Annotated in this window: 46 protein-coding genes and 1 tRNA gene (1 of these 47 running past the window's edge); 34 read left to right on the forward strand and 13 right to left on the reverse strand. The window is 41.8% G+C overall.

The window, feature by feature from the left end; translation table 11 throughout:
• The 4 genes from H589_RS20850 to H589_RS0100340 form a co-directional block, all read left to right on the forward strand.
• Positions 1-635, forward strand: a 635-nt coding sequence (locus tag H589_RS20850; protein WP_027720178.1) for a bacteriophage T4 gp5 trimerisation domain-containing protein, incomplete at its 5' end; no start/stop codon positions are given.
• Positions 636-683: 48 nt separating this feature from the next.
• Positions 684-1,340 (forward strand): toxin-antitoxin system YwqK family antitoxin, encoded by a 657-nt coding sequence (locus H589_RS0100330; protein ID WP_027720179.1) that lies wholly within the window; start codon positions 684-686, stop codon positions 1,338-1,340.
• A gap of 2 nt (positions 1,341-1,342) precedes the next feature.
• A complete protein-coding gene (locus H589_RS0100335) occupies positions 1,343-1,729 on the forward strand; it encodes a DUF4280 domain-containing protein (protein WP_027720180.1) in 387 nt (128 codons plus the stop codon).
• Between the two features lie 10 nt (positions 1,730-1,739).
• On the forward strand, positions 1,740-2,552 hold the full coding sequence (locus H589_RS0100340; protein ID WP_027720181.1) for an SPOR domain-containing protein: 813 nt from the start codon (positions 1,740-1,742) through the stop codon (positions 2,550-2,552).
• 169 nt (positions 2,553-2,721) lie between these two features.
• Here H589_RS0100340 and H589_RS0100345 read toward each other — a convergent pair whose 3' ends face one another.
• From H589_RS0100345 to H589_RS0100360, 3 genes are all read right to left on the reverse strand, one after another.
• Positions 2,722-3,120 carry a tetratricopeptide repeat protein gene (locus tag H589_RS0100345; RefSeq protein WP_245576997.1) on the reverse strand — a complete coding sequence of 133 codons (399 nt, stop codon included), beginning with the start codon at positions 3,118-3,120 and terminating at the stop codon, positions 2,722-2,724.
• A 270-nt stretch (positions 3,121-3,390) separates the two neighbouring features.
• On the reverse strand, positions 3,391-4,056 hold the full coding sequence (locus H589_RS0100355; RefSeq protein WP_027720184.1) for a PilZ domain-containing protein: 666 nt from the start codon (positions 4,054-4,056) through the stop codon (positions 3,391-3,393).
• Between the two features lie 89 nt (positions 4,057-4,145).
• Complete coding sequence (locus H589_RS0100360; protein ID WP_027720185.1) at positions 4,146-7,355, reverse strand: DEAD/DEAH box helicase; 3,210 nt, start codon at positions 7,353-7,355, stop codon at positions 4,146-4,148.
• A gap of 238 nt (positions 7,356-7,593) precedes the next feature.
• On the opposite strand from H589_RS0100360, the gene H589_RS0100365 reads away from it, so the two are divergent.
• From H589_RS0100365 to H589_RS0100385, 5 genes are all read left to right on the forward strand, one after another.
• Positions 7,594-9,258, forward strand: a complete 1,665-nt coding sequence (locus tag H589_RS0100365) for a peptide-binding protein (RefSeq protein WP_027720186.1) — start codon at positions 7,594-7,596, stop codon at positions 9,256-9,258.
• Between the two features lie 2 nt (positions 9,259-9,260).
• On the forward strand, positions 9,261-11,423 hold the full coding sequence (locus H589_RS0100370; RefSeq protein ID WP_027720187.1) for a RelA/SpoT family protein: 2,163 nt from the start codon (positions 9,261-9,263) through the stop codon (positions 11,421-11,423).
• Between the two features lie 292 nt (positions 11,424-11,715).
• Positions 11,716-12,390 carry a TetR/AcrR family transcriptional regulator gene (locus H589_RS0100375; protein WP_027720188.1) on the forward strand — a complete coding sequence of 225 codons (675 nt, stop codon included), beginning with the start codon at positions 11,716-11,718 and terminating at the stop codon, positions 12,388-12,390.
• A gap of 4 nt (positions 12,391-12,394) precedes the next feature.
• Positions 12,395-13,474: an efflux RND transporter periplasmic adaptor subunit gene (locus H589_RS0100380; RefSeq protein WP_027720189.1), complete on the forward strand. Its 1,080-nt coding sequence runs from the start codon at positions 12,395-12,397 to the stop codon at positions 13,472-13,474.
• Positions 13,471-16,551: an efflux RND transporter permease subunit gene (locus H589_RS0100385; RefSeq protein ID WP_027720190.1), complete on the forward strand. Its 3,081-nt coding sequence runs from the start codon at positions 13,471-13,473 to the stop codon at positions 16,549-16,551. Before H589_RS0100380 ends, H589_RS0100385 begins: the two co-directional genes overlap by 4 nt.
• 124 nt (positions 16,552-16,675) lie before the next feature.
• On the opposite strand, the gene ispH is transcribed toward H589_RS0100385, so the two are convergent.
• Positions 16,676-17,524: a 4-hydroxy-3-methylbut-2-enyl diphosphate reductase gene (gene ispH, locus H589_RS0100390; RefSeq protein WP_027720191.1), complete on the reverse strand. Its 849-nt coding sequence runs from the start codon at positions 17,522-17,524 to the stop codon at positions 16,676-16,678.
• A 212-nt stretch (positions 17,525-17,736) separates the two neighbouring features.
• On the opposite strand from ispH, the gene H589_RS0100395 reads away from it, so the two are divergent.
• The 5 genes from H589_RS0100395 to hpnH all read left to right on the forward strand — a co-directional run bounded on the left by H589_RS0100395 (position 17,737) and on the right by hpnH (position 24,523).
• Positions 17,737-19,119: an aspartate aminotransferase family protein gene (locus tag H589_RS0100395; protein ID WP_027720192.1), complete on the forward strand. Its 1,383-nt coding sequence runs from the start codon at positions 17,737-17,739 to the stop codon at positions 19,117-19,119.
• A gap of 146 nt (positions 19,120-19,265) precedes the next feature.
• On the forward strand, positions 19,266-21,959 hold the full coding sequence (locus H589_RS0100400; RefSeq protein WP_027720193.1) for an MMPL family transporter: 2,694 nt from the start codon (positions 19,266-19,268) through the stop codon (positions 21,957-21,959).
• 3 nt (positions 21,960-21,962) lie between these two features.
• On the forward strand, positions 21,963-22,745 hold the full coding sequence (locus H589_RS0100405) for a PhnD/SsuA/transferrin family substrate-binding protein (RefSeq protein WP_027720194.1): 783 nt from the start codon (positions 21,963-21,965) through the stop codon (positions 22,743-22,745).
• Positions 22,745-23,452, forward strand: coding sequence for a tetratricopeptide repeat protein (locus tag H589_RS0100410; RefSeq protein WP_027720195.1), 708 nt, complete (start codon positions 22,745-22,747; stop codon positions 23,450-23,452). The genes H589_RS0100405 and H589_RS0100410 overlap by 1 nt, the downstream gene beginning before the upstream one ends.
• Before the next feature lie 57 nt (positions 23,453-23,509).
• A complete protein-coding gene (hpnH, locus tag H589_RS0100415) occupies positions 23,510-24,523 on the forward strand; it encodes an adenosyl-hopene transferase HpnH (RefSeq protein WP_027720196.1) in 1,014 nt (337 codons plus the stop codon).
• A gap of 154 nt (positions 24,524-24,677) precedes the next feature.
• On the opposite strand, the gene H589_RS0100420 is transcribed toward hpnH, so the two are convergent.
• The 3 genes from H589_RS0100420 to H589_RS0100430 all read right to left on the reverse strand — a co-directional run bounded on the left by H589_RS0100420 (position 24,678) and on the right by H589_RS0100430 (position 28,462).
• Entirely contained in the window at positions 24,678-25,394 is a 717-nt protein-coding gene (locus H589_RS0100420; protein ID WP_027720197.1) for a phosphorylase family protein, read from the reverse strand.
• A 135-nt stretch (positions 25,395-25,529) separates the two neighbouring features.
• On the reverse strand, positions 25,530-28,019 hold the full coding sequence (locus H589_RS0100425; protein ID WP_027720198.1) for a Lon protease family protein: 2,490 nt from the start codon (positions 28,017-28,019) through the stop codon (positions 25,530-25,532).
• A gap of 20 nt (positions 28,020-28,039) precedes the next feature.
• Positions 28,040-28,462 carry an Hsp20/alpha crystallin family protein gene (locus H589_RS0100430; RefSeq protein WP_027720199.1) on the reverse strand — a complete coding sequence of 141 codons (423 nt, stop codon included), beginning with the start codon at positions 28,460-28,462 and terminating at the stop codon, positions 28,040-28,042.
• A gap of 340 nt (positions 28,463-28,802) precedes the next feature.
• On the opposite strand from H589_RS0100430, the gene H589_RS0100435 reads away from it, so the two are divergent.
• From H589_RS0100435 to H589_RS0100460, 6 genes are all read left to right on the forward strand, one after another.
• A complete protein-coding gene (locus H589_RS0100435) occupies positions 28,803-29,594 on the forward strand; it encodes an amino acid ABC transporter substrate-binding protein (protein WP_027720200.1) in 792 nt (263 codons plus the stop codon).
• Positions 29,595-29,597: 3 nt separating this feature from the next.
• Complete coding sequence (locus H589_RS0100440) at positions 29,598-30,632, forward strand: amino acid ABC transporter permease (RefSeq protein WP_027720201.1); 1,035 nt, start codon at positions 29,598-29,600, stop codon at positions 30,630-30,632.
• Positions 30,633-31,397 (forward strand): amino acid ABC transporter ATP-binding protein, encoded by a 765-nt coding sequence (locus tag H589_RS0100445; protein WP_027720202.1) that lies wholly within the window; start codon positions 30,633-30,635, stop codon positions 31,395-31,397. It abuts the gene before it with no gap.
• Between the two features lie 107 nt (positions 31,398-31,504).
• On the forward strand, positions 31,505-32,611 hold the full coding sequence (locus H589_RS0100450; RefSeq protein WP_027720203.1) for an FUSC family protein: 1,107 nt from the start codon (positions 31,505-31,507) through the stop codon (positions 32,609-32,611).
• On the forward strand, positions 32,601-33,689 hold the full coding sequence (locus H589_RS0100455; RefSeq protein ID WP_027720204.1) for an FUSC family protein: 1,089 nt from the start codon (positions 32,601-32,603) through the stop codon (positions 33,687-33,689). The genes H589_RS0100450 and H589_RS0100455 overlap by 11 nt, the downstream gene beginning before the upstream one ends.
• A gap of 110 nt (positions 33,690-33,799) precedes the next feature.
• A complete protein-coding gene (locus H589_RS0100460) occupies positions 33,800-34,933 on the forward strand; it encodes an AI-2E family transporter (RefSeq protein WP_027720205.1) in 1,134 nt (377 codons plus the stop codon).
• 47 nt (positions 34,934-34,980) lie between these two features.
• Here H589_RS0100460 and H589_RS0100465 read toward each other — a convergent pair.
• Positions 34,981-35,057, reverse strand: a tRNA-Pro gene (locus tag H589_RS0100465).
• A 364-nt stretch (positions 35,058-35,421) separates the two neighbouring features.
• On the opposite strand from H589_RS0100465, the gene H589_RS0100470 reads away from it, so the two are divergent.
• The 7 genes from H589_RS0100470 (at position 35,422) to H589_RS0100500 (ending at position 44,284) form a co-directional block, all read left to right on the forward strand.
• On the forward strand, positions 35,422-36,474 hold the full coding sequence (locus H589_RS0100470) for a protein-glutamate methylesterase/protein-glutamine glutaminase (protein ID WP_027720206.1): 1,053 nt from the start codon (positions 35,422-35,424) through the stop codon (positions 36,472-36,474).
• A gap of 48 nt (positions 36,475-36,522) precedes the next feature.
• The gene (locus H589_RS0100475; RefSeq protein ID WP_027720207.1) at positions 36,523-38,451 is read left to right on the forward strand and encodes a HEAT repeat domain-containing protein; all 1,929 of its coding nucleotides are present in this window, start codon (positions 36,523-36,525) and stop codon (positions 38,449-38,451) included.
• A complete protein-coding gene (locus H589_RS0100480; protein WP_027720208.1) occupies positions 38,452-39,330 on the forward strand; it encodes a CheR family methyltransferase in 879 nt (292 codons plus the stop codon).
• Between the two features lie 39 nt (positions 39,331-39,369).
• Complete coding sequence (locus tag H589_RS0100485) at positions 39,370-40,191, forward strand: ParA family protein (RefSeq protein WP_245576999.1); 822 nt, start codon at positions 39,370-39,372, stop codon at positions 40,189-40,191.
• Positions 40,178-40,873: a chemotaxis protein CheW gene (locus H589_RS0100490; RefSeq protein WP_027720210.1), complete on the forward strand. Its 696-nt coding sequence runs from the start codon at positions 40,178-40,180 to the stop codon at positions 40,871-40,873. The genes H589_RS0100485 and H589_RS0100490 overlap by 14 nt, the downstream gene beginning before the upstream one ends.
• Complete coding sequence (locus tag H589_RS0100495; protein ID WP_027720211.1) at positions 40,866-41,234, forward strand: response regulator; 369 nt, start codon at positions 40,866-40,868, stop codon at positions 41,232-41,234. The genes H589_RS0100490 and H589_RS0100495 overlap by 8 nt, the downstream gene beginning before the upstream one ends.
• 92 nt (positions 41,235-41,326) lie before the next feature.
• Entirely contained in the window at positions 41,327-44,284 is a 2,958-nt protein-coding gene (locus H589_RS0100500; RefSeq protein WP_027720212.1) for a chemotaxis protein CheA, read from the forward strand.
• Positions 44,285-44,381: 97 nt separating this feature from the next.
• On the opposite strand, the gene H589_RS0100505 is transcribed toward H589_RS0100500, so the two are convergent.
• Entirely contained in the window at positions 44,382-45,362 is a 981-nt protein-coding gene (locus H589_RS0100505; RefSeq protein WP_027720213.1) for a hypothetical protein, read from the reverse strand.
• 422 nt (positions 45,363-45,784) lie between these two features.
• On the opposite strand from H589_RS0100505, the gene ybgF reads away from it, so the two are divergent.
• From ybgF to H589_RS0100545, 7 genes are all read left to right on the forward strand, one after another.
• Positions 45,785-46,618, forward strand: a complete 834-nt coding sequence (gene ybgF, locus H589_RS0100515) for a tol-pal system protein YbgF (RefSeq protein ID WP_027720214.1) — start codon at positions 45,785-45,787, stop codon at positions 46,616-46,618.
• A 21-nt stretch (positions 46,619-46,639) separates the two neighbouring features.
• Complete coding sequence (gene dprA / locus H589_RS0100520; protein WP_027720215.1) at positions 46,640-47,851, forward strand: DNA-processing protein DprA; 1,212 nt, start codon at positions 46,640-46,642, stop codon at positions 47,849-47,851.
• 44 nt (positions 47,852-47,895) lie between these two features.
• On the forward strand, positions 47,896-48,321 hold the full coding sequence (locus H589_RS0100525) for a hypothetical protein (RefSeq protein WP_027720216.1): 426 nt from the start codon (positions 47,896-47,898) through the stop codon (positions 48,319-48,321).
• A gap of 2 nt (positions 48,322-48,323) precedes the next feature.
• The gene (locus H589_RS0100530) at positions 48,324-49,163 is read left to right on the forward strand and encodes an HDOD domain-containing protein (RefSeq protein WP_027720217.1); all 840 of its coding nucleotides are present in this window, start codon (positions 48,324-48,326) and stop codon (positions 49,161-49,163) included.
• A 90-nt stretch (positions 49,164-49,253) separates the two neighbouring features.
• Positions 49,254-50,219 carry a diguanylate cyclase gene (locus tag H589_RS0100535; RefSeq protein WP_027720218.1) on the forward strand — a complete coding sequence of 322 codons (966 nt, stop codon included), beginning with the start codon at positions 49,254-49,256 and terminating at the stop codon, positions 50,217-50,219.
• Complete coding sequence (gene xerC / locus H589_RS0100540) at positions 50,194-51,150, forward strand: tyrosine recombinase XerC (RefSeq protein ID WP_027720219.1); 957 nt, start codon at positions 50,194-50,196, stop codon at positions 51,148-51,150. The genes H589_RS0100535 and xerC overlap by 26 nt, the downstream gene beginning before the upstream one ends.
• A 53-nt stretch (positions 51,151-51,203) precedes the next feature.
• Positions 51,204-51,749, forward strand: a complete 546-nt coding sequence (locus tag H589_RS0100545) for a hypothetical protein (RefSeq protein WP_027720220.1) — start codon at positions 51,204-51,206, stop codon at positions 51,747-51,749.
• Positions 51,750-51,844: 95 nt separating this feature from the next.
• On the opposite strand, the gene H589_RS0100550 is transcribed toward H589_RS0100545, so the two are convergent.
• The 4 genes from H589_RS0100550 to H589_RS0100565 form a co-directional block, all read right to left on the reverse strand.
• Positions 51,845-52,924, reverse strand: a complete 1,080-nt coding sequence (locus H589_RS0100550; protein WP_027720221.1) for an NAD(P)H-dependent flavin oxidoreductase — start codon at positions 52,922-52,924, stop codon at positions 51,845-51,847.
• Positions 52,925-53,175: 251 nt separating this feature from the next.
• Positions 53,176-54,366, reverse strand: a complete 1,191-nt coding sequence (gene lhgO / locus H589_RS0100555; protein WP_027720222.1) for an L-2-hydroxyglutarate oxidase — start codon at positions 54,364-54,366, stop codon at positions 53,176-53,178.
• Between the two features lie 81 nt (positions 54,367-54,447).
• Entirely contained in the window at positions 54,448-57,354 is a 2,907-nt protein-coding gene (locus H589_RS0100560) for a PD-(D/E)XK nuclease family protein (protein WP_027720223.1), read from the reverse strand.
• Positions 57,351-57,671, reverse strand: partial view of a UvrD-helicase domain-containing protein gene (locus H589_RS0100565; protein WP_027720224.1) — the 3' portion only. 2,859 nt of this gene lie beyond the right edge of the window; 321 of the gene's 3,180 nt are visible here — the last part of the coding sequence; the start codon falls outside the window, past its right edge — the gene reads right to left on this strand; it ends in the stop codon at positions 57,351-57,353. Before H589_RS0100565 ends, H589_RS0100560 begins: the two co-directional genes overlap by 4 nt.

The raw sequence follows: 57,671 nt of genomic DNA on the forward strand, positions 1-57,671 counted from the left end.
CGGTTTATAATGCAAACCAGACTGTACCTTACACTCTACCGGATAACGCCACACGTACAGTTATTAAAACCAATTCCAGCAAGGATGCGCAAGGTTCTAATGAGCTGCGTTTTGAGGATAAGGCCGGTGAGGAGGAAGTGTTCATTCATGCGCAAAAGGATATGAATACTACCATTGAAAACGAACGTACTACTACCATCAAAAAAGCTGACGATACCCTGACGCTGGAAAAGGGCAACCGTTCTCTGGACATCCAGAAAGGAACTGAAACCCATCATGTAAAAGGTACACGCAGTGTTACGGTGGAAGATGCTGAAACGCGAACCAACAAAGCTGACTACACAGCAACTGTTGATGGTGACTACAATCTCACTGTTAAGGGAGCCATGACCTTGAAAGTAACTGGCGACATCACCATCTCATCTGACGGCAATGTTACCATAAAAGCAGGGCAGAATGTGACGGTGAAAGGGGGGCAGGACCTGAATACTGAAGCCGGTATGAGCGCAACACATAAGGCCTCTACATCCATCACAGTACAAGGGCTCAGTTTTTCAGTTAAAGGAGATGCTTCGGGCGAGGTTGACGGAGGAGGTGCACTGACAGTTAAAGGCGGTATGGTCAGTATAAATTAGTGAATTGATATGATTCGAAATTATGCAGCTTCGTGCAGGGAGCGCAGTATGAATGAGGATAATGATTACGTACAGCGTGACGATCAGGGAAATATCCTGTTCAGGGTTCCTTTGAAAGATGGCAAGCCGCACGGGACAGGACATATGTTCAATTCCGAGGGGCGTATAGTGCAACAGATGGAATATCAACATGGCGTAGTAGAAGGAGAAGTGCGGCGGTTTGATGAGGATGGGCATCTTGTGCAGGTTTCGAATATGCAAAATGGAAAGCTCAATGGCGAACTTCGTACTTTTGAACACCAGCGGCCTCATATTCTTATGAACTATGTAAATAACGAGCCAAATGGTATCATGCAGGTATGGCATCCTAATGGACAGTTGGCGGCGAAAACGACCCTTCTGCATGGAAAGCAAGAAGGAGAATCACTTGTTTACGGGGAGCAGGGTGAACTGATGCAACGGTTGAACTATCAGAATGGAATGTTGCATGGATCAGCTGAACAACTTTTTTCTTCCGGTACAATACGTGAAAAAACACATTGGGTAGAAGGGTTGAAACATGGCGAGTCTTTAACTTTTTCGGAATCCGGAGAACTGGAAAGGCAAGTACAGTACGAGAAAGGAAACGTTCTGTCACAAAAGCTTATTGACGAACTTTCGACCAAGAAGAAATCCTGGCATCAGGCAATCTTCGGGGGCAAGTAGGCATGTCACAACTGGTTGTTTCAGGGGCTATGCTCCAGTGTTCATTCGGAGTCGCGCCATGCTCCTTGGTGGTCATGCCTATGAACAGAGTTATGTGTTCTACTCCGGCGGCAAATATCATGGATTATATTCCTATGGTGAATGTGCCGGGATTTGCTATGTGTACTTCGCTGGCCAATCCCACAGTTGCTTCCGCCACGGCTGCGGCCTTAGGCGTACTGACTCCGATGCCCTGCATCCCGAGTCTCGTTGCTCCGTGGATTACCGGTTCGCCAACGGTTCTACTCGGGAAAATGCCTGCTTTGAATAACAGTTCAACCCTTATGTGTATGTGGGCGGGTAGTATATCAATCGTCAGTGCCGGACAGTTTACTACAACCGTTCCATAGAGGAAATATTATGGTTAAGACCAAAATGAAAGTTCTTCTTTATGTAGCCATAACAGGGTTTATTTTATCTCTGCTCGGAGCTGTTTTGTTTGCAGGAATGCTTATATCCGAAAATATGGGGTCTGCTTCGAATGCAACTAAATCTCAAGTGAAGGGGCAGGTTGCATCACCACCACAGTACATAGTCAACTCCACAGCATTGCCTGCCATTGTCTATCCAAGAAGAAAGACCAGTAACACCGTCGCAACAAACGGTTCCTCAGTAACAAATTCTAATGTATTGACCTTGCAGGTTGGATCATATCTCAGCCTGAATTCTGCAGAAAAAGAGGCTGCACGAGTAGCCGGACTGGGATTTAAAGCGGAAGTACATATTCAGGAAAAATCTCCGCCAGTCTATGTTGTGTGGACTGGAAATTTTACAGATATGGCAACAGCCAGTGCCGAGGCAAAACGTCTTCAACAGCAGGGTAAAATAGCAGCCTCAATTGTGCCGATTGATAAAGCGGCTCTTGTTCCGGGAAAAGCAGGAATTCCACTTTGGCTGGCGCAGGTTGGGTCATTTCTCACCCAGCGATCCGCTGGAACTGAGGTTGCCAAACTGAAAAATGAGGGAATAAAGGCAAGTGTGGTTCCTCTTTATGATAAGAAAAGCAGGCTATGGTATGCAGTTATTCTTGGAACTTTTCCCGATAAAGCTAAAGCAAAAGAGGCATGTGCCGCATTTAAAGGGAAGGTAAATGGGGAATGTATTGTTTATCCTATTGATAAAGGGATATTTGAGGGACGTATGGGGGGGAAGGAGTCCATGAATGAGAGCTAGTTTGTATTTATAAATACTGTAGCAGTATATTTAAATATGTCTCTAATTGAGTCATAGGTGTATTTTTACAATATGAAAGCTAAGTAATTATTTAAACAAGGTGATCCTACCAACTATCGATTTTGAAATTATATTTGTACAGTGAATTTTCTAATATGCAGGAGCTCCGTTATCTGGATATTTCGGGAAAAATAATTTTAACTAATGCTGAAGCCTCTTGAGTAGACATGATAGCACCAAATTCACTTATAAATGGTTTCAGGTTATCAATTAGTATAGGGATTTGTTCTATGCATGCTTTGGCTGGATCATAGTCGTTCATTTCTGTTGGGGTGGAATTATTTTCGTTTTGATAAATATGACAGGATAATTTCCAGGCTACCTGTAGATCTCTGTATGCATATCGATATTCTTTCAGATTTATATATGTCTTGCCTCTAAGAAGAAATGCCGACGCTTTTTCATATTCATTTGCATCAGAATCAATGAAGTGGTCCAGGCTTTTTATGGCGCTGTTATACTGGGCTTTCTGATTGTACGCGCGGGCTTGATCAATTGAGTCAAACATGAGAGCGCAGCCGGAAATTCCCAGCAGAGTGTAGATAGCAAATATGTTGAGTATGATTTTGATATGTAAGTGCATCTTTACCATGATGCAGATATTATTGCATAGCCTTGGAACTACTGTCTATGCTGTTTATTCTTATCGCGGGCAGCGAATCTCTATATTAAAAATTGGGCAAAATCTTAACACTGTTGGTAGTGATATCTATTTTAGACAGCTTAAAAAAATCCCCCTCACCATAATGATAATGAAGGGGATGATACTTTCAATTTACTAAACTAAATTATCTGCTGCCAATTGTGGGTTAATATATTTTTCTAAAATATCATGTTTTTGATTTTCTTTTATGCTCACAAATTGAACTCCATAGCCAATGAAATTATTCTTAGGTGTCGTTTTCCAGCGAATAGCAGCATATACAGGCAGCTTATCCTCTAGTGTATCAAATTTAATGTTAATGAATTTTTGATTTGAAAAATCTGTTTCAGTTCTAAAAAAACACCCTGATTCTGAAATATTGATTATTGTTGCGGAAATAGGTTGAGCCATTGCATGATCATATTCATGACTCAATTTTACTTGTATATTGACGTTTGCGCGGTCAAACCGTCTTATCTGTCCTTTCTTTTTTTCTATGCAGTTTGTTTTGAATTCGGCCAAATCATCGATAAAACCAACTTTTCCTGCTTTTATTTTGATACGCATAACAGGCTTATTTGCAGCAAGTGAAAATACTTTGTTCCTATCATTGGCAGGAGTTTGCATTACTTTGCGCATTTCAAGAATCACTCCTGAAAAATCTCCGCTTAGAATTTCCTCAAAAAAATGATCCAGACTTGTGCAGAATTTAATATCGAGATCGGCAGCGATATCAATATTTTGAAATGGCAATTTGTTGTCAGTAAAAGCTATAACCGGAATTAGGTCAGTGCCTGACATTTTTCCTCCTGAAATTGAAAAGCCGGAATCTCGAAATGAGATTCCGGGCAAAGGTATGAGATAAAAGTTATAGTCTTGTTACGCAGTTGTTAAATTTCAAACAACATTTCAAGATCATCACGAGTAAGTGATTTGAGTGCTGACTGCCCGGGAATAATTGCATCAGCAACGCTCTTCTTCATTTCCTGAAGCTTGAGTATCTTTTCCTCAACAGTGTTCTGACAGATCATCTTGTATGCAAAAACCTGACGTTTTTGACCTATACGGTGAGTTCGGTCTGTTGCCTGATTTTCAACAGCAGGGTTCCACCAAGGATCGTAGTGAATAACATAGTCTGCCGAAGTAAGATTAAGTCCGGTTCCTCCAGCCTTAAGAGAAATAAGGAAGATGGGAATATCCGGGCTGTCATTGAATTTGTCCACCTGTTCGAAACGGTCTTTACTGGATCCGTCAAGATAGGTGAAAGGAATATCTTTAATGGTCAGCCAGGAACGGATGACGTGCAGCATCTGAACGAACTGTGAGAATACCAGCACCTTATGGCCGCCTTCTACAATATCAAAGATAAGGTCTTTAAATGCATCAAATTTACCGGATGGCAGATTGGTTGATAAACCCGGCATATCCAATTTGAGTAGTCTTGGATGACAACAGATCTGTCTAAGCTTGAGAAGTGCATCAAGGATAGACATCTGGCTTTTGGCCATACCTTTCTCGTCAACATCTCTAAGAACTTGATCTTTAAGACGTTTAGCGAGTGCTGTATAAAGTTCCCGCTGCTCTTCGATAAGTTCGCAATAATGAACTGTTTCGATTTTGGGAGGCAGATCTTTAGCAACCTCAGATTTGGTGCGGCGCAGGATAAATGGTTTAACCCTTGTACGCAGGTAATTTAAAGTTTCCTCATCACCATCTTTGATCGGTTTGACAATTCCTCTTTGAAAAGCATGCTGCGAGCTTAGGAAGCCGGGCATGAGGAACTCAAAAAGTGACCATAGTTCAAAAAGGTTATTCTCGATGGGAGTACCGGAGAGACATAGTCTCATATCTGATTTCAGCTTACGTACAGACTTTGCAGTGATGGTATTAGGATTCTTGATATTCTGCGCCTCATCCAGAATCACAGATACATATTCATGTTTCAGGAGTTCTTCCAAATCACGACGCAGCAGTGCATATGTTGTAATAACAATTGTAGAACTGGTTATTTTTTTAAATAATTCTTCACGTCTGGAACCGTAAATGGTCAGCAAAGGAAGTTGCGGGCAGAACTTTTGTGCCTCACGTTCCCAGTTCGGAAGAACTGAGGTAGGCACTATAATCAAGTTAGGTCCGGTAATACCCCTTTCGTGCAGCGACAGAATGAAAGACAAGGTCTGAATTGTTTTACCCAGTCCCATTTCATCAGCCAGAATACCACCAAAGCGATAGTCTCGCAGGAAATTGAGGTAACTAAGTCCCTGTACCTGATAAGGACGTAAAGTCGCATCCAGCCCTCTAGGCTGATCAATCATCTTAATTTCATCGAAGTTGTGGATTTTTTCTCTGAGCTTTACAAAGTGCTCATCAGTTTTAGCATCCGGCAAGTCTTCAATAATTTTATCCAGAACGGGTGTCTCGTACTGTTCGTATTGCTGTCTAGGAGGTTGCTCAGGGTCATATCCAAGCGCTTTAAGCTTGTGACTGAGTTTCTTTAGCCATGACTCTGGCAGACTTGTATATGAACCGTCTTTGAGCTGAACATAGCGTTTGCCTTGACTCCATGCCTCCCATATTTTCTCAATGGGAACACGCTGGTCATCATACTCAACATTAATATCGAGATTAAACCATTTATTATCATCATCGGTCTCAACTTCAGCGATAATCTGCGGAGAAGTCAGTCTGACTTTATAACGGGTCAGATTCTTTTCGCCATAGATTCTGTAGGCCTCAACAAGCTGAGGATAAAAATCAAGCAGGAAGGTGATAGCTGCTTCCTGTTCCATGAACCAGATGGAGTTGTTACGTGGCTGAAATCCCATATCGCGTAGCTCAGAGAAAAGCTGAGCCTCTTCATCCTGTGCGCGGCGTACAAGGTATGATTTTTCACCTTCCCTATAGCTTCCTGTCTGCAGGTCTGGATTAGGATCACCCATTGGTATTTCGCCGTGTTCAGTCTCGTAGATATTATCGATTCTGATTGTCAGCAGTGAGCCTTCTTCATTCAAGTACAGCTTCGGATTGAAAGATGCTGGAACAAAGAACGGTTGCATTTTTTCAAGAAATTCTTCGTGATCATGCAGGTCGGAAACAGGTATCTGTGTCCACACCCGATCAAGAAATTCTGGAATATCTGCCGGAGGGATAATTGGATCCTGTATGTGCATCTCCTGCACCAATTTAGGGGCAAGAGTTGTTTGTACCGGGTAAAAGCCCTGTTTCCAATATACCCAAAGAGGCAGTCTGCCGTAAAAGAAAACCTCTTCATCGTCCATAATGGAGAAGGGTGGTTTTCCTTCATCAGACAATAGTATATCAAAGCGGAGACCTTCTTCTGAAAGTTCAGGAGAAAGTTTGAGCTGCATAGTCCTGCTTTCAATGCGTATAGGAATATCGGTATCTCTTAAAAACAGGTAGTATTCATCTTTTATTGCGGTGAAAAACCACGCATGAAGGCCTGCCGGTATGTCTACCCGATGCCCTCTGTAGTCCAGAAAGTGTCCTATCTGTTCGGCCACTAATGGCAGGTTAGGAGAGGTTTCACTCCATTCAGGTTTTTCAATAATTTGTTCAAGGTCAATTTCATTTTGCACTTGAGAAAGGCCGGATTTATTTTGTCTGGCCCTGAAAAAAGCTACCTGCAATCTTTCCGGTTCTGGAAACATACGGTAGATTATATAGTGCTTGCCTGATTCCGGTTCAAGTTCTGTGGAAAAGAATGAACGAAAATTCTGACGCCAGTCAGCAAGTTTCTGTGTTTCAGCCTTTTCAACTTCAGAATCAAGAGTTTGCAGAAGTTTAAGCGCAACTGCTCCTACATGCTTACATACGCCGGAAAAAGATTCCGGGCAGTTGCAATAGAAGTTTATGCTTTCTTCTGCCAGATTAAGTCCTAATTCTGAGGAGTAGTTTTGAAAATCATCACCTTGAATTGATGCATCTACATCCCAGTATCTTTCACGTTTCTTCAAATCAAGACGTTGCACACCTTCAGCTGCAACAATAGATCGGGAGCTGTCCAGAATGTATTCCGGTACGGTTCCTGTAATAAATGATTTGAGAATTGATTTAACTACAGCTTCTTCGTTTTGTGACATACTTACACGTTCCCCCGAACTGCACCTTAGTAGTAAGTAGTTATATATAAATTAATGTTGTTATAATGGAAATTATTCAAATTCAAATGTATTACGGTGAATCCGTAAAGTAAAAAAGTTGCGCGGTCAATCTGTCCGCGTGCATTACTTGGCTTTTCTTTAACATTAGTCCATAGTGAGTACATTATCAATGTAGTTGGCTTTATGGAAGATTTTTATTCAAAAAAACAGGGAAAATATGAATCGATCAGCGATTATCTTAATATTTATAGGCTGTATTGCTATTCTATCTGCTTGTAGTCAGGATACGGCTCCAAAGACCAGTAAGGCTTCTAACACTGCTTCAGTCTCGGCCGAAAAATATGGTTCAAAACCTGTAAACGGCGGTAGGATGACTGAGCCTTCAATCGGTGAGCCCATGTGTCTGATTCCGGCTCTTTCATCTGATTCTGCAAGCCATACTGTTGCAAGTAAACTATTTGTTTCACTTCTTAAATATAACAAAGATATCGAACTTGTTCCTGATGCTGCAGAATCTTTTGAGGTGCTGGATGGCGGTAAGCTTTTTAAATTTAAAATTCGCGAAAATATCAGATGGTCTGACGGTGAACCGCTTACTGCTGAAGATGTTGAATTTACTTATAAGCTTATGATCGATCCGGCAACCCCTACAGCTTACTCTGGAGATTTTAAAAATGTCAAAGATTTTAAAGTGACAGGGAAATACAGCTTTGAAGTCCGATACGATAAAGTTTTTGCCAGATCACTGATAACTTGGGCCATGGATATTCTTCCTAAACACATTTTAGAAAATGAAGATCTTAATACTACAAAATACAGACGTGCTCCTGTTGGAGCTGGACCTTATAAGCTCAAAGAGTGGATTCCCGGGCGTAGGGTGATTCTTGAAGCCAATGATGATTATTTCGAAGGTCGTCCTTACATTGATGAGATTGTCTACAGGATTATTCCTGATCTTTCTACACAATTTATGGAACTCAAAAGCGGAAATCTTGACAGTATGGGATTAACACCTCAACAATATTTATTTCAGACTAAAGGTGTTAATTGGGAAAAAGATTTTCAGAAATTCAAGTATCTTTCGTTTTCGTATGCATATCTTGCTTTTAATATGGAAAGTAAATTTTTTAAGGATAAGCGGGTAAGGCAGGCCATTAACTATGCTGTAGATAAAAACGAGATAGTTAAAGGTGTTTTGCTGGGGCTCGGATATCCTGCTCTTGGACCTTATAAGCCGGGAACATGGGTTTATAATGATAAGTTAAAACCGTTTGGTTTTAAGCCGGAGAAAGCCAGAGAGCTATTGAAAGCGGCCGGATGGACCGATTCTGACGGTGACGGAATTATTGACCGTGACGGTGAACCTTTTTCTTTTACAATTATAACAAATCAGGGAAATTCCTTGCGTATTAAGGCGGCAACAATTATTCAGAATCGTCTTAAGGGGATCGGAATTGATGTGAAGATAAGGACAGTAGAGTGGGCAGCTTTTATCAAGGAGTTTATCGATAAAGGTCGTTTTGATGCCACTATACTTGGTTGGAACATCCTTCAGGACCCTGATATATATTCAGCATGGCATTCTTCCAATGCAGTCCCCGGTGGACTTAACTTTATAAAGTATAAGAATGCAGAACTTGATGAATTACTTGAAAAAGGGCGTACCACTTTGAAGCAGGAAGAACGGAAGAGAATTTATGACCGTGTCCAGGAAATTCTGCAAGAAGAACAGCCATACTGTTTTCTCTATGTGCCGATGGCCTTACCTATCTACAGTAGTAGAATTAGAGGTTTGAAAGTCGAGCCTGCGGGACTCGGGTACAATGCAAATAGCTGGTGGATTCCAGCATCATTACAGAAGAAGCCTAGCTTACAGCAATAATTATGATACGAATTAACGAAATTACTGACGCTGTCAGTTCTTATATTGATGATCCTGATCTGGCTCTGATCCAGCGGGCTTATGTATTTTCAGCCCGGGCCCATGAAGGTCAGGTTCGTCTTTCAGGTGAACCATATCTTTCACATCCGCTGCATGTTGCTAAAGTTTTAGCTGACATGCGTCTTGATGAGCCTACTGTTGCGGCTGGTCTGCTGCATGATACCGTGGAGGATACTGACACTACTATTGACGAAATTGCGGACCTCTTTGGTGAAGAGGTTGCTGATATTGTTGATGGAGTAACCAAGATCAGCATGATGGATTTTGAATCCAAGGCCATCGCAAAAGCTGAGAATATCCGCAAAATGATTCTTGCAATGGCTGAAGATATTCGCGTGCTGATGGTTAAGCTTGCTGACCGCCTGCATAACATGCGTACTCTCGGTTATCAAAAGAATTTCAAGCAGTTGCTGATTGCTCAGGAGACTCTTGATATATATTCCCCGCTTGCTAACAGGCTGGGGCTGTACATGGTCAAGCGTGACCTTGAAGATCTTTGTCTGTTTTATCTTCAGCCGGATAAATATAATGCTATTACAGACGGGCTTGAGCGTCAGCATACTTTGGGCAAAGAATATGTGGATAAAGTTATTGATCTGCTGACCGGTATCCTCAAAGACAATGAGCTTAAAGGAAATATCTACGGTCGTACAAAGCACAAATACAGCATTCATAAAAAGATGCAGCGTCAGGGGCTTAATCTTGATGAAGTACATGATATTATTGCCTTCAGAGTCATAGTTGACTCTGTAAAGGATTGTTATGCGGTGCTCGGTTTAGTCCATTCCATGTGGATGCCGGTATCAGGACGTTTCAAGGATTATATTTCCATTCCTAAAGCCAATATGTATCAGAGTCTGCATACAACTGTTATTGGCCCTGAAGGTGAGCGTATTGAGATTCAGATACGTACTGACGAAATGCAGCAGGTTGCGGAATACGGGGTTGCAGCTCACTGGCAGTATAAGGAGACAGGGCTTAGTGAGTCAAAACAGAACAGGGATGCAGAACGTTTTTCATGGCTGCGCCAGATCATGGACTGGCAGCGTGAACTTGAAGACCCTCGTGAATTTATGGCTTCGTTGCGATTCGATCTTTTTAATGAGGAGGTCTATGTATTTACCCCTGCAGGAGAGATCAAAGAACTCCCTGACGGAGCCACTCCTGTTGATTTCGCTTACTCAATTCATACTGAGGTAGGTAACCACTGTACCGGAGCCAAGGTTAACGGACGTCTGGTTCCTCTGACAACCTCTCTTAAAAATGGTGATACAATTGAAGTTTTCACCGATAAGAACCGCAAGCCCAGCAGGGACTGGCTTAAGTTTGTCAAAACTGCGAAAGCGCGTACCCGTATTAAGCACTATATCCGTACAGAAGAGAGGACCAGTTCAATCAATCTGGCGAAGGAAATGCTTGAGAAAGAAGGTCGCCGGATGAATCTGAATGTACCCAAGGCCATGAAAGACGGTTATTTTGTCATGCTGGCCGATGAGTTCTCCATGGGGAGTGTGGACGATCTGCTTTCAAATATCGGCTACTCAAGAATTACTCCTAAGAAAGTGCTGCACCGCTTGTATGCTGTTATCAACGAGATTGAAGGCATTGAGGAAGAGCCGAAGCAGCATCATCATGAGGATGAAGAGGATAAGAATAAGGGCGCTGCAAACTCTATTGACATTGAAGGTGTTGATAATGTTTTGGTCAGATTTGCAGGTTGTTGTACCCCTCTCCCCGGTGAACCTATTATCGGGTATATCAGTCGTGGGCGCGGGGTTGTAATCCATGCTTCTACCTGTCCAAATATTAAGAGTCTTGAAGAAGAAAGGCTGCTCAGTGTTTCATGGTCTGGAGGACAGGAAGAAGAATCGCATCCGACTCAAATTAGAATCAGATGTAAGAATCATAAAGGAATGCTCGCTGAAATAAGTACTGTGCTTACCGATATGGACGTGAATATTGATTCCGGCACATTTAAATCAGATGTAGATGGAAGCTCCGTCCTTGAGTTTACTGTGGAAGTTCGGGATCTTGGTCATCTTCATCGCTCACTTAATAAAGTTAAAGTAATTGACGGGGTCTTTGAAGCAATAAGAGTCAGTTAGTTTAAAATAAAATATTTGATTTAAGTCCTGTTGATTTTTTCAGCAGGACTTTTTTTATAGCTGATTCGTCTTCATGCTTTTATCGGGAGTTGGCGCCAGTCTATAGTGATCTGTATTATTGGGCATTCGATGGATTCTAGGTATGAGAAATTAAGTCGTAGCTTAAATGATAGTTTAAAACATTTTTTTTAAACAAACGTTTGACTTCTTTTCTGACAGTGTTTACTTGTCTGTGAAGAAAATGAGAATTTTAATTTTTCTAAAAGTAATAGATCAAATGAGGTTAATATAGATGACGGTAACCCCCAAAGGCAAAACTAATAAGGCTCGTGGAGAGGAAACACGCGAAAAACTTGTGCAAGTTGGCCTCAAATTGTTTGCATTAAATGGATTTAACGGCGTAAGCATGCGGAATTTAGCGAGTGTAGCTGAAGTTAATCTTGCCACTGTCGGTTATCATTTTGGTGGGAAGATGGGGCTGTATGAGGCCGTACTCCGAGATATAATAAAGCGTAAGGATCTTGTATTTCCAGATATTGATACCGTCCGGTTTCAAATGAACCGGTTAAAAAAAGGGGAAATATCAAAGTGTGATATTTTCTCATGGTTTTACAGGAAAATTGTACTGGGAATGATTGGCACTGAAGATACTGTGTATGCGGCACTTATTATAGATCGCGAACTGGTAGCTCCAAGTGAGCATTATGAGTTGCTTGATAAGGAGTTTTTCTCTCATTCCATGGGAACTATGGAGGAGCTTCTAGAATTTATTATGGATGGCAAAGTTTCCCGGGAAGAGATCATGATTATCAGTACTTGTCTAATTGGAATGGCTCTCAAGTTTGTTAATCCCAAAGTCTTAATGGATCGGGTCGGCTGGGATGGGTACACAGCTGAACGTGTTGAAGAAGTTACCGAAATTTTATGCAGAAGGGCAGTCGCATTTGTCGGCTGTGAGGAGTCCTGATTAAATGAAAAAATATACATTGGTATTAATGCTGCTTTTGGCTCTTGCTCTCACTGGTTGTAAGGAGAAGCCTGTATCTGAACAGGAGGTATTGCGCCCTGTAAAAACAATGCAGATAGGCAGTTCCGCATCAAGCAGACAGTGGGTTTTCTCTGGAACGGCAGAGGATGCTCTGCAATCAGATCTCTCATTCAGAGTTGGTGGAAAGATAGTTTCTTTTCCAGGGGATCAAATCGGTAAAAAATTTCGTGCAGGAGAGGTAATTGCGAAGCTTGATCCTGCTGATTATGAACTGACAGTCCGTCAGAATGAATCTAATCTTGAGCAGGTGCGTGCAAACTTTATCCGTGCAAAAGCTGATGTTGAACGAATAAAACAACTTTATAAACGTAAAGTTGTATCTAAGTCTGAACTGGATCAGGCTGACGCTGATTTTAAATCTTTTCAAGCTCAGCTTAACGCCTCAGATAAAATGCTTGATATTGCCCGTAAAAAAGTACGTTATACTATTCTTAAAGCTCCATTTGACGGTTGGGTCGGAGCTGTTCATGTAAATGTTCACCAGAATGTCCAGTCCGGTCAGCCTGTTGTTGCTTTTAATGCTGGAAAGCAGATGAAAATGTATATTTCTCTTCCGGATACCATTATTTCTTCTGTTTCAGAAGGTGAAAAGGTTCATGTTACTTTTGATGCTTTACCAGACGTGGTTATGGATGGCGTGATTATGGAGATTGGTATCGGGACAAATAGCGGTGCTTCATTTCCTGTTAAAGTTTATCTGGATAATTCTAAGCAGCTGATACGCAGCGGGATGTCCGGGAATGTGCAGTTTTCCGGTCGTTCAGCAAACAGCAGTGTTTTTGTCGCTCCGTCTGCTGTTGTAGGTAATCCTGATGGTAGCAAGCATGTTTGGGTAGTTGATAATGGTTCAATTGTCCGCAGCCGTGAAGTTGAGGTTGGTTCACTTTCAAAACGTGGCGTTCAGGTTATTAAAGGACTTAAATCCGGTGAAATCGTCGTTATCCGCGGTGTGCATTCTCTTAAAGATGGTATGCAGGTTCGTCAGATGGGAGGTCTCTCGTGAATCTTGCCAGATGGTGTATTGAAAACAACCGTACTTCTATCGCTATATTCCTGCTGATCGCGCTCGGCGGTATAATGACTTTTATCAATATACCAAAAGCCGAGGACCCGGACTTTATTATCCGCACGGCTGTGGTGAGTACTGTTTTTCCCGGCGCTTCTCCTCAAAGGGTAGAGGAATTAGTCACTGATAAGCTTGAGGAAAAGATTAGAGAGATTGATGTTATTAAGAACGTCAAATCACAATCTATGACAGGCCTTTCCATTATTGAAGTGGAATTTCAAGATAATCTAAAAAATATGGAACCAATCTGGCAGAAGTTGCGTAATAAAGTCGCTGATGCTCAGCCTACTTTGCCTCCTGAAGCCATGACTCCTGTGATTAATGATGAATTCGGTGATGTCTACGGTATTTTGATTGCCCTCACCGGTGATGGTTTTTCCTATCGTGAACTCAAGGATGTTGCGGATTATACACGTGATGAATTGCTTAAAATTCCCAGTGTAGGTAAAGTTGAGCGTTGGGGGTTGCAAGATGAGCGTGTTTTTGTCGATTTTTCAAATTCTCGCATGGCAGCAGCCGGAATAAGTCCTTTTGCCCTTGGGCAGATGATTGATCACCAGAACTCTATCCGCCCAAGTGGTTCTGCAAAGGTTGGTCCGGAAAGGATATCTATTGAGCCTACAGGTGAATTTAAATCTGTAGATGATATCGGTAATCTTTCGATGCGAATTGAAGGGAAACGTTCTTCACTTAAACTTTCGGACGTAACCAAAATTACTCGCGGTTTTGCTGATCCTCCCGGAGTTATGGCTCGTTATAATGGAGAGCCGGCCATTATGCTGGCGATATCAATGGCAGACGGCAATAACATAATGAAGGTCGGAGAGAAGGTTACAGCAAAGCTGAATGAGCTGTCGAAAAATCTCTATCATGGCATGGAGTATAATATAGTTGTGTATCAGCCTGACTACGTTGATACAGCAATTTCTGATTTTATGCTCAACCTTCTTGAATCATTTGTTTTCGTTGTAATAGTTATTCTTGTCTTTGCCGGGTTTAAAACAGGGCTTGTGGCAGGTTCGCTAGTACCTATGGCAATGCTCGGCTGTATAGGGCTCATGCCGCTTTTTGATGTTGGGATGCAGCGAATTTCAATCGCGTCACTTATCATTGCTCTTGGAATTCTGGTTGATAATGGTGTTGTTGTTTCTGAGGCAATTCTGGTGCGGCTGGCCGCTGGTGAAGATAGGATGAAAGCTGTTGTAAATTCAGTCTCTGAACTTTGGATGCCGCTTCTTGCCGCGTCTTTAACAACAGTTTTTGCATTTCTTCCGATACCTATGGCCGAGAATGCTACCGGAGAGTATTGTTTTTCACTGTTTATTGTTGTCAGCTTGACTTTGCTTTGTTCCTGGGGACTTTCTATGAGTATGGTTCCCATGCTTTGCTATTACGTTCTTAAGCCCAAAGTAATGGTTCAGACTTTCTCCAGTCGTGTGTATCGTGGGTATCGGTCCATGCTTTTGTTTTGTCTCAAACATCGTACACTTTTTCTCGCCTTTGTTATGGCTGGTTGTATTGTTGCTTTCTGGGGATTCAAATATGTACCAAAGATGTTTTTCCCCCCCAATGAAAGAGCCCAGTTTACTATTGATTTCTGGCAGCCTTTCGGGTCTGACATTACTACTACAGCTGAAGAAACAGCAAAACTTGAAAAATTTTTACTTGCTGATGAAGAAGTTGCCAGTGTTGGAACATTTGTCGGGCATGGTGGACCACGCTGGTATCTACCGCTTAACCTCGAACAGCGAAACGATAACCTTGCCACTATCGTTGTTAATACCAAAAGTATTACTGGTGTAGACGGGATAATTTCCCGCACGCGTGAAGAAATCAAGACTAAGTTTCCCGATGCTGATTTCAGTCTTAAAAAGCTAATGAACGGTCCACCTGTCGGGGCACCTGTTCAGATTCGTATTTCAGGTCCTGACCAGAAAACGCTTTATCAGATTCGCGATAAAATTGTGGCTGTTCTCGATAAGACTCAAGGCGTAGCCCGTGTATGGGATGACTGGGGGCAGTGGACAAAAAAAATGGTGGTGGATGTTGATCAGGATAAAGCCCGTCAGGCAGGACTTTCCAGTTTTGATGTTGCAGCATCTCTGCAATCGGGCATGAGTGGTTATCAGGCTTCAACTTATCGTGAAGGGGATACCAATATTCCGATTTTACTGCGAAGTGAAGAGTCTTTCCGTAACAGGCTGGATAAACTTGAAAGCATTAATGTATATTCTTATCAGAATGCGAAGAGTGTTCCTCTAAACAGGATTGCAGCGTCAAAGCTAGTCTGGCAGCCGTCTGATATCAGGCGTCGTGATCAGACAAGAACGATGACCGTTAAAGCTGATCTGTTCAGCGGTTATTTTGCTATACAGACACTTAACAAAGTACGTCCTGAGATTAATAAAATGATGGATTCGCCGCAGTGGCCCATTGGGTACTCTGTGGCCTACGGTGGTGAGTTTGAAAAAAGTGTTGAAAGTCAGGAAGCTATTAATGCCAACATGCCACTGGCTATGGGATTGCTTGTTCTTGTTCTGATTTTTCAGTTCAACTCTTTCAGACGGCCGTTAATCATTTTATTAACTTTGCCGCCCATGATGTGCGGTATTACGCCTGGTATGATTCTTACTAATTCCCCATTTGGTTTTATGCCCATGCTTGGAATGATCAGTCTGCTTGGGATTATTGTGAATAATGCGATTATGCTTATTGATAGGATAGAAATACAGCGTAAGAAAGGTATAGGTCTTGATGATTCAATCGTTCTTGCGTCACTTGAAAGGGCACGGCCGATTATCATGACCGCAACTACGACCATTATAGGTATGGTGCCGTTGTCTTTGCAGGGTGGTGAAATGTGGCGGCCCATGGCTAACTGCATTATGTCAGGGCTTATGTTTGCAACAGTACTGACTTTAATACTTTGTCCTGTACTTTATTCAATCTTCTTTAAGCAGAGTTTTAAAAGTTATGAGTGGAATCAGGCAGTGATAGAGCTTGGTAAAGACTAGAGCTGCTTATTCTTCCTATCCATTGAAAATTAAAAATGGGTAGATACTGACTCGAAGTTCGGTATCTACCCATTTCTAATATTATGCTGATGTACAAATATTATGTTTAGCTGTGTTATAATATTTATATATTTTCCAGAATATGCTGAATACCGTCCACAAGACGTTTTGGTGTTGATGCCCCGGCCGTAAGGCCTATTTTTTTAATATCCTTAAGGGTTTCGAGTGGGAGTTCGTCAGCAACTTCAACATGTGTACATTTTGTTCCGGCAGTTTCTACAACCTGAACAAGACGGCGGGTATTTCCGCTTATGCGTCCGCCAACAACAATCATATAATCAACTTCACTGGACAGGGTAATTGCTTCATCCTGACGTTGGCGGGTTGCATCACAAATGGTATTTAATGTCACAAAGTCAAGTCCCTTGCTTTCAAGATATTTAATGCTTACCTCGTAAACATTACGGTCCTGAGTTGTTTGCGCTGCAAGGCAATATTTCTTGCTTGGGTCAAGTTTGATGTTTTTAAGTTCTTCAATAGAATCAAAAAGATGAGTGCCGGAGGGAGCATAGCTGAGCAATCCTTTTACCTCTGGATGACTGTCTTCCCCGTAAAGAAGCAGAATACGGTCATCTTCAGTATTCTTTTTTATCAGCAGCTGTGCTTTTTTTACCTTTGGGCATGTAGCATCAATTACACAAACACCTCGTGTACGCAGCTCTTCTTCAACATTTTGCGGAACACCGTGGGCTCTGATTACTACATATGCGTTTTCAGGAACCTGATCAGGGGATTCAGCTGTTATTACTCCTTGTTTCTCATAATCTTCGAGCACTTGTGGATTGTGAATAATTGGACCGAGAATATATATTTTACCATGCTCATTTTTTTCTATGAGGGAATCAAGTTTATTAAGGGCGAGATCCACACCCATGCAGAAACCGGCTGTTTCTGCTCTGATGACTTCAACCATTATTGGGCCTCCTTATTATAGATACGGCCTGATACCGTATTGTTGTTTTGTCAATTTGAATTTAGTTACAGTTCATCTTCTGTTTTGGCAATGCGCCGCGGCGCCTAAAAAAATAGGCAAGCCATTGACCGCGCAAGGGAAGCAGAGTATTTTCCGGAAAAATTTTCAGTTTATAATAAAAAATAATAATTTATATTTGGAGCCTTATAGAAATGAGTTCTAAGATTTTGAAACAATATAAAGAAAGAATTACAGAAGCTTATAAACTTCACCGTAAATATGTAAACCCTCAGTTTGTGCGTGTTCTGGAAGTTATCGGCTATGATCGAAATTATGTTTCAGCTGAAGGCGCTTACCTGACCGATTCCAAGGGCGTTAAAGTTTTGGATTTTCTTTCCGGCTTTGGGGTTTATAACATTGGACGTAATCATCCTCATGTGGCTCAGGTTTTACATGAAGTAATTGACGCAAAAACAGCAAGTCTGGTTCAGATGGATCTTGGCGTACTTTCAGGTATGCTGGCTGAAAAACTTGCTGAGCTTGCTCCGGGTGATCTGGACGCAGTCTTTTTTACAAACTCTGGAACTGAGGGTGTTGAAGGCGCTCTTAAATTTGCCAGACAGGCAAGTGGTAAGCATAAAGTTGTGCATTGTCACCACGCTTTTCACGGACTGACGCTAGGGTCTCTTTCTGTTAATGCAAATAAGGAATTTCGGGATAGAAACACTCCGCTTTTGCCTGATTGCGTTCCTGTTCCGTTTAATGACTTAAAGGCCCTTGAAGATGTTTTTCGCGCCGGTGACGTGGGATCTTTCATCTTTGAAACAGTTCAGGGCAAAGGTGTCTTTGTCCCTGATGATGATTATTTGCAAGGTGTCCGGGATCTCTGTGACCGTTACGGCGTACTCATGATCGCTGATGAAGTTCAGTGCGGTTTAGGGCGTACAGGTAAGATGTTTGCGGTAGATCATTGGGGTGTTAAACCTGATCTTCTGGTTATTTCAAAAGCTCTTTCCGGCGGATTTATTCCTGTTGGAGCAGTCATAACTACCCGTGAGATTCATGGAAAGATTTTTGACTCAATGGAACGCTGCTTTGCTCACTCCAATACTTTCGGTCAAAATGATCTGGCAATGGCTGCCGGTCTTGCTACGTTTGAGATTCTCGAACAGGAAAATCTTGTTGAAAATTCAGCGAAGATGGGCGAACTCATAATTGCCGGATTAGAAAAACTTTCCGAAAAGTATGAAATGCTTACCGAGATTCGCGGGAAGGGCTTAATCATTGGTATGCAGTTTGGTGAGCCCAAATCTATGGCCCTAAAGGCAAGCTGGAAACTGCTTCATAAAATGAATGTGGATCTTTTCTGTCAGATGATTACTATGCCGTTGCTTGAGAAGCATAATATTTTGAGTCAGGTTGCCGGTCATGGACTTGATACGGTTAAGATTCTTCCTCCTCTCATGATTAATGAAGATGATGTTGATAAATTTCTGACTGCTATGGATAGTGCACTTAAGGAAGCGCATAAAATAACCGGATCTGCATGGAAGACGGTGAAAGATCTGGGAGTGCGAACAGCAAAAACATCTTAGTCGCTATTCTCGCAGTGGGTAAAAATCTACTCGCATTAGATTGATTTTTATAGAAGGCAGACTGGACTATGGTTTGCCTTCTTTGCTTTTGTTTTTGTATTTTTAGAAAAGTCCTGTCTTACTATCTGGTTTCAGGCATAACTTAAGTGAATATATTTAACAATCTTCAGATATATTTTATTCGTCTCATTTTGAATATGGTCCGCAGAGCTCCTGTTGCGATTATTATTTGTGGCATTTTGCTGGCGACTGTGAGTGCCGTATCATCAGCGCTGTGGCTCAAACTTGATAGTGATCAGGATAACTTGATTTCTCATGAATTGCCTTTTCAGAAACGCAACATTGAGCAAATTAAAAATTTTGGTGATCAGGAATACATGTTTGTCGTCATCAAGACCGGCGGCACTGAAGAAGGAAAAGATAAAGCTGCAAAATTTGCTACTTCGCTTGCTGCGAAACTTGAATCAAGACCAAAGCTAGTAAAGGAAGTTCATTATGCCATGACCGCCAAAGGTATGGGCCCGGGAGTGCTGATGTTTGCCACTCCTGATCAGATTAAGGACTTTGTCGGTCTTGCTCATGAGTTTGGTCCTTTGGGTAGAAAGTGGTTTGATAATCCTGGTCTGTCTAATTTTTTGAGCATGAGTTCCAATTTAATAAGCGGTAAAGATAGCGTTGGAGGGGCGGCAAATCCAGAAATGTTTGCGCCTGTGATGGGAGCACTCAATTCTTTGATAGGTGAGATGGGAGTCCAGCTTAAAAAAGGCGCTGATCTAGAGACTATAGATGCTCCTGTTTTAGAGCTTGATAAAGCCGGAACGAATTATTTCTTTACCCGCAACGGCAAGCTTTTGATAATGCGAATTTTGCCCAAAAAAGATTTTGGGCAAATGGATGTGATCGGTCCATCACTCAAATTTGTGAGAGCATCCCTTGATGAAACCCGATTGGATTTTCCTGAAGTAGATGCAGGTCTGACTGGCCGGCCTGTTCTTTCCGCCGACGAAATGCATACTACTGATCAGGATATGAGAATTGCTGCGATCATTTCAATAGTAATCGTGGGCTTGCTGTTTATGATCATTCTGCATGGCTGGCTGAGGCCCATACTGGTAATGGGATCTCTTTTTTGTGCAATGTCGTGGACTTTTGGGTTTACCTTGGTCACTCTTGGAAGGCTTAATCTACTTTCCATTGTGTTTGCATTGGTTCTGGTCGGTATCGGGGTTGATTTCGGTATTCATATTGTTCTTCGTTATGTAGAAGCCACCGGTGCTGGCATGACGCCTGATGAAGCCATTGAGGATTCTTTGATTCATACCGGGCCGGGAGTGCTGCTAGGCGCACTCACATCAGTGTGTGCATTTTATGCTGTATTAGGTCAGGACTTTGTAGGGCTTGCTGAACTTGGTTTGGTGGGAGGAACGGGAATTATTTTCTGTTTGATTTCCATGCTGACTATTTTACCCGCTTGTATGCTTATAGCGGGAAGACGTAATTGGTTTCCTTCTTCCCGGCCACGCATGGTCACCATGTCGTTTATGGAAAAAATTATATCTAGTCCGGTCGCTGTGCTGCTTGTTTTTGCAGCCATAACAATCCTCGCATATCCCGGACTTAAAAAGGCAGGATTTAATTATAATTTGCTTGAACTGCAGGCTAAGGGGCTTGAATCTGTTGAGTACGAACACGTACTTATAAATGACTCTGACGAGTCAACATGGTTTGCAGTAATGACCAGACCTGATCTTAAAAGTTTGAAGACTTTGATTTCTAAGCTTAAAAAAGTTTCGTCTATTGGGCGTGTCGATTCTATTCTTGATTTTCTGCCGGAAGACCAGCAGAAAAAAGCTGCTATTTTAAATGCTGAATCTAATATTTTTGACGGTATTAATTTTAAACAGCCTGCTGATTCTCATATTACCGCACCCAGAGTGAAAGATTCTCTCGAGCAGTTGATAGACTCCCTTGAAGGTCTTGAGGAGAAATTATTTTCTGCCGGAGCCAAGTCTGAGTTACAAATGGTTTCAGCGATTATTGAAAAGGCAGATGAATGCATTTCTCTTATAGAAAAAGATCCTGAAAGCGTTACTAATTTGAATTCCCTGCAATCTAGATTGGTAAAAGAACTTTCCGTCTCGTTCGAATGGCTTAAAGAGATTATGTCTGTTCATTCTGTCTCTCCTGATGATCTTCCTGATCATTTACGCTCACTCTATGTGGGCAAAGATGGCAGCTTTATGGTTAAGATTTCGCCTGTTGGTAATGTCTGGGATTTTGAAAAATTGACCAGTTTTGTTGCTGACCTACGGAAGATCGACCCTGAAGTGACCGGAGTTCCTGTTGTAGTGCTTGAGTCATCTAGACTCATGAGAGATACTTTTCTTGAAGCTGCCGGACTGACAATTGGGCTTGTTTCCCTTATTTTATTTTTTACATCATTTAGCATCAGTTATGTTTTGCTAACTCTTGTTCCGCTTGTTGTGGGGCTTTTCTGGTTGTTGGAAGTCATGGGGCTTACCGGACTAAGCTTTAATTTAGCAAATTTCTTTGCTATCCCGATTCTCATTGCCATCGGAGTTGACGGTGGGGTTCATTTTCAAGCTAGGTGGAAAGAACTGTCCAAAGGTGAACGTCTGTATGATACCAGCACCCCCGTTGCTGTAGGGCTTAGTTTTTGCACTACCATGATCGGTTTTGGAGGATTGCTTCTAGCTCACCATCGTGGTCTGGCTTCTCTGGGGGGGATTATGGTGACCGGATCGGCGACCTGTTTAGTGGCGTGTATGGTTGTTTTGCCTGCTGTTTTTATGTTGATTGAAAAAATTAAGGGGAAATGATTAATGTTTAAGAAAGTTTTCTCCATTTTGTTGGTTTTTGCACTGTCCATGGCAACATCTGTTTCTGCTAAAGGGCGGTATGATTTTGTAATAATTCAGCCCGGGCAACCTGGTACAACTGTTGAAGCGCAGCCTGTAATGGATTCATTAGCGAAATATTTGTCTGCAAAGCTTGGTTGCGAGGTTAGTGGAGTATATTTTAACGAGCTGGATCAGGCTCTTAAATATCTCGACAAGAACAAACCAGCATGGGGGATAACCGGGCTGACATTCTTTAAAAGTTATGATGCAAAATTTAAGATGCATCCGGTGGCATCTACTATGCCGCAAGGTCTGGATAAGGATGTCTGGCGGTTGATTATTCCTAAGGACGGTCCAGCTACGGTTAATGAAATCAAAGGAACCGTTTATGGCTCTATGCTTTATACCCCGGAAGCCGGGAAAATTTTATCAGGCAATAATGAGAAATTAAATTTTCCTCTGGAAGGAACTCATGCGGCTCTGCGTATGCTTCGTAAGGTGAATAAAGGGCGTATTGCAGGTGTTTGTCTTGATGCTACTCAATATTCAGTTATTAAAGACTCTAATCGATATGCCAATACTAAAGTTATTTTTGAGTCTGCAAAGTTGCCGAATAGTCCTGTTGTCTGGTTTGGTGATACAACTGATGATGCTCTTAGACTGCAGGCTGTTTTGCTGGATATGAAAAAAGATCCTGCAGCGGCTGATCTGCTTAAGCTTCTTCAGACTGACGGGTTTAATCCTGCTGACGGAGGCTTGGAATAATGGTTATGTTCAGACTTTTTCTTACATTTTTATTCATTACTATTTGTGGATGTTCAGCAGCAAGTCATAATAGTGTGCCACTTATGCAATATGATTCCGGTGAAGTGATGCTCTGGAAGCCGTGTAGTCGGTCTCAAGCAGAGGTTCTTGCTGGCAGTACTGAAAGGAAAGACATTCTGGAATCGGGGGCTTGTTCGGCATGGCTTCTTGAAAGCGGCACTGTTAAATCTGCTGATTATGCAAAAACGTCTCAGCAGACTATGAAAAAATATTTGGATAAAAATCCACAATCAGGCATAGGACACTATCTTTTGGCTTATTTAGTTGCTAAAGAGGCACAGCTTGCTCCTATGCGTGGACTTGACCTTGTGCCTGTAGTGGAGCATGAAGCACTCCTTGCGTCACGACTTTCTCCGGAAGTCGATTTCGCAGGGCCTGATCGTATGCTCGGCGAGCTCTATCTCAAAGCTCCATCACCCCCTCTAAGTATAGGGAATATGGATAATGCTTTGAAATATTATGATAAGGCTGTGAAAGTTGCACCTGATTTTGCTTTGAATCATCTTGGATATGCTGCTGCATTGCTTGAAGATGATGAAAAAGATCAAGCTTGTGTGCAATATAAGATGGCTTTAAAAAGTAAAAGTTTTGATGAGAAAATATTAAATATTGATACCTATGCAAAGCTGCCCAAAGTTTGCCAGTAAGCATATATCATTTAAAAATAAACCCGCTACGATTTAGGCGGAAATGAGGTTGGAACCTTGGCAATTCCTGCAATTCAGATAGCTAGACTCGGTAAATACATTCTTACTCAGACCATTAAAGGCAATAAACACTATCCGTTGGTGCTCATGCTTGAGCCTCTTTTTCAGTGCAACCTGCGTTGTAAGGGCTGCGGTAAAGTTAATCAGCCAGCACATATTCTCAATCAGCGACTTTCCGTTGATGAGTGCGTTGCTGCTGTTGAAGAATGCGGCGCTCCTATCGTATCCATTCCCGGCGGCGAGCCGCTGCTGCATCCTGATATGCCAACTATCGTAAAAGAGCTGACCAAGCGTAAAAAATTTGTATATCTGTGCACCAACGGAATTCTTATTCCTGAACGCATCAACGAATTCAAACCAAGCCCATACCTGACTTTCAATCTGCACCTTGATGGGCAGGAAGAAGTTCATGACCGTATTGTCTGCAAGCAGGGTGTTTTCCAGTCTGCAGTGAGAGCAATTAAACTGCTCAAATCCAAGGGCTTTCGTGTTAATACAAACACAACTCTTTTTGGTGGACAGACTGCTGAGAAGGCCGCTGAATTTTTTGATTTTCTCATGAGTCTTAATGTAGATGGCATGACACTTTCTGCAGCATTCAGTTACGAAGCAGCTGAAGATCAGGACAGCTTTCTGACCCGTCAGCAGAGTCAGAAGCTTTTTCGTGAAATTTTCAAGATCGGTAAAAACAAAAAGTGGGACTTTAGCCATAGTAGTTTTTATCTTGATTTTCTTGCCGGTAATCAGGATTATAAATGCTCTCCATGGGGTAATCCCTGCCGTTCAGTCCATGGCTGGCAGCGTCCTTGCTACCTGCTGGAAGATGGTTTCGTTTCTTCTTATAAAGAACTTATGGAAGAGACTGAATGGGATAAATTCGGTGTAGGCAATGATCCTCGTTGTGCCAACTGCATGGTGCATTGTGGATTTGAACCGACAGCTGTTGCCGACTCAGTAAAGCGTCCCATCAAGGGTGCAATGCTTGCACTTAAGGGTGTAAAAGTTGATTAATTGAATTTGATGCGTTTTGCGCTGTTGATAAATTATTCCGCGATAGGTGCTAGAAGAGAGATTCTTTTTTAGTCTTCTTAGCCGGTTTAAGCTAAAAAGCATAAGGCCTGTTGGAATATCCAGCAGGCCTTTTCATTTGGAAGTTAAGAGTGTTTTACAGAATATTGCTGAGCGCTTTTAAAGCTTTTGAATAATCCATTCCCATTGGGATCAATTCTAAAATCAGAGTCGGGCGCTTGAGAATTGCTATCAGGATTGGCTTAAGGCTTGTTTTTCCAGTCTCATCAACTCCTGACATTGATTCAATTGGTATTTTGCGGGTTGAGTCGTCACTGACAGCACGAATACATGCAAAAGGAATTTTTGATGCACGGGCAGTCCTTGCTACAGCAATGCTTTCCATGTCAACTGCCAAAGCTCCCGTGCGGTCATGCATTAAAACTTTATCATCAGGAGTTAGAACTGGTTTTTCAGCGGTGATTAAACGGCCACACTGTATGTCTCCACAGGTAGGAAGCAGTTCACTTCGTCCTTTAGCATCTTCATCATTTTCATGCCATGGAGCATAGTCCGCAATATCAGAATGTATAGTTGTGGCTGTCACGATTGTTCCGGCCTGAAGTCCCGGAGCAAGTCCACCTGACACTCCAATACTGAGTATCAGATCGGGGTTTTCAGCGCACATTAATTGTGATGCTTTGGCTGCTCTTTCAGTTCCAATTCCTGAAATAATACATTTATATTTGATACCGTTTTTCAGCGAACCGGAAAGAGTTTTAAATTCTGCAAGCTGACCTTGCTTTCCAGCATGGCAGACAGCATCGGCTTCCTGTTCCATTGCCACAACTATGGCGATATTTTTTATTGTCATGCCTTGAAGATAAACCAGATATGCCTACTGGTAAACATTTTAGAGTCCTGTATGAAAAAAGGGTAGAAACGCTTGAATAAGCGTCTACCCTTTCTACTTTGCTATTTCAGATACTCAGGTCCTGCCTGAGTAATGTTATTTTGAGCAGCAACTGCCCCCGGACTTTTTCTTTTCGTCTTTTTCTTCATCGTCATTGCTGAAGCTTTTAAGTCCTTCAGCAAGGTTTACCAGTCTGGCATCCACTTTGCCATATATTGAATCTTCAGGGTATCTGCCTTCGGAATTTTTAATTCCTGCGTCAATACCGGTCAGTATTTCGATACCTTGTGAGATGTTTTCAACTGACCAGATATGGAATTTACCCTCTTGTACTGCCTCAATAACATCTTTGTGCAGCATGAGATCTTTTACGTTCGGTTCAGGGATCATTACTCCTTGTTTTCCGGTCAGTCCGGCGTGCTTGCAGCAGAGATAAAAACCTTCAATTTTTTGGTTAACACCACCTATAGGCTGGACCTCTCCTTTCTGATTAACTGAACCTGTTACGGCAATATCCTGTCTGATAGGTACGTCCGCAAGACTTGAAAGCAGGGCGTACAATTCAGTAGATGAAGCCGAGTCTCCGTCAATTCCACCATAGGACTGCTCGAATGCAATACTTGCAGTTAATGAAAGTGGTTTTTCCTGTGCAAAAAGGTTACGCAGGAATCCGGACAGGATAAATATTCCCTTGTTATGTGTTGGCCCGGACATGTCTGCTTCACGCTCAATGTTGATAATTCCGCCTTTTCCCATTGCCGTTACTGCAGTTATACGAGAGGGCTTGCCAAAAGAGTAATCTCCGAGAGAGTATACAGCAAGCCCGTTAACCTGTCCGGTAACTGCTCCATCAGTATCAACGTACAAAGATCCTCTATCTATCATTTCCTGCAAACGTTCTTCGACTTGGTTTGAGCGTTTGATATGTGCGTTGATAGCTTCATCAACGTGTTTCTCTTCTACGCTGCCTGAACCGTTCCGCCCAGCGAAGTAGCTTGCTTCACCAAGCAGATCTGCAATATGAGGAAATGCTGTAGATATTTTTTCCTGACGCCCTGACATACGAACGGCCTGTTCAACTATTGCTGCGACACCGGAACGGTGAAAGGGCATGAGTTTTTCTTTTTTTACGATTCTGCTGATGAAATTGGATACTGCTGTGATGGCTTCCAAATTCAGATCCATTGAAGTTTCAAAGTCTGCACGGACTTTAAAGATTCTTGGAACGTCGGGGTCATAATGACGTAGAAGTTGATAAAGTCGAGGATCTCCTAAAACAACAACTTTCACTTGCATTTCAATAGGCTCAGGTTTGAGTCCCGTTGCTGAAATGAAATAATAAGGATCAAAGGTCTCAATTTCTATTTTTTCGGTCTTAAGGGATCGTTTAAGTGTGGACCATACTCCGGGCTCTACAATAGCATCAAGAAGGTTGATAACCAGATATCCGCCGTTCGCTTTGATAAATGATCCCGCTTTAATTTTGGTGAAGTCGGTGCGCCAGCCCCCGTGTCGGTCCATTACTCTCTCAATAGAGCCAAACAGGTTGCGATATGTCGGGTAAGCCTCAAAGTGAACTGGAGGCCCTGACTGTTCAGAGTTATCCACCAGCAAATTTACCTGATATGGGTGGAGGATAGCATCTGCTTGTGGGGGCATGAACATCATACCACCTTCACCCGGTTGAGGCTTCCTTCCTATCATGCGCAATGAATCAAGGTTGTCCGACATATTTTCGAGCATTGCTTCGAAGTATTTGACTATTTTTTTATAGGTATATTTCTCCTGCAAGGGATTAATTAATTCCTGTGCAAGGGTAATAAACATAAGTTTGTCCACGTCATCACTCTTTTTCTTTACTTCCTTTTGAAGCTTACGAACTTGTGCGAGGATGGTATCGACTTCTTCTTTAAGTTCTTTTTGTTTTTTTTTCAGTCTTTCAAATTCTTCACGTGGGAAGCGTCCTTTTTCCACTTTTTCTTCAAGCTGGATTAAGCGGATAGGTTCTCCATCAACCAGCGGCACAACATCCGGGCGTTGAAAATGTCCCATCTGCATATTGACGATTACCAGACCTGAGTCTTTAACTTTATCTTCAATGCCTTGAAAGAAATCACGTGTCTGCTTTTCATGCATTTCAATAATTTCATTCTTTCGTGCTATATACTCCTGACTTTCAAAAAGTTGAGGGATCTCTCGTTTGATACCTTCTAAAAAATCGTGAATGTCTTTTTTAAAAATAACCCCTTCGCCTGCAGGCATGTGGATCAGAATGGGGGATTCACTTGATTTGAAATTATTTACGTAAAGAAGGTCATCAGGGGTATTGTCAGACTTGGATAGGTCCTTGAGCATTTTTTTTACTGTGGCCTGTTTACCTGTTCCTGCCGGTCCCGTTACAAATATATTATACCCTTTGAGAGGCATACCCATTCCGAAACGGAATGCTTCAACTCCTCGACACTGACCGATAATCTCGTTCTCCGGTGTCAAATCGTCAGTTGTAGTAAAAGGGAGTTCTTCAGGGTCAAGAGTCCATCTGAGTTTTTCTATAGGCAGTTCTTTTTCTTTCAGAAGTGTAGTCATGGCAGTCTCCGGTCCACGGATTATTCAGCATTGATTGAAATAATTGTTTCTGGCTTGATGACGCATTTGAATAGGATTATTTTGAGCACACCGTCTTTAAATGTTGCTTTCACATTTTCAGGGTCAACCCGGCAGGGAAGAGGGATTGTTTCTTTGAAGTGACTAGTTCTTCTACCTCCTTCAAAGGTTACATTTTTTTCTCCAGAAATTGTCATACTGGTTTCTGCAACTGAGACTTCGAGGTCTTCAGCTTGAAATCCGGGCATAGTTGTTGACACTTCCAGTGACTGTTCAATCTCCTGCATATTTGTTTTGGGTTTACAATCTATGATTCCGCATACAGAAGGGATGCCGTAATCATGGCAAAGGCTGTTAAAAAGCCTGTCCATATCAATTTTTAATTTTTCAAGTTCCCGGCTTCCCCATGATGTTAGGTTAGGCATTTTCAGTCTCCTTTTAAAACAGATGGGAATATGAATTAAGTACAAGTTATCACATGGTGAAAAACATTAGCAACCGCTTTGCATTAAAAAAGATGTGTATTTGTATTGATAATAACCGAAATATTTAAGTCTAATTTATGCTTAATAATTAAAAATCCTCACAAATTTGCAAAAAAGATCTTTTAAGTTTTGTTTTGGTACTGTTAGAGTCTTGCAACTTGGCGATTCATAAGCTATTTGGATCAACGCTTCAGGTTTTTGCATGGCATCATGTAAGTGTTTCTTTTTAGAGGGCGCAAAACATGACAAGTCTATTTATCAATTTTTTGAGGAGTGACACATGAAAAGGGTATTATTAGTTCTCATGGTTGCAATGATGCTGGCATTTGCAACATCAGCTATGGCAGATGATGGTTCATGGAATAAAATTGAAAAAGCAGGACAGCTCAGAATCGGGCTTGATGATGCTTTCCCTCCAATGGGTTTTCGTAAAGATGACGGAACTCTCGTAGGTTTTGATGTTGATGCTGCTGAAGAAGTTGGAAAACGTCTTGGTATCAAAATTGTCTGGGTACCTACTGCATGGGATGGTGTCATCCACTCTCTTAATTCCGATAAGTTTGATTGTATCTGGAACGGTATGACCATAACTCCTGAGCGTCAGAAAGAAGTTCTGTTCAGCAAGCCTTATATTATGGATGGACAGATTGCTGTTGTTGCCATGGGTAACAAAGAAATCAAGTCCCACAAAGATCTCGGCGGAAAAGTTGTAGGTGTTCAGAAAGGATCACCTGCTCTTGAAGCTGCTAAAGAGCTTAAGCCTGCTGCAAAAGAAGTTCGCGAATATGACACCAACCCCAAGGCTTTTCTTGACCTTGAGTCCGGTCGTCTTTCCGCAGTTGTAATTGATAATATTTCCGGCCGCTATTTCATGTCTGCACGTCCAGGCAAGTATCTTGCTCTGCCCGGTTACATAACCACTGAACCTTTCGGTGTTGCTTTCCGCCAGAACGATAAATCTTTGCTTGCTAAAGTTCAGAAGACCATCGATGAAATGATCGCTGACGGCACAATGGGTAAAATCTCCCGTAAGTGGTTCGGTGAAGATGTCACTAACCCAGCTAAATGGTAAGGTATGACTAGTATATTAAATAAACTCGGAAAGAGCGGGGCAGTTGCCTCGCTCTTTCTGCTGTTTGTCCTTCTTATTTTTCCGGTAGCATCACATGCTGGAGAAAAGTCTGATGTAATCTTGAAGCAGGCCGGAGATGCCCTTGCTACTGGAAAGATTGATCAGGCTCAGTCTTTGTTCGAGCAGATTCCAACTCCCGGTCCCGAAGGGGATGACGGGGAATTTGTTTATTCCCGCATGCAGCTTGCACGTATAAGTTTCTCCATGAAAGACATGGGCAAAGCGCGTCAGTTCGCTGAGCAGATCATTGCGGTATATCCTGATAATGCTGAGGCACAAAATTTCATCGCATCCGTGGACAGAGAAAGTAAACCCGAGTGGCGTAAGGTCCTTGATGACTGTATCCGCTTTTTACCATCTCTGCTGAAGGGTGCATCCATGACCCTGCTGCTGGTTTTTGTAACCATGATAGTTTCGCCTATCGGTGGGCTTTTTATTGCACTGGGCAGAATCGGTAAAACACAACCTTTTTCGGGAATCAGCTGGTTCATTATCTGGTTTTTTCGGGGAACCCCTCTTTTGCTGCAGTTGTTTTTTATCTATTATGGACTGCCGGCATTGGGTATTACTCTGTCTCCTCTGGCTGCTGCGCTCATCGGTTTAGGTATAAATTACTCAGCCTATCTGGCTGAAATCATCAGAGCTGGAATTTTGTCTATTGAAGACGGGCAGACCGAAGCTGCAAAAGCATTGGGTATGACATATTCACAGACTATGCGCAGAGTCATTATTCCACAGACTTACAAGCGTATTATTCCGCCATTTGCCAATGAATTTATTGCGCTCATTAAAGATACTGCACTTGTTTCAACTATTGCCATGGTTGAACTTATGCGTGCAGCAGATCAAATGTTCAACGCATATTTCAACGTGACCGTGCTTGTTTTTGCAGCAGTTATTTATCTTATTTTTACGACTATGTTCACTTTCTTCTTTGAGAAGATTGAATATAAGGTCGGAGTATATGAAAGGCGCTAAATGGAAACCATTTTAGAATTAAAACAGGTCGTCAAGACTTTCGGAAAGCTCGTAGCGGTTAATCATATTGATCTCAAAATTGCACGAGGCGAGAAAGTCGTAATTGTTGGTCCCAGTGGTTCTGGGAAGTCAACTTTGCTGCGTACTATGAATTTTTTGGAAACCATTGATTCCGGTGAGCTCTTTTTCGAGGGTGAACTCTGTGGTTATACATATACTGATGGTAATCCTGTACTGGATTCCCAGAAGAACCTTTGCGCTTTACGCTCTGAAATAGGCATGGTTTTTCAGCAATTTAACCTCTTCCCGCATATGACAGTTCTACAGAATGTTATGGAAGGGCAGGTCACTGTGTTGAAGAAGAGCAAAGCTGAAGCCCGCGAAACAGCGCTTCAGATGCTTGAAAAAGTAGGACTTTCAGATCGATCGACTGTTTTTCCGGTAACATTGTCCGGTGGCCAGAAGCAGCGTGTTGCCATTGCCAGAGCTTTGGCAATGAAGCCTAAGATGATGCTCTTTGATGAACCTACATCGGCTCTGGACCCTGAACTTGTCGGAGAAGTTTTTGATACTATTCGGTCACTTGCCGATGACGGTATGACCATGGTTATCGTAACTCATAATATGGGGTTTGCCCGTGAAGTTGCTGATACTGTAATTTTTATGGAATCAGGTGATTTTATTGCGAAAGGAACTCCTGCTGAGTTCTTTTCCGCTGACACTCAGCATCCCCGTATTAAAGAATTCATGGATAAGTTACTGTAAGTGATATCTTACTGAACTATACGAGGCATCCGTGAGAAATCATGGGTGCCTTTTCTTTTGTGTTGAAATCTTGAAGTTTCTTCATCACTAATCTAATGTAGTGTCTAATGCATAAAATAATATCTGAATTTTATAGAATTTTTATCAGGCCGATTGACCCTGGCTTGTTTATTACTAAGTACGCGTTGAAATCTATTGCAGCATGCGCAGTATCTCTTGGGCTGGCCTATTTAATGGGCATGAGTGGTAAGCACATGCAGTGGTGCGGTTATGGTTCTGTTGCGCTTGTGCTTTTCAGAGCTGGGAGTACGCTTGCAAAGCGCAAGATTGTAGCGGTTATTCTTGGATTACTTCTTATCTGTTTGGTTCCTGTTTCAACCTTTATTGGCAATTATACATTTGCACTTGAGATTTATCTTTTCTTATTAGCCTTTGGTGTTTTCTTCGCTCCAGTTCTGGGAGTGGCTGCAGGTACTGTCGGGTTAGGAACACTTATCGTTAATTTACTGGCATTGACTTCACCGGATACTTTTATAGCAGGATTGCAAAGGTCTGGAGCGATTTTTTTTGGAGCATCGGTTGTATATATTTTTATTTTCCATTTGTGGCCTCTGAGACCTGAAAAAATTTTGAATCGTGCCGGTTCTGTCGCACTAACGGATATAGGTGATTATTTTCGTGCTGTGGCGTCATCCGGCGGGAGTCATAAAGATTTGCAACAGTTGGCTGAGATTCATGAGCGTACAGTTGAGTCTGTCAGACGGTACAGGGGATTTATGGAAGCTATGAATGTTGATCCTGTTAAAGATCTTGGTAGCTATGAGGGACCGTCAGCTTTGTATGCTCTCCTTGTCCGTATGATTGAAGCAGTTGTCGGACTTTCAAATAGCCGCCAGTTTGCGGATCATAGTGCTGTTTTTTCTGACATGCGTTTTATATTCAGTGATATTGCTGGTAAAAGCTCAGTTGCATTTGATGTTCTTGCTGCAAAACTTTCTACAGGAAAAGGCGATGTAAATCTGAAGGAAATAGATGACGGAATTGCGGATTTAGAATCAAGATTACTGCGTCTTGGAGCCTATAAGCGTGATGATGGGTTGCGAGATGAGTTTCTCGAAGCCTGGGGAGCTATTTATGGCTTACGTAATCTAAGTCTTGAGTTTGCAGAAATGAATAAACTTTGCTGTTCCGGAGGTGCTTGCAGTGTTCGCTGATGTTCTAAGCACCATCAAAAAAGAATTTCGTTGGAATTCAGTATCGTTCAGACATGCTTTTAAAGCTGCTGCAGCAATAACTTTTGCGATTGTCGCAGCAAGGTTCCTTGGTCTACGCCATGCTGTCTGGCTTCCGATCAGTGTAATAGTCATTATGCGTCCTTCAGTTGGAGGGACATTGAGAATCGGTTGGAAACGGTTATGGGGAACTGTTCTAGGTGCAGCGCTTGGAGTATGCATTCTGTTTTTAGATCCTGGAGCGGGAGTGCTGTACGGGCTGATAGCGCTATCTTTTTTTCTTATGATTTTATTGAGGGTGTTTAACTACACTGCTTTTTCGTGTTGCCTGACCCTTGGTGTAATTTTATTGCTGGGCATACTTTTTACTGATGGCTGGCAATTCGGTGTAGAACGTATACTCGATACCTTGCTTGGAGTGGCAATTGGAATTGCTGCGTCATTTGGAGTGTGGCCTAATCTGGCTCGCAAGAATTTGCGTAAAAAAATGGCTATGCTGTTAGAATTACAAAGTGTTCATTTTAAAAAACTTGCTGAATCATATTTATATGGCGGGGTAAGTGAACCTGAACTTGTAAAGAGTCGTATTAAGGCATCACAGATGCTGGATACATGTTCTGAGTCTTTTCGTGAGGCAGCGGCTGAGCCGGGATTGCAAGGGTGGCAGCGCGATTCTTTGACACGGCTTCATAGAACCTTTAGCCGTATGCATAGTCTGCTTATGACTATGTCTACGATTATTCGTAGAGGTTATGGAGGACCTCTTCCTTCTATCACTGATGGAATGAAAAATATTTTAGCAGATGCAGCTGATTATTATGCATGGCTTGAGTGCTATGCTTTAACCCCTGAGGAATGTCCACCTGAGCCAGATTTTGATCTGGCTATTGCTAATTTTATGTCAGCGGTTGGCGATGCTCGTGTGCGGGGTGACTTTGAAGCTGTTCCCATGGAACGTCGTAACAATATTTCGGCGTTTATATGGAACATCCGTGCTCTTGGAGGAGAAATTGCCCGTGCCGGCCGTCGTATGCATGAGCTTCGTTATGGACGGGAATAGATTTATATGCTTTTAAAATTTTATGTAAATATGATATTCAATGAATTAGGCTATGCTACTGATTGAGTTGTCTTGTTTTCTGTATAAATTTTCAGCTAAAAGGAAGGAACATGATGCTTGATGAAAGCACTCCATATACTTTTGATCGCGTGGTGCGATTGGTGCTTGGAGCTGGATTCATTTGGATAAGTGTTCTGCTCTTGAGAACGCTTAGTGATGTGCTTGCACCGTTTGCCGTTGCACTTGCTTTGGCTTACCTGCTCAACCCACTGGTTAATTTTACAGGAAAATTTATTAAAAATCGCACGGCCGCAGTTATTTTAACATTGCTTGTGCTGCTGATTCCAGCAGTCAAATTATTCTGGTTGGCCATACGTATGATAGGTTCCGAGCTTAAGCATACCGGATTGTTATTGGCTAAACTTGTCAATGATTCTACTGTTGCTCATAGGGCGGCTGACTATATTCCTGAAGATATCTGGCATACAGTACTGGAGCTTGCCAAGCAGGATGATGTACGCTCTTTTTTAAGTGAATCTGGATTGACACACCTGCTGCAGGTATCAGCTCAAAAAGCTCTGCCGGGAATATGGAATCTTGTCAGCGGATCAGCTCAGACTCTTGCCGCTTTAGCCGGAATATTTGTTATTATTCTATATCTGGTATTTATTCTTGCTGACTATGATAAATTAGCCAACTGGAGGAAACAGATACCAGCTAAATATCGGGTACAGTTAAGTTCTCTGGTTGATGAGTTTACAAATGTAACTAATCGGTATTTTCGCACTCAGGCCTTAATTGCACTTATTATAGGTTGTCTTTTTTCTACTGGATTTCTGATTATTCAATTACCTCTGGCTATTATGTTGGGCATGCTTATAGGGTTGCTTAATATGGTTCCATATTTACAGATAGCCGGACTGATTCCAGCATTTCTGTTGGCAGGCATCAGTGCTTTGGCAACGGGTGGTAATATGTTGTATGCGCTTGGAGGAGTCGGAATTGTTTTCGCTGTTGTGCAGATCATTCAGGACGCAGTTCTGGTTCCAAGACTGCAAGGTGAGAGTCTAGGGCTGTCACCATGGATGATTCTTTTGTCTTTATCTATTTGGGGCAAACTACTTGGATTTCTTGGATTGGTTATGGCATTACCACTAAGCTGTATGGCTTTAGCTCTCTACAGACAGTATATGATAAATCCGGGTGAAGTGGGAGAAGTTGTGGAGACCAGTGACAGTGCTTGAAAAAGCAAAAAGGGGTTACAGTTTTAACCGTAACCCCTTAAAATATCTGGTCGGGATAGCAGGATTTGAACCTGCGGTCTCTGCGTCCCGAACGCAGCGCTCTACCAGGCTGAGCCACATCCCGTCATGTGGGAGGGTAATTATCTAATGATTATTGTAATGGCAAGAAAAAAATGAACTAAAAAAATAATTTCAAAAAGATGAACAATATTTTTTTTATGTTCTTGCAGATATGGTTTCTGTGTTTTATGATATTTGTTCATTTTTTAAAAAAAAATTTAAATAAATTTCTAATACGATTTTTTGTGAAATTCGAGGAGTTTGTTGGACAAAAACTCACATATGTGCGAAGTTTTATCTACAGTTATGATTCAGAGTATATTTTCGGTGATTGTTTTTGGTTTTGAAAAAAAATTAGAAAAACTTTTATATACAAGTTGTTAGATGCTTTTATAGACGTATGAGCCAAGGGAAAGGAGATCTGGTTAGTGATAAATGTCGTAGTTGTAGATGATTCTGCTTTTATGCGTAAAGCCATCAGTACGATGCTGGAAAAAGATCCCGGTATTAAGGTGGTGGCTACTGCGCGCGACGGCGAGGAAGGATTAAGGGTTATCAGGAAGCATAATCCTGATGTCGTAACTCTTGATATTGAAATGCCGAAGATGGACGGATTGACCGCATTACGGCATATAATGATGGAAATGCCGCGACCTGTCCTGATGGTAAGTTCTTTGACAACTGAAGGAGCAGAATCAACGCTTAAGGCCATGGACCTTGGGGCAGTAGACTTTATTCCTAAGCAGCTGTCTAAAGTTTCTCTGGATATAGTAAAAATTGAGCGAGACCTTATTTCCAAGGTTAAAACTATTGCTAACCGCAAGATGCGTCCTGTTCCTAGAGTGAGGCCTTCGGCATCAGCCGCTCGTCGTCAGGCTGTATCTTTAAGAACTCCTCGTGGACGTGCAAAGCGTGATATTGTGGTTATAGGCGTATCGACCGGCGGACCTCCTGCTGTTCAGAAGATTTTATCTTCGCTTCCTAAAGATTTTCCTGCTGGAATTGTTATTGCTCAGCATATGCCTAAGGCTTTTACCGGACCGTTTGCTAACAGGCTGAATGGTGTAAGTCAGCTAAATGTTAAAGAGGCAGAGACAGGTGACAGATTGTTGCCTGGACATGTATTTATTGCTCCAGGTGGATCGCATCTGATTCTTGATCAAAAGGTAAGCAGAATTGATCTTATCGTGACACCGAACCCTAAAGAAGCCCTTTATAAACCTTCAGCAAATGTTTTAGTTTCGTCTGTGGCCGATGCTGTTGGCCGTCGTGCTTTAGGAGTCATCTTGACTGGAATGGGCAATGATGGGCGTGATGGCATCAGGGAACTTAAAAGTAAGGGAGGAAGGGCTATCGCTCAGAGTGATTCTTCCTGTGTCGTTTATGGAATGCCTAAGGCTATCGTAGATGACGGACTTGCTGATGAAATTGTAGATATTGATGATATGGCTAATGCCATCATAAATAATCTCTACCTGTAGACGAAAATTTGAAATTATCTTGCAGCGTAAAACAGTGGGGAACTGGCGATGACGGATTGTTCCAAAGTTCTTGAAGAACTTAAAAGTGATGACAATGAGATTGTCCGCGAGGCTGCCTTTCAAGCCGGAGAGCTTGGTTGTGCTGATGCTGTACCGTTACTGGCTGACTTGCTCAAATCCAATCATTTAGGATTGCAGGAGGCAGCTGATCACGCATTACGCAGCATCGGCGGTAAAAGTGTGGTACAAGCTGTTGTGCCGTTGTTGCGCTCTGACGATGCTCCTGCACGAAATCTTTCTATGGATATTTTGCGTGAAGTAGGAGCTCAGGATTTTCCTTCACTGGTTGATCTGGTGCATGATGATGACGCTGATATCCGTATTTTTGCGACAGACATTTTAGGTTCTACGGACAGTTTTATGGCTGTTGAGCCTTTATGTGATGCTTTACTTAAAGATCCTGAAGTAAATGTTCGTTATCAGGCTGCTGTCAGTCTTGGGGATCTTGCAAATCCTGCCGCAGCCCGGTGCTTGAACAAGGCTATGCTTGATGATGAATGGGTTCAGTATGCAGTCATTGAAGCTCTTGCAAAGATTAAGCACTCCAGCTCAGTAGACGCGTTGGTTAAGGCTTTGAATTCCAGTTCTGATCTTGTTGCATCAATGATTGTGGACGCTTTGGGAGAGGTCGGAAATATTAAAGCCGTTACTATGCTTTTGCGCCATCTTGATAAATCTCCGACTGCTTTGCGCAATAAAATAGTCAAGGCTATTGTTGGTATTCTTGGTGGAAAGTCTCTCAAACTCCTTTCTGCTTCAGAGCGAGAAAAACTTAGAGAGTATATGCTTATTGCTCTTAAGGATGAAGACCATGAGGTGCAGGACGCAGCTATTACCGGCCTAAGTTTTGTCGGTGGTGAAAAGGCAACTGCAGAGGTTCTTAATATTGCCTGTGAGCTTGACCATGACCGTGACAGAGACCGTCTCGCTAATATTATAGAGGATATGTCCAATTTAAGCTTTAATTCTTCAATGGTTGATGCTCTTAACTGCGGCAATATGAAGAAGGCATCATTGGCCGTTCAGCTTTTATCCCATCTTGAAGGCGAAGATGTTTCTGATGCACTTATGAATGCATTTGAAGGTGGAGATCGCAATATAAAACGTGAAATCCTTGAGGCTTTGCTTGAAATTGCTGGAGATGAGGCTAAAGAATTTTTCGAGAATATTCTTAAGAATGAACAAGACGGATCCATGCTTAAGTCTACTATCCATTTTCTTGGACTTAAGCTTAAAGATTTAAAAGCAATTGATGGTATATTTGCTTTGTTGGATCATCCCTATGATGATGTAAAAGAGGCTGCCCTTGATGCCTGTGTTGCTATTGGCGGTGACGAAATTAATCAGAGATTTGTCAATCTTTTTGAAAGTGATGAAGCAATAGATCGGCTTATGGCTGTTTTTGCAATGGGCAAACTAGATGCCCAGGCTAATATTGAGTACATAAGAATGGCCCTTGAAGATGAGTTGCCTGATGTTAGGAAAATTGCCCTTGAAGCCCTCCATGACTGCGGTTCGCACGCCGAGAGTTTACCTTTAGTTATTTCCAGACTTCATGATGAAAATCGTGATGTGCGGTTAACCGTTGTGGAGCTGTTGGGCAGTTGTTATAAAGATGAAGTTATTCCTTATATTATTCAGGCTCTTCAGGATGATGATGACTGGGTGCAGATTCGTGCTGCGGAGGCTCTTGGCGAACATCGTGAAGAAAGTGCGCTTCCACAATTAATAACAATGCTGGATTCTCCTAATAAGCTTGTAGCAATCAAAGTGGTTGAAGTTCTAGGTACTATTGGCGGAACCATGGCTTTTCAGGCTTTGCTTGAAGCTTCCAATGGTGATGCTAACCCGGAACTGGTACAAGCTGCCGAAGAGGCTATTTTAAGAATCCAGGAAGAGCAAGGAGAAGGGGATTAGATGTCTTCTCTGTTTTCAAAAACTATATCACTGCGCAAAGAGTTAAAAATATCTGAGCTGGAATTTACCCAGTTAAGAGATTTTATCTATGATCAAGCCGGTATTTTTATTGCTGGAAACCGTAAGTACCTGCTTGAAAACCGTCTTTCTAACCGTCTGAAGGAACTTAACCTGAAGAATTTTGGCGAATACTACTATTATTTACAGTATGACCCAGGTAAGAAGTCGGAACTGAATAAGCTCTTTGAGGTTATAACAACAAATGAAACAAGTTTTTACCGCAACCCTCCTCAGCTTAAGGTTTTTCAAACCAAAGTACTTCCGGAAGTGCTGAACGAACTGCGTAAAAAAAGAAGAAAACGTTTACGCATATGGTCAGCAGGATGTTCTACTGGTGAAGAGCCATATACTCTTGCCATGATTATTCATGATGTGCTTGGCGCAGAGCTTTCCAGCTGGGATATTAAAATTACTGCTAACGACCTTTCTGAAAGAGTTCTGACGTCTGCACGACGTGCTGTATACAGCGAGTATTCACTTAGAACGACTCCTAAGGAAATTGTTAGAAAGTACTTTGAGCAGGATGGTAAGCAGTATAAAGTTAAGCCTGCGATCAAGAAGCTTGTCAGCTTTGGACAGATCAACCTGAGTGACCGAATGCAGGTGAAAAGGGTTGAGCGCTCTGAAATAGTTTTTTGCAGGAACGTTATCATTTATTTTGATGAGGCAATGAAGAAAAAAGTTATCAATGCCTATTATGATAATCTAGTCCCGGGTGGATTTCTGATTATTGGACACTCAGAATCACTGCATAATATTACCAGAGCTTTTAAGCCTGTGCACCATCCCGGAGCTATTATTTACCAGAAGCTGGAATAATGCAGTCTGCAAAATAAAATTTTAAATATGCGGACTGACATGGTAAATATTAAAGATAGTGATATGTTAAGTGAAAATAATTCTCGAGCTAAGGTTTATGCTATTGCTAATCAGAAAGGAGGGGTAGGCAAGACTACTACAGCACTTACATTGGGAGAGGCTCTTTCCAGACTTTCAAAAAAAGTTTTGGTTATTGATCTCGATCCACATGCAAATGCATCGGTGCATATGTCATATTACCCAGAAAACTTAACTGAGACAGCACATGATTTGTTCTTTGAAAATACAGATTTTAAGACAATCTGGATGAAAATTGTTCTGAAACGTGAAGATGTCGGATTTGATTTTGTTCCGGCCAGTATCAGACTTTCTGAGCTTGAGGTTGATTTTAAGGACAGGAAGAATAAGGGGATGGTCCTTTCCAAGGCTTTAGAAGAGGTTAAAGCTCATTATGATTATATAATCATAGACTGTCCGCCTCATGTGGGAGTTTTGCTTGTTAATGCCATAGTAGCATCTGATATAGTTTTGATTCCCATACAGACAGATTTTTTAGCTCTTTATGGTATTCGGTTGTTATTCGATACAATAAAGATTTTAAATAAAGTTTTGCCTGAACCTGTTAAATTCAGAGCCTTGCCCACCATGTATGACGGAAGGGCAGGAGCTTGTCGGAAGATTTTGAATCTTATCAGGAGAAAGCTCGGAGAAAAAGTTTTTAGTACCATAGTACATATGGATACGAAATTTAGAGAGGCTTGCGCCAGTGGAAGGATTATTTTTGATGTAGATCCTAATACAAGAGGCGCATTAGAATACATGCAGCTTGCAAGAGAGATTATCAGAAATGAAAACGCCTGAAGAATATTTCGTTGAGAATGTTAACCTTCCCAGTGAGGAAAAACAGGCAAGCGGTTATACTGATGCCGAAGCAGCTTTTATGGATAAATACATGGGTATTGGAGGTAAATCTTCCTTTGATAATATTCAGCGTGTTGATCCGAGAAGTGATGTTGCTTTGCCTGGTTTCGGTTCAGCTCCTCAAGATTACTCTGGCGAAGGCAGCTCTGCTGATTTTGAAGAAAAGCTTAGAGATGAAGATGAAGTTCAACTTGTGAGTTTTGTTGTTGGAGATAGGGAATACGGTTTACCTATTATGGTGATACAGGAAGTCGTTAGAAAAGTACCTGTTACTTTGCTTCCCGCAGCTCCAAGGTATATGCAGGGCATTATTAATCTTAGAGGTAGGGTTACCCCTGTACTCGATTTGCGGCACTTGCTGCATGATGGTAAGGGAGTCTCAGATAAGTTTGTAGTAGTTTGCAAGCATAAAGGACTCCAGATAGGATTAGCTATTAGTGCAGTCAGAACAATGTATCGTGCTGAAAAAAAAGAGCTGGTCTGGGGAGTTGAATCTGAGATCGGTGTAGCCTCTGATTTCCTGCTCGGCCTGTACAAATACGGGGAAAAATTAGTCAGCATTCTCTCCGTTGATAGACTGGTTGAACAAATTTTAAAGAGTGAAGGAGAGGGAAATGCCTAAACATATTCTTATTGTGGACGATTCAAAGACTGTAAGGAACCTCGTTGCCTTCATTATGAAAAAAGAGGGATTCAAGGTTACTACTGCCGAAGACGGTCTTGACGGACTTGAGAAATTGTATAGCCTTGAAAAAGTAGACTTGATTATTTCAGATGTTAACATGCCAAGGATGGACGGATTTACTTATATTAAGACCGTTCGCGAGCAGGATGCATATAAAGATATTCCTATCATTGTCCTTTCAACTGAAGGTCAGGAAAAAGATATTCAGACTGGGTTAAGTCTAGGTGCAAACCTTTATATGGTTAAACCTGCACAGCCTGAAAAAATGGTCAAGAATATTAAAATGCTTCTGGGGTAATGTATTGATTGCTTGTGCCTGTCCGGGCTATTAAGTAAATTATCGGATGCTGTGATTGATCGCAGAGGAACTTTTAATACAGGGGTCTCTAGATGAGCCAGGATTTCATGGATCCTGAAATTTTTGCAGATTTTATTATCGAAGCCAAAGAGCATCTCGAAACGATTGAACCAAATCTTCTTGAATTGGAAAACAATCCCGAGAATCTCGACCTTCTTAATGAAATTTTCAGACCGATGCATTCGCTTAAAGGTGCTTCGGGATTTCTGGGACTTAATATAATTAATGGTCTTGCGCATAGAGCTGAGAACATTCTGGATGAACTCCGCAAAGGCGAGATTGGTGTTACATCAGAGATAATGGATGTGATCCTTGCTGCCACGGACCTACTGCGGCAGTTGATCGATAATCTTGATGAGCTTGGCAATGAAGGTGTCGTAGATACTTCTATAACAATTCAGCGAATTGATGCTATTATGGCTGGGGAGACTCCTCCTACGTTTGTTCCTGATGCAGTGGAAGAAGAGTCCGAAGATGACGAGCCTGAGTTACTTCTGGAACCGGAAGTTGAACCGGTTGCAGAGTATGAAGAAACCGAAAATGAATTGCTGGAGGTTGAAATGGTGCAGGACTCTAACACAACCGAATCAGCTGGTCGTAAGCAATCATTTCAGTTTGTCGCTATAGTCAACGAAAGTGTTGAACCCTACAAGCTGACAACTGTGGGGGAAGGGCATCTTGCTGATTTTCTAGAGGAAGCTCATGAGATTATTGAAAATTTAACCAATGGTCTACTTGAACTCGAGCAGGATCCGGATGGTAATGATGATCTTATCAATGATATTTTCAGATATTTCCATAACCTGAAAGGTAACAGTGGAATTATCGGTTTTCGTGAATTGAATTCTCTTACCCATGAAGCAGAAACACTGCTCAATAAAGTTCGCAAAGGCGAAGCAGCAGCTACGCGTACCATGATTGATCTGCTTCTGGCTGTCGTTGACGGTATAGAGGCGTTAATTGCTCACGTTACTCCATCTACCGGAGAAGTTCAGCCTCTCGATATTGATCAACTGGTTAATCCTTTACAGGAAGCTGTTGAAAAGGGTGAGGTCGTAGCTCTTGATAATAATGATATCGAAGATGATTTAACTGAAGATGAGTCCGGTATTGAAGTCGAAGATGAGTCTCAAGATGATTCTTCAGATGGAATGGATCCGGAAGATATTTCCATTTTTCAGCAGACTGTAAATCAGCAGATTGATAATATTGATCTGGCTCTGAAAACTCTTGCAGAGGATTCAAGCCAGAAAGATTACATTGATGCGTTATTCAGGAGTCTTGTTTCTATCCAGAACTCTGGTGGATACATGGGATTTGATGACCTGCGTGAATATGCTGAGCGTACTGCCGGACTTGTTGATCAGGCTCGCAATTCTGATATGGATTTCGGTCTGATGCTGGATTTATTGCGTCAGGAATGTGGCATTATTTCAGAGATGATTGCTGCTGCTGTAGCCGAACTTGAAGATGGTAGTACTGAAAGCTCTGAGCCTGAAGCTGCTTCAAGTCCGAAAGTAGAATCTGCACCAGAGGCCAAGTCAGCGCCGAAACCTGAGCCTAAGCCAGCACCGAAACCTGAGCCTAAGCCAGCACCGAAACCTGAGCCTAAGTCAGCGCCGAAACCTGAGCCTAAGCCAGCACCGAAACCTGAGCCTAAGCCAGCACCGAAACCTGAGCCTAAAAAAGAAGTTCCGGCACCTAAAAAAGCTCCTGAGCCAGCAGCCAAGGCTGCAGCTAAAACGGCAGCAGCTCCACCTGCAGCAAAGACATCAAAGCCTAAGGCTATGTCTACGATCAGAGTTGATCATCAGAAACTTGACCACCTGATGAACCTTATTGGTGAGCTAATTATCAGCCGGGGACGTTATACCATGCTGGCTCGTGGGCTTGAAGATGGGCAGTCTGATGTACAGGATGTTGCTCAGCAATTAACTGAAACAACATATGCTCTGTCTAGAATTTCTGATGACCTTCAGGATACGATCATGAAGGTGAGAATGGTTGCTGTTCAGACAGTATTTTCGAGATTTCCAAGATTGGTTCGTGACCTTAGTCGTAAAAGTGGAAAGAGAGTTGAACTGATTACTGAAGGCGAAGAGACTGAACTTGATAAGAGTGTTGTCGAGGAAATTGGCGATCCTCTGGTTCATTTGATCAGAAACTCTGTCGACCATGGGCTAGAACCGGAAGAAGAACGCATTGCTAATGGTAAGCCTCCACAGGGGCATGTATGGCTACGGGCCTATCATAAAGGGAACTCTGTTGCTATTGAGGTCGAAGATGACGGTCGCGGAATTGATCCTGAAAAGATGCGTACTGTCGCAGTCAAAAAAGGTGTTATTTCTGCTGATGAAGCTAGAAATCTTGACGATCGTGAAGCTATTGAATTAATTTTTGCACCGGGGTTTTCTTCAGCTGAAAAAGTAACTGACATTTCAGGTCGCGGTGTAGGTATGGATGTTGTGCGTAACAATATCAAAGATTTGAAAGGTAGTGTTCAAATCTCATCTGAAGTTGGCAAAGGGTCTAAATTTACTTTGACCTTGCCGCTTACCTTGGCAATTATTGATGCGCTGATGGTTCAGATTAATGGTGCTAACTATGCTATTCCTCTGGATGCTGTTTCTGAGACGACTAAAATTGAAGCAGAAAGGCTGACTGAGGTTAACAACCGTAAAGCCGTTACTTTGCGTGGAGAAGTTCTCGGTATTGCTGAGTTGGCAGAGTTGCTTGACCAACCTGTAAGTGATCCAGACCGTGAAGTTCTTCCTGTTGTTATCGTGCATGATAATGAGCGTAGACTCGGACTCGTTGTTGACAGGCTTCTGGAGCGTCAGGAGATAGTTATCAAACCTCTTGGTAATTACCTGAATGCTTTTGACCTTAGGGGCGTATCTGGAGCAACTATCATGGGTGATGGTAGTGTTGTATTAATTCTAGATCCACATGAGATATACAGTATGGCTACTGTCAAAGGATCTATGTAGGGTTAGTACTAGTACCTTTATTTCATAAAAAAAGAACACCCCTCTGGAGAAAGTCTTCCTCAGAGGGGTGTTCTTTTTTAGCAGTAATAAAGTCTAGTTATAATGGCATGGTCAAAAAAAGGTTCATTGCACCAGCCATAAGAGTTGCATGCGCTGCAATCATCAAAAAAGGAGCTAATCCTAATCCTATTTTGTGACGTATAGGAGTTTCACTCTTACAGGTTACAATCCAGATGGCACAGCATAGGATGACAAGGCCAAGTGATGTTCCTAGAGCTGAAGCCGTTGTGATATTTTGATATAGAATCTGAGTATTTGATCCTGTCAGGTAATAAATAACACCCACAACAGCTAAAAGCTGAGCAAAAGTAGGAATCAAAGCCCACTTGGCAATAACCGGGAGAGAAAATTTATAGTAATCACGCCCAAAATCATCTTTATTGCGACGCAGGACGAGATAAAGTCCACCTGCTGTTGCTGCAAATGAAATTGCCATAATGAGGTATATTCCAGATAGACATAATCCTGCATTTCCAGGCACATTATAAAAGTGGGTATAAAATGGGACTTGCGGTATTGACGGCGAAGTGGTCTTGGTTTGCAAAGTAAAGAATTTTTGCATTATCACGGTTGCTACATGTATTGAAGAAATTCCTCCCAAAGAACCGATTAATCCCAGCAGGACATGGAGCGGTTTATTTTTTTTGAGTTTTTTCCATGAAAGTTTGTACGGGATCAGGCCAAGCAGAGCGACACCTAAAGTGATGTAAAACATCATCACAGGTGAGTGTGGATTCATGAACCAATCTTTTAACCATGGCATTTTGCCAATAAAGAATGTTGCAATTCCAGCAAGACAAAATATAAAGATAAAATAAAGGATAAGGGACAATGCTGTAATTTGCTGAGCAAGTTTGTCATAAAATATTTTCTTGCGGGTCTTAGCAGTAATTTCGAGAATTAGAGCCAGAATAGGAGATCCTATTGCTGCAAGAGTTGTAAAATCAACAATAGCTTTGGGGAGCATCTGCCCCGTGTACTGGACTGCGAGCCGCATTGGCTCCATGGGAATGTTCATAGTTATCTTTCCTTAAAAATAGTGTCATCGTACAGATAATATTTGTTCTGCAAAAAGCAAGGTGCAAAGATCATTTAAGACCTTGCTCCGTTCTGGTTTTAGCAGAAAATATTTATATGGGCTTTAAACTTAGGATTCATAATCTGTTCTTAAAATTAAATTATAAAATTTAAAGAACTTTCTGCTTGATATGAATAAGGAATATTCATTTCTTTTGTATGCACTTTTGCCTTAATTTTGGTCTGGAAGCAAGTGGACTACGGTAATCATTCTGTAAAAGGTTTGATCTGCTTGCCAAATGGTTCCAAGTGTCCTACTTTAAAGCCGTTGAAACTTGAACCAAATTCATCATTTACAGTAAACAAATGCGTTTCGCTGAAATTATTATAATGAGTTCCATAAGTCATTCGGAGACATGTTTGATGAAGTATTTTCGTATCCTTCCAGTAGTCATTCTGGTTTTCTCTATTTGTGGTTGTTTTGCCAGCAAGCAGCCTGAGCAGCCTGCGTGGGGCGGAAGTGAAGAGTGGCGGCTTAAAAGCCTTGAAGAGAGTTTTCTCAATTTCAAGGAAGGGATGCACGAACAAAAAGATCAGATGGAGCGCAATCATAATGATACAACTGCGCAGATTGGAAAGCTTCAAGATCGTATGACTGAACTTGATAAGACTCTTGCTGAATTAAAAGAGAATCAGCAGAAAATGCTGGCTATGAAATCGGAAGAGGAAATTACTCCTGTTGAAGTTATTACAGAAGAAGCAGTTGTTATGGGCGGTGCTGCAAGCAGTGAGGAAAAACCATGGATGAATGTTCCTGGTGAAAATTCTACGATTGCAACTAAGAGAGTAGCTTCTGAAGATTCGAAAATGAAATCCCCTCTTAGCGGCGATACGCTTTATCAGGAAGGAGTTCATTTGGTTTTAAACGACAAACCGCTTGAAGCTAGAAATCTGCTGACTCAATATCTTACAGATAATTCTTCATCTAAACTAGCTCCTAATGCACTTTACTGGATAGGTGAGACATATTATTCTGAAAAAAACTTTGCTCAGTCCATATTAAAATTTAAAGAGGTCAGCAGACGTTTTCCAAAAGCTGGTAAGGTTCCTGATTCAATGCTTAAAATAGGCCTTGCTTATGACAAACTAGGTGACCGCGAAAATGCAGTTTTTTATCTGCGTACACTTATCGATGAATACCCTAAGTCTGACCCTGCTAAAATTGGCAGAAGCAGATTACTCGAAATTGAGGGATAATCATTACATGGTGGGCGAAATTTGAATTCACTCAAGGAAGAATATTTTGCATGTCTGGCCCTGCGGCATACACCTGGTCTCGGCCCTAAATCATGGTCTCGGATTCTTAAGCAATATAATAGTGCATATGCGGCCTTAAAAGATTCTTCCAATTGGGTCCAGAGAGGGCTGTCCTCTGATGCCTGTGCGGATAATGCCGCTAAAGAACTCTGGCGTGCAGAGTCTGAAAAAGAGTATAAAGAAGCCATGCGGCTTGGTTTTGGCATTCTTCCATGGACTCACCCTCTCTTTCCTGTATCTTTAAAAGAAATTCCGGATCCTCCAACATATCTTTATTATTATGGTGATCCTGCCTTGTTAGGTAATCCTTCTGTAGGTATTGTCGGATCACGCAAGAGCAGCAGGCTCGGTCTTGACTACGCTCGCAGAATTTCTGGCGAGCTTTCAAGAAATGGGGTGACAGTTGTTTCAGGGTTTGCAAGGGGAATTGACGGATGTGCTCATAAAGAGGCATTAAAGGGTATTGGATCGACAATTGCGGTTCTAGGCACAGGGTTGGATATTGAGAATTACCCTGCTGACAGTGAAGATTTGCGAACAGAAATGATTGGAAGGGGACTTGTTGTTTCAGAGTTCTCTCCTGGGACCAGGCCTTATGCTGGAAATTTTCCATTTCGCAACCGTATAATCAGCGGACTTAGTGTCGGGGTGCTGGTTGTTGAGGCCGACATTGCCAGTGGAAGTCTTATAACTGCTCGCCTTGCAGCTGAACAAGGACGAGAAGTTATGGCTCTTCCCGGCCCCATTGGTGAAAAAAACTTTTCAGGTTGCCTAAAACTGATTAAAGAGGGAGCAGCTTTAGTTGAAACAGCCGAAGATGTTTTAATGAATATCAGGCATTCGCTTAGTGCTGATAATGATATGAATTATGAAGCTAAAACTGTATGCCCATTAAGGTCGAAAGTAATGGTTAACACAGTAAAGCTCAGTTCTGAAAATAATAGCTCTGCCGCTTCTCTACCTGCTAAAGCCATAGTAGATATTTCAACATTGAAGTCTCCTGAGTCAGAGATTGCAAGCGTTTTGAACTCCGGTGGCAAGCTTCATATTGATGAGATTGCCAGAAGTGCCGGGGTAGATGTTTCTCTTGCTGGTTCAGCAATACTCGGTATGGAAATAAAGGGAATTGTTGTGCGCTTTCCCGGCATGTATTATGATCTCAATCGTTGCTGAGTTTAAGTTACTATTTTTGATTTTCATTAGGAGATATTCGACTGATGCAGAAAATTCCAGTTAAACTTGCAAAACCGGGTATGAAGCTAGACAAACCAGTCACTCGTGAGAATGGAATGGTTGTTCTGGCTGAAGGTTTGGAACTGACTGAAGGTATTATCAGTAAATTGGAATCAATGAATGTTGAGCGCATTGTTGTCAAAGGTACGCCTTTGGATTTGGGTGACAATGGCAATTCTTCGTGGGCGCAAAAAGCTGAGCGTCTTGATTTTCTTTTTCGTCGATACTCCAAAGATAAATGGATGTTCCGTGTGAAAGGTTTCTTTCGCGAGTATTTCAATTTGAAGGCTGCAGCGCAAAAAGCTGAAGAAGAAGCTGCAAGACTTGCAGAAGAGCAGGCCGCCGCAGAAGCCGCTGAAGCTGCAGAAGCAGCTGCCGCCGCAGAAGCCTCTGAAAACGGTGAGGTGTAATTGTGTCCGATCAGGATTTAAAAACCAGTGTTAAAGGACAGATTCTTTCCACCTCGGATCTGCCTACTTTGCCAACGGTGCTTGATGAAGTAACCAAACTTGTTGATGATCCTAACTCTTCGACAGAGCAGGTAGCAAAAGTAATTTCTCAGGATCAGGTTCTTTCTGCCAAGGTTCTGAAAATGGTTAATTCTCCTATTTATGGTTTTCCGGGTAGAATTACTACTATTCAGCATGCTTTGGTATTGCTCGGTCTAAATGTTATCCGGGGTATTATTATTTCTACCTCAGTCTTTGATATGATTCAGAAAGCCATGTCTGGACTATGGGAACACAGTCTTGGTTGTGCTTTGGCAAGTGGTGCTATCGCCAAGGCTGCTGGATTTGATGATCCTGAAGAATTTACTGTAGCCGGTCTTCTGCATGATCTTGGAAAGGTCGTTACCGCAGTTCAGCTTCCAGAACTTAATGAAGCCGTCCGTATGACAGTAAAGGAAAAAAATGTTTGCTATTATGATGCAGAGCGTATGATTCTTGGCTTTGGTCATGATCGTATTAATTCATGGCTTGCACGACATTGGCATCTTCCTCCAAATGTTCGCGAAGCAATGACATACCACCATCATCCCGATAGAGCACAATTTTATCAGCAGACTGCTGCGGTTGTGCATGTTGGTGATTTTTTAGTTCGTCTCTTCGAGTATGGTAACGGTGGAGATGATCAGATTTCATATTTTAAACCTGCGGCAATGAAAATTCTGAAACTCAAGATGAAAGATCTTGAACCTGTTATGGATGAGCTGTCAGATCAGTTCATGGAAATTTCAGATCTTACTTTCTAATAGATGTTTCCTATAGTCAGCTTTGTATTAGAAGCTTTTACAATGCAGTGAATCTTTGACGTTATTTTTTAGTGATGATAAGCGTAGCTTATGGACAATAATAAGAATCATGGACTACTTGGGGTTAAAAAAAACAGAGCAATTCTTGTTTCACCGGATGAAGAGTTTAAAGTTCTTTTAAGCAGTATTTGGCCTGAAGATGTGCTTGAATTCACTTTTTATTCTGAAGCCAAAGGAGCTGTAGAAGACCTGTTTAATAATCCTCCTGATTTATTGGTAGTGGATAATAGGCTGCAGGATGTTTCCGCTTCTGACCTTGCCCGACTTGTGAAAAGTGAAAATGTTTATCGACAGCTTCCGGTTATCGTTTGTATGGATGAAGCTGATTTTGATAATCCGTGGGATTGGAATAAAATTGAAGTTGATGACTTTATATTGCGTCCGTTCATCAAATCTGTTGTTCGTGACAGGGTTAACCTGACTCTCTGCCGGGCATTGCGTGCCCTTGATGCAAACCCGCTTTCTAAGTTACCCGGTAATACTTCCATTATTCAGCGTATTCAAACTTTGATTGATCGTCAGCAGGATTTTGCACTTGCTTATTGTGATCTTGATTATTTCAAATCCTTTAACGATAAGTATGGATTTTCGCGCGGCGATGAAGTCCTCATGCTGAGTGCCCGTATAATAGTCAATACGGTTAAAAGCTTTGCTGGCGAACAAACTTTTGTAGGTCATGTCGGTGGTGATGATTTTGTTGTAATAACTTCACCGGAAATTATTGAAGAAGTTTGTAAGCGCATCATCTTTTCTTTCGATAGTATAGTACCAAATTTTTATGACATGGAAGATCGCAAACGTAAGTCCATAGTTTCGACTGACCGTCAGGGGAATATTCAGACTTTTCCTTTGATGGCAATTTCTATTGCTGTTGTTTTTAATATTAACGGTAAGCTTAAACATTTTGGTGAAGTTTCAGCTATTGCAATGGGGCTTAAGAAAAAAGCCAAGGAAAACCCTAAGAGCAGTTATGTCCTCGACCGCCGCACCAACTGATTTACCTGAATCGGTCCAAATTTTTATGACTTATATGGATGTAGAGAAAAGATCATCCAAAGCTACCTTGCGTTCTTACGAAAAAGACCTGACTCAGTTTGAGGAATTTTTAAAAACACGACGTAAGTCGTTAGCCCTTCCTGAGCAGATAAAACCTGATCAGGTTCGTGAATTTCTAGCAAAGCTACATGCCAAGCGTCTTGCCAAGTCTACTTTATCCCGTAAACTTTCTTCTTTAAGATCATTTTTTAAATATATGACACGACATAGGTTTATCGCTAATGATCCTATGGTAGGTATACGTAATCCCAAGCAGGAAATTCGTCACCCACGTTCGTTAAACGTGGATCAGGCTGTTGGTATTTTGGATGCACATATTGGTGATGAACCAGCCGATAGACGAGATCTGGCAATCGCTGAGATTTTATACGGTTCAGGTTTACGGGTGAGTGAGGCTATATCACTTGATATATATGACGCTGATACTTCCAGTGGAATTGTCCGGGTATCTGGAAAAGGGAATAAAGAGCGAATATCCCCCCTTAGTGATACTGCATGCAAAGCTATTGATGCATATCTGGCTGTACGTGAAGATTTTCGCCCAGCATTAGAGGAGCAAGCTCTGTTTGTTGGCAATCGGGGGGCGCGTATTAATCGCAGGCAGGTTAATCGTATTCTCGCCAGGATGGCAGAAAATGCAGGAGTATATGGTGGTGTTCATCCGCATATGCTCCGTCACAGCTTTGCGTCGCATATGCTTCAGTCCGGAGCTGATATGCGCTCTGTTCAGGAGCTTCTCGGGCATGAACATTTGAGCACTACGCAACGGTACACTCATTTAAATCTGCAACATATCATGAATGTCTACGACAAAGCTCATCCTTTAGCTGGAAATCAGGCACCACCTTTCAGAGATGGGGATGATGAGTAGAATAAATTTTAATAGGTTTTTAGTATTAACTAATTTTAATCGGAGGAATTTCAATGAAGAAGCAGACTGCAGCAACAGTGACCAATGCAATTGACGCTAAAAGTGAAGAAGCAAGAAAGGATGCTCTTTTTGAAATTCGTAGTCTTAAAAAAGACCTTGCGCAGCTTGAGAAAGAACTTTCCTCAAAAAAAAGTGAAGTTACAGACCCTGCATTTGATTTAGTTCACAGCGCATTTGAAATTTTTAGGCATACTCAGGTTATGGCTGAGAACCGTAAGCTTAACCAGCAGATAGATGAAAGTCTGGAAAAAGCTTCGTTTAAAGATTATCTTGATGGAAAAGGTGCCCGTGTTTTAAAAAAGCCTGAAGGGTGGCATTGGATTTCGCCTGCAGGGGAGATGCATTATCTTGGTGAAGCCTCAGAGACTCAGGCCGCTGCTGAAAAGCTGGAGTCAATAATAACAACAAAGCGAAACAAACCTAAGGTAGCAAAGCCATCAACACCGAAAGCAGCTCCTAAAAAAATAGCTCCTAAAAAAGTTGCTAAATCTGAAGAATCAAAAGATAAAAGTGATGTTGCTGATGGCAATGCCAAGTAGAAATATATTTTTTATAGTGAATAATGACTTTATTTAATTAAGAAAGGCGCTCCGAATGGAACGCCTTTCTTAATTTGAACTACGAGGAAATGAGTTTAACGAGAACAGGCTCTATCAAACTCAGATTTAAGGTCAGTGAATAGTTGTTTGACTGAAATGATTTTATCAGTCCTCCATGCATTGGAGCCAGCAAAAGCAAAACCGTTTTTAAGTTTGCCGCGCTGGGCGTTGATAAGTGCTGAAGCAATACAATAGGGACTCTTTTCTACTTTGCAGCTTTTGATGCAGTGGAAAGGGCACTTGAACGGAGCTTTCTGACCATCTGTTACAGCTTGCAGGAAAGCATTTTTGACAGCTCTTCCTGGGAGTCCCACTGGACTCTGAATGATAGTCATGTCGTCTTCGGTAGAGTTTACATAGGCCTGTTTGAACTCATCATTAGCATCGCATTCGTGGGTGGCAACAAATCTTGTTCCCATTTGCACTCCTGCAGCGCCCATTTCAATATATTTGCAGATATCTTCACCGGAGTATACTCCACCAGCTGCAATGACAGGAATATTTCTTCCGGTTTTTTCTTCAAATGGTTTAACAGCTTTTATGACTTCAGGGAGAATCTTTTCAAGAGCAAACAAGGGATCATCAAGCTGTTCACGTTTGAAACCAAGATGTCCTCCCGCTTTGGGGCCTTCTACTACAAAGGCATCAGGTATGTAATCGAACCTGGAAATCCACTTTTTGCAGATGATGGAAGCGGCTCTACCTGAGGAGACAATGGGAACCAGCTTGGTTTTAGCTCCTTCAGTAACGTATTTGGGAAGGTCAAGAGGCAGTCCGGCACCGGAGAAGATGACGTCTGCTCCTTCTTTAACAGAAGTACTGACCATATCAGCAAAGTTTGAAAGCGCTACCATGATATTGACTCCGAGAATACCGGAAGTCATTTCTTTGGCTTTTCTAATTTCTTCAGTAAGAGCATCGATGTGTGCTTTTGCATGATCTTTACCGCCATTCTTGCTGGTCAGGCCGATCATTGCAGCAGCAATAACCCCGATTCCGCCTTCTTTTGCAACAGCAGATGCAAGGCCGGAAAGAGATATTCCTACACCCATACCACCCTGAATTACGGGCACCTTGGCAACGAGGTCACCAATTTTGAGCTGAGGAAGATTCATAATTAAGTTCTCCTATTACAGTATATGTTAAAGCTACTCTCTATTTATAACAACTTAAAAGCTGGAAAAGCTTGAGGGTTGAAGATCTCCTTAGATACATACATCCCTGTATTTATTGTTTAAGAGTAGTTTTTATGTCCGTGGAAAGTTTTTTCCTGTATGAGGCGTTAAGTCAAGTCCTTTTTTGATGTTACATCTCTGTATTAAAGATGATGCTGCGCTATTTTGCGTTGTATTTATATATACATTTCTTAGTGTATGTATTTCTCTACAATCATTTCAGCGAAATACATGGAGCTGGTAAATGCAGGAGATATTGCATTCAATACATGTACACTCTTTTTATCACTTTCGACAAGGAAGTCCATGACAAGTTCGTTACGTTTTATATCTACCAGTTGAGGCCGGATACCAACTTTAGGAGTACTTTCGATATCATCAGGGTTTAGTTCTTTCACAAGTTTTTTGGCATCATTGAAAAAAGCGCTGAAAAAATATTTCCGAGGTTCTTCAAATGCTACAGAACGAAATTTTGGGTTGCGCATAAAAAGAATTGTATCACGCAGGAGTATATCGAATGCTTCTTTGTCCATACCTTGTATAATACCGTAATTTTCACGTCCAAATGCTGGAATAGCTGTGGGACCCAAGTATACATCCCCTGTAGCCCCACGGGTAAAATGAATACCGAGGAATGGATTCTTAATGTTAGGTACAGGGTAAATGCTTCCCTTAATTGTATGGGCTTTTTCTTTTTTCATTTTTTTATAAATGCCTTTAAACGGAATGAGCTGGTAGCCTTCACCAAAGCCGAAAGGGAGTGCTACTTTATCACTGTATGAGCCTGCAGCATTGATAAAAAGTCCACAGCTGATTTCACCCTTATCAGTAACAATTACATTGTTTTTTTTAGATGTGATAAAGGCTGTATTAAGCATGAAAGTAACTTTTCCACTTGCATCAAGATCATTGTACAGTGATTTCATCACTGCGCGAGGGTCAACAACTGCTGTATAGTGTGAGAAGAGAGCTTCATGTGTAGTTTTTGCATTGGGTTCTATTTCATTTAAATTCTGCTCATCTACAATTTCTACTTTAGCACCGTTTGCAGTAGCCCGTTTATATAATTCATGGAGTGTGGGAAGTTCAGATTCATCTCTGGCGACGATTACTTTTCCGGTTTCGAGTAGTGGAAGTTTTTTTTCTCTGCAATATTCTTTCATTCTGAAATTTCCAGATAGACAGGATACAGCACGCAGGCTTCCCGGAGCATAGTAAATACCGGCATGGAGCACTCCGCTGTTGCGTCCTGAAGCATGTTTTGCGATTTCATCTTCCTTATCAATAATCAAAATATTTTTATAACCTTTTGATATTAGCTCGCGAGCTACAGTAAGACCTACGATGCCTGCACCGCAGATCAGAATTTCTGTTGTCTTCATAATTATAGTCCTTTGAATTTTATAAAAAATGTATTTTTATACCGTGAATTTTTAATGTCAAATAAATATATATGATAATTTTTAAGCTCCACATGCTTCACGGTATGAACACCATTGGCATTGCCCTGACCTGATTGCTTTGAAAGTATTCTCTTTCAGCATATTATTAATGATGAGTGTGGTCAGGGCTGGGATTTTAGTTTCAATAATTTCTTCCCGGTCTTCTTCGCTGACTTTGGAATCAAATAAGCCTTTCTCGTGGCCATCTTTGACAAGTTCAACCAGTGCAGCCTGTTTTGGGAGCTCTAATGAAGTGTGGTGGTCCATTAGAAGATACAACGGAAGTTGCAGACTGTCTGCACTTTGTTTTATTTTTTCCAAGAAATTTATGCCGTCAAAATATATGGCTGTAGGATCGTTTAAAACAGGGGTCCAGATTGATTCATCATCCCAGAAAGATTTACGTGGCAGGTGAAGTCTTCCTGTCTTATAATCAAGAACATAGCGTTCAGCATTTCTAATATCGACCCTGTCAATTCTGCCATGAATTTTTACTGGGAATTTATCCATATCAAGCATGCCATGGGAATCCGATTCCAGTTCAACTATTGTGGTTGGCTTTAAATTCTTTAGAAAAAGTGAAAGTCTGTTTTGTCCTGCCTGTTCAAGTGATTTTTTTATGTCATACGGCAAATTACAGTATAGAGAGTCTCTTTCAAGGCGTTGCATAAAAAGATCATTCAATTCTCTGGTATCCATATCTTTTCCGCAAATTTCTTTATTAAGATGCGGAGCAAGAAAATCTTTAAGCACTGAGTGGATAAGTTCGCCGAATCCTGCCCGGTCACCGTCCTGATCCACAGTATCTGTTTCATGTACATTGGAAAGATATCTGAAAAAAAAGTTTTTTGGACATCCTACATAACAATCAATAGCGGAAGGAGACAGTCCCTTGAACTTAAGTAGATTTTCCAGTTTTCCAGCTACCGGTTCTTTTGGTATTTCTGCAGGGGTGTTGACAATCGCCCCGACTGGAAAATTAATCGCTTTAAGAGGAAAGTTTTCAGACGGTGTAATGATTTTTTTTCTTTGCTGCTCAAGTTTCCAAAGAAGTTGCTCTACAAATCTTGAACGTACACTTTTTGAATCAAGCAGGCCTGGCTGAATTCCACTTTGATAAAATATACATGATTCTTCACTACCCATAATGAGCCGATAAAAGTTATAAGTTGCAACGCTTTCTCTTTCCCGTGAATCCGGCAGGTCTAACAGATGGCGCAGCTGATCAGGAAGTAGCGGGTCATATGGATCTGTTCCCGGAAGTTTATCATCGACCGTATCTAGAATAAAAGTGCGTTTGAAATTAAGCAACCTGCTTTCAAGCATACCAAGTACTTGCATTCCGGAAATCGGGTCCGGTTCAAAAGAGACTCTCTGCGATGCCAGAAGTTGCCTGAAAATTGAAAAGGACAATGATTGACCGAATATTTCATTGCTTATGAAGCTTTCACGTAATTCAGGAATTACTTCATTCATAAGTCTGAACAGGCATTCCGAGTCGAGCAGGTAGCGGTTCCACAGAGTACCGCCACGCTGACGCAGCATTTCAGCCATATCCTGCATGCTGTCAGCCAGTTCAGATAAGGTTTCAATATCTTTGAATCCATCAATGCAAACCCGCAGTACTTCGGAACGTAATTCTTCAGTACTATCCGGATTATCAACAAGGTTTCCGTTTTCATCACTGTATACAGGAACAAAATCATTGGGATCTGCGTATGGAGCGCCATTGCGAAGTTGATTTTCCCATTGATGGAAGATGGTCCTTAACGGCTGCTCTTCATTGACTTCCAGCATTTTTAGATAGGGATGTCTGATAAGAGCCAGAATATCTTTCCAGTGAAACGTATTTCCACTGCGGTTTTCCTGTAATTTCAGGATCGCTTCAAGTAAACCGTTCAGTGCCGATCTCCCAAGAGGGTAGCCCATACTGATGTTTACATCCTGTTCCGGAAGGTGATGCATAACTGGAAGTAATAATGATGTATCCGGCAGAACAACTGCACAACCGTTAATTTCTCCAGAACAAAGTTCATCCCTCATTGCAGATAATTGTGAATGACGGTCAAATCCTTCAAAGAATTTCAGTTCAGGCAGCGTGTGGCTGTTTTCAGATGAGTGATTCGATACAGCTTCTGCTTTCCAGTTATGCAGCCAGTGAAGATGCTCCTTAACTGCAAAATGGCTTTTTGCTCCTTCAGCTAAAGCAGGGTCGCTGTGCCAGATAATTTCCATTTGCATTTGTTCCCAGAGATAGTGAAAGAACATATCTTCCACTCCGCTTAAACCATAGAAACCGGCCAGATAAAGCTTGCGACCTTTTAAGGCTTCTTCCAGCTTATCAAAATTGGCAACAAGGCTTTTGCTTTCAAGGCCTGATGTTGTCCAGTCCCGTCTGTCCAGTTCTTCAAGATATCTGACATAAATAATTTCTATTTCTTCAAGCAGGGCAGCAGCCCAGTCCAGCACTTCACCCTGCAGCATGTTCAGGTTGCGTGGCTTTATATCTTGACGCAGCAGCTCATCTAGAAGTGAAGCCAACCTTGTTCCCCATGGGAAAAACTGCTGCAGGTCAGTAGGAAGTTTTGAAAGCATCCCCGTAGATTGTGAGCGCAGTTTTTCAATTATATTAAAAAGAAGTCCTACTTGATCAAGTTTACCAATTTTACGTGGAAATTCAGCTGTAATTTTTGGTAACAGTGATGATACGAAGTCAGAAAATGAATATATTTCGGGAAGTATGCACGGTTTAGGAAGTTTTTCAGATGCTGCAAGTGCTTTTTTAAGATAACGGGCAGGGCGATGATGCGGGACAATCACCGTTACAGCACTTAAATCTCCATTTGATTCATCTATTATTATATCACTCAAATTTTCAATGAAGTCTTCTTTCCATGAAATGATCTGGATTGGTCTACGATTACTCATAAGGTCACCTCTTTGGTGAATTTACCATCAAGGTAGACCAGCAGACCGCGTAATTCCTTTGCATTTCCGAACATTTTTTTTAACAACTTCAAATACCTTTTGACCTGTTTTTCATTTTCGGGACTAGGTTTACCTGTTTTGTATTCCACTACCAAGGCTCTTTTTTCTTCCAGCAGCAGGAGGTCTGCCCTATGGGTTTCACCTTTTTCATCCATAATGGCTACTTCAGGTCTGCCGATTTGGATAGCGGTACGGATGTCATCAATGGTTAAGGCCCATAGGGCCATGGCCGTGATTTCCGGTACAAGTTCATCATG

The organism is Maridesulfovibrio zosterae DSM 11974 (assembly GCF_000425265.1).
GTDB lineage: Bacteria > Desulfobacterota > Desulfovibrionia > Desulfovibrionales > Desulfovibrionaceae > Maridesulfovibrio > Maridesulfovibrio zosterae.

Excerpts from the sequence above, each read along its gene's own strand:
- H589_RS0100330 (WP_027720179.1), top strand. The coding sequence starts at position 684 with ATGAATGAGGATAATGATTACGTACAGCGTGACGATCAGGGAAATATC.
- H589_RS0100335 (WP_027720180.1), top strand. The coding sequence starts at position 1,343 with ATGTCACAACTGGTTGTTTCAGGGGCTATGCTCCAGTGTTCATTCGGA.
- H589_RS0100340 (WP_027720181.1), top strand. The coding sequence starts at position 1,740 with ATGGTTAAGACCAAAATGAAAGTTCTTCTTTATGTAGCCATAACAGGG.
- H589_RS0100345 (WP_245576997.1), bottom strand. The coding sequence starts at position 3,120 with ATGTTTGACTCAATTGATCAAGCCCGCGCGTACAATCAGAAAGCCCAG.
- H589_RS0100355 (WP_027720184.1), bottom strand. The coding sequence starts at position 4,056 with ATGTCAGGCACTGACCTAATTCCGGTTATAGCTTTTACTGACAACAAA.
- H589_RS0100360 (WP_027720185.1), bottom strand. The coding sequence starts at position 7,355 with ATGTCACAAAACGAAGAAGCTGTAGTTAAATCAATTCTCAAATCATTT.
- H589_RS0100365 (WP_027720186.1), top strand. The coding sequence starts at position 7,594 with ATGAATCGATCAGCGATTATCTTAATATTTATAGGCTGTATTGCTATT.
- H589_RS0100370 (WP_027720187.1), top strand. The coding sequence starts at position 9,261 with ATGATACGAATTAACGAAATTACTGACGCTGTCAGTTCTTATATTGAT.
- H589_RS0100375 (WP_027720188.1), top strand. The coding sequence starts at position 11,716 with ATGACGGTAACCCCCAAAGGCAAAACTAATAAGGCTCGTGGAGAGGAA.
- H589_RS0100380 (WP_027720189.1), top strand. The coding sequence starts at position 12,395 with ATGAAAAAATATACATTGGTATTAATGCTGCTTTTGGCTCTTGCTCTC.
- ispH (WP_027720191.1), bottom strand. The coding sequence starts at position 17,524 with ATGGTTGAAGTCATCAGAGCAGAAACAGCCGGTTTCTGCATGGGTGTG.
- H589_RS0100395 (WP_027720192.1), top strand. The coding sequence starts at position 17,737 with ATGAGTTCTAAGATTTTGAAACAATATAAAGAAAGAATTACAGAAGCT.
- H589_RS0100405 (WP_027720194.1), top strand. The coding sequence starts at position 21,963 with ATGTTTAAGAAAGTTTTCTCCATTTTGTTGGTTTTTGCACTGTCCATG.
- H589_RS0100410 (WP_027720195.1), top strand. The coding sequence starts at position 22,745 with ATGGTTATGTTCAGACTTTTTCTTACATTTTTATTCATTACTATTTGT.
- H589_RS0100420 (WP_027720197.1), bottom strand. The coding sequence starts at position 25,394 with ATGACAATAAAAAATATCGCCATAGTTGTGGCAATGGAACAGGAAGCC.
- H589_RS0100425 (WP_027720198.1), bottom strand. The coding sequence starts at position 28,019 with ATGACTACACTTCTGAAAGAAAAAGAACTGCCTATAGAAAAACTCAGA.
- H589_RS0100430 (WP_027720199.1), bottom strand. The coding sequence starts at position 28,462 with ATGCCTAACCTAACATCATGGGGAAGCCGGGAACTTGAAAAATTAAAA.
- H589_RS0100435 (WP_027720200.1), top strand. The coding sequence starts at position 28,803 with ATGAAAAGGGTATTATTAGTTCTCATGGTTGCAATGATGCTGGCATTT.
- H589_RS0100440 (WP_027720201.1), top strand. The coding sequence starts at position 29,598 with ATGACTAGTATATTAAATAAACTCGGAAAGAGCGGGGCAGTTGCCTCG.
- H589_RS0100445 (WP_027720202.1), top strand. The coding sequence starts at position 30,633 with ATGGAAACCATTTTAGAATTAAAACAGGTCGTCAAGACTTTCGGAAAG.
- H589_RS0100450 (WP_027720203.1), top strand. The coding sequence starts at position 31,505 with ATGCATAAAATAATATCTGAATTTTATAGAATTTTTATCAGGCCGATT.
- H589_RS0100460 (WP_027720205.1), top strand. The coding sequence starts at position 33,800 with ATGATGCTTGATGAAAGCACTCCATATACTTTTGATCGCGTGGTGCGA.
- H589_RS0100475 (WP_027720207.1), top strand. The coding sequence starts at position 36,523 with ATGACGGATTGTTCCAAAGTTCTTGAAGAACTTAAAAGTGATGACAAT.
- H589_RS0100480 (WP_027720208.1), top strand. The coding sequence starts at position 38,452 with ATGTCTTCTCTGTTTTCAAAAACTATATCACTGCGCAAAGAGTTAAAA.
- H589_RS0100485 (WP_245576999.1), top strand. The coding sequence starts at position 39,370 with ATGGTAAATATTAAAGATAGTGATATGTTAAGTGAAAATAATTCTCGA.
- H589_RS0100490 (WP_027720210.1), top strand. The coding sequence starts at position 40,178 with ATGAAAACGCCTGAAGAATATTTCGTTGAGAATGTTAACCTTCCCAGT.
- H589_RS0100495 (WP_027720211.1), top strand. The coding sequence starts at position 40,866 with ATGCCTAAACATATTCTTATTGTGGACGATTCAAAGACTGTAAGGAAC.
- H589_RS0100500 (WP_027720212.1), top strand. The coding sequence starts at position 41,327 with ATGAGCCAGGATTTCATGGATCCTGAAATTTTTGCAGATTTTATTATC.
- H589_RS0100505 (WP_027720213.1), bottom strand. The coding sequence starts at position 45,362 with ATGAACATTCCCATGGAGCCAATGCGGCTCGCAGTCCAGTACACGGGG.
- ybgF (WP_027720214.1), top strand. The coding sequence starts at position 45,785 with ATGAAGTATTTTCGTATCCTTCCAGTAGTCATTCTGGTTTTCTCTATT.
- H589_RS0100525 (WP_027720216.1), top strand. The coding sequence starts at position 47,896 with ATGCAGAAAATTCCAGTTAAACTTGCAAAACCGGGTATGAAGCTAGAC.
- H589_RS0100535 (WP_027720218.1), top strand. The coding sequence starts at position 49,254 with ATGGACAATAATAAGAATCATGGACTACTTGGGGTTAAAAAAAACAGA.
- xerC (WP_027720219.1), top strand. The coding sequence starts at position 50,194 with ATGTCCTCGACCGCCGCACCAACTGATTTACCTGAATCGGTCCAAATT.
- H589_RS0100545 (WP_027720220.1), top strand. The coding sequence starts at position 51,204 with ATGAAGAAGCAGACTGCAGCAACAGTGACCAATGCAATTGACGCTAAA.
- H589_RS0100550 (WP_027720221.1), bottom strand. The coding sequence starts at position 52,924 with ATGAATCTTCCTCAGCTCAAAATTGGTGACCTCGTTGCCAAGGTGCCC.
- lhgO (WP_027720222.1), bottom strand. The coding sequence starts at position 54,366 with ATGAAGACAACAGAAATTCTGATCTGCGGTGCAGGCATCGTAGGTCTT.
- H589_RS0100560 (WP_027720223.1), bottom strand. The coding sequence starts at position 57,354 with ATGAGTAATCGTAGACCAATCCAGATCATTTCATGGAAAGAAGACTTC.